The 57,671-nt window shown below is 49.6% G+C and carries 48 protein-coding genes and 1 pseudogene (1 of these 49 running past the window's edge); 15 read left to right on the top strand and 34 right to left on the bottom strand.

Annotated elements, in window-relative coordinates:
* The 4 genes from BLT35_RS17140 to BLT35_RS17125 all read left to right on the top strand — a co-directional run.
* On the top strand, window positions 1-170 hold the 3' portion of the coding sequence (locus BLT35_RS17140; protein WP_062410780.1) for a fumarylacetoacetate hydrolase family protein. Its footprint begins 775 nt before the window's first position; the window shows 170 of its 945 coding nt (coding positions 776-945); its start codon lies beyond the left edge, outside the window; the stop codon is at window positions 168-170.
* Window positions 171-172: 2 nt separating this feature from the next.
* Window positions 173-661, top strand: a complete 489-nt coding sequence (locus tag BLT35_RS17135) for a DinB family protein (RefSeq protein ID WP_062410779.1) — start codon at window positions 173-175, stop codon at window positions 659-661.
* A 28-nt stretch (window positions 662-689) separates the two neighbouring features.
* Complete coding sequence (locus BLT35_RS17130) at window positions 690-1,802, top strand: cupin domain-containing protein (protein WP_062410778.1); 1,113 nt, start codon at window positions 690-692, stop codon at window positions 1,800-1,802.
* 70 nt (window positions 1,803-1,872) lie between these two features.
* Complete coding sequence (locus tag BLT35_RS17125; protein WP_062410777.1) at window positions 1,873-3,054, top strand: FAD-dependent monooxygenase; 1,182 nt, start codon at window positions 1,873-1,875, stop codon at window positions 3,052-3,054.
* Window positions 3,055-3,111: 57 nt separating this feature from the next.
* On the opposite strand, the gene BLT35_RS17120 is transcribed toward BLT35_RS17125, so the two are convergent.
* The 3 genes from BLT35_RS17120 to speD all read right to left on the bottom strand — a co-directional run bounded on the left by BLT35_RS17120 (window position 3,112) and on the right by speD (window position 7,654).
* Window positions 3,112-4,725, bottom strand: a complete 1,614-nt coding sequence (locus BLT35_RS17120; RefSeq protein ID WP_062410776.1) for a methyl-accepting chemotaxis protein — start codon at window positions 4,723-4,725, stop codon at window positions 3,112-3,114.
* 168 nt (window positions 4,726-4,893) lie between these two features.
* On the bottom strand, window positions 4,894-6,621 hold the full coding sequence (gene acsA / locus BLT35_RS17115) for an acetate--CoA ligase (RefSeq protein ID WP_062410775.1): 1,728 nt from the start codon (window positions 6,619-6,621) through the stop codon (window positions 4,894-4,896).
* A 226-nt stretch (window positions 6,622-6,847) separates the two neighbouring features.
* Window positions 6,848-7,654, bottom strand: a complete 807-nt coding sequence (speD, locus tag BLT35_RS17110) for an adenosylmethionine decarboxylase (protein WP_062410774.1) — start codon at window positions 7,652-7,654, stop codon at window positions 6,848-6,850.
* Between the two features lie 204 nt (window positions 7,655-7,858).
* Here speD and BLT35_RS17105 point away from each other — a divergent pair, with 204 nt between their 5' ends.
* The 7 genes from BLT35_RS17105 to BLT35_RS17075 all read left to right on the top strand — a co-directional run bounded on the left by BLT35_RS17105 (window position 7,859) and on the right by BLT35_RS17075 (window position 14,300).
* Window positions 7,859-8,587 carry an amino acid ABC transporter ATP-binding protein gene (locus BLT35_RS17105; protein ID WP_054818444.1) on the top strand — a complete coding sequence of 243 codons (729 nt, stop codon included), beginning with the start codon at window positions 7,859-7,861 and terminating at the stop codon, window positions 8,585-8,587.
* 74 nt (window positions 8,588-8,661) lie between these two features.
* On the top strand, window positions 8,662-9,423 hold the full coding sequence (locus tag BLT35_RS17100) for a transporter substrate-binding domain-containing protein (RefSeq protein WP_235594381.1): 762 nt from the start codon (window positions 8,662-8,664) through the stop codon (window positions 9,421-9,423).
* A 78-nt stretch (window positions 9,424-9,501) separates the two neighbouring features.
* Window positions 9,502-10,158: an amino acid ABC transporter permease gene (locus tag BLT35_RS17095; protein WP_074729110.1), complete on the top strand. Its 657-nt coding sequence runs from the start codon at window positions 9,502-9,504 to the stop codon at window positions 10,156-10,158.
* 15 nt (window positions 10,159-10,173) lie between these two features.
* Window positions 10,174-10,824 (top strand): amino acid ABC transporter permease, encoded by a 651-nt coding sequence (locus BLT35_RS17090; RefSeq protein ID WP_062410772.1) that lies wholly within the window; start codon window positions 10,174-10,176, stop codon window positions 10,822-10,824.
* Between the two features lie 102 nt (window positions 10,825-10,926).
* Window positions 10,927-12,222, top strand: a complete 1,296-nt coding sequence (locus tag BLT35_RS17085; protein WP_074729108.1) for an ATP-binding protein — start codon at window positions 10,927-10,929, stop codon at window positions 12,220-12,222.
* Window positions 12,197-13,114 carry a response regulator gene (locus BLT35_RS17080; RefSeq protein WP_062410770.1) on the top strand — a complete coding sequence of 306 codons (918 nt, stop codon included), beginning with the start codon at window positions 12,197-12,199 and terminating at the stop codon, window positions 13,112-13,114. The genes BLT35_RS17085 and BLT35_RS17080 overlap by 26 nt, the downstream gene beginning before the upstream one ends.
* Before the next feature lie 106 nt (window positions 13,115-13,220).
* A complete protein-coding gene (locus tag BLT35_RS17075; protein ID WP_062410769.1) occupies window positions 13,221-14,300 on the top strand; it encodes a lactonase family protein in 1,080 nt (359 codons plus the stop codon).
* An 84-nt stretch (window positions 14,301-14,384) separates the two neighbouring features.
* Here the strand turns inward: BLT35_RS17075 and BLT35_RS17070 are convergent, their stop codons facing one another.
* From BLT35_RS17070 to htpG, 9 genes and pseudogenes are all read right to left on the bottom strand, one after another.
* Entirely contained in the window at window positions 14,385-15,260 is an 876-nt protein-coding gene (locus tag BLT35_RS17070; RefSeq protein ID WP_074729106.1) for a radical SAM/SPASM domain-containing protein, read from the bottom strand.
* Window positions 15,257-15,742, bottom strand: a complete 486-nt coding sequence (locus tag BLT35_RS17065; protein WP_054818439.1) for an acyl-CoA thioesterase — start codon at window positions 15,740-15,742, stop codon at window positions 15,257-15,259. Before BLT35_RS17065 ends, BLT35_RS17070 begins: the two co-directional genes overlap by 4 nt.
* Before the next feature lie 111 nt (window positions 15,743-15,853).
* Window positions 15,854-16,189 (bottom strand): annotated as a pseudogene (locus BLT35_RS17060) (transposase); the annotation flags it as partial.
* 235 nt (window positions 16,190-16,424) lie between these two features.
* Window positions 16,425-19,331 (bottom strand): S-layer homology domain-containing protein, encoded by a 2,907-nt coding sequence (locus BLT35_RS17055; RefSeq protein WP_254777596.1) that lies wholly within the window; start codon window positions 19,329-19,331, stop codon window positions 16,425-16,427.
* Between the two features lie 221 nt (window positions 19,332-19,552).
* A complete protein-coding gene (locus BLT35_RS17050; protein ID WP_175472007.1) occupies window positions 19,553-22,636 on the bottom strand; it encodes an S-layer homology domain-containing protein in 3,084 nt (1,027 codons plus the stop codon).
* A gap of 156 nt (window positions 22,637-22,792) precedes the next feature.
* The gene (locus BLT35_RS17045; RefSeq protein ID WP_054818429.1) at window positions 22,793-24,418 is read right to left on the bottom strand and encodes a helix-turn-helix domain-containing protein; all 1,626 of its coding nucleotides are present in this window, start codon (window positions 24,416-24,418) and stop codon (window positions 22,793-22,795) included.
* Between the two features lie 223 nt (window positions 24,419-24,641).
* Window positions 24,642-27,692: a type III restriction-modification system endonuclease gene (locus BLT35_RS17040; protein WP_074729100.1), complete on the bottom strand. Its 3,051-nt coding sequence runs from the start codon at window positions 27,690-27,692 to the stop codon at window positions 24,642-24,644.
* Window positions 27,693-27,707: 15 nt separating this feature from the next.
* Window positions 27,708-29,621: a site-specific DNA-methyltransferase gene (locus tag BLT35_RS17035; protein ID WP_074729098.1), complete on the bottom strand. Its 1,914-nt coding sequence runs from the start codon at window positions 29,619-29,621 to the stop codon at window positions 27,708-27,710.
* Window positions 29,622-29,795: 174 nt separating this feature from the next.
* Window positions 29,796-31,676 (bottom strand): molecular chaperone HtpG, encoded by a 1,881-nt coding sequence (gene htpG / locus BLT35_RS17030; protein WP_054818427.1) that lies wholly within the window; start codon window positions 31,674-31,676, stop codon window positions 29,796-29,798.
* A gap of 431 nt (window positions 31,677-32,107) precedes the next feature.
* Between htpG and BLT35_RS17025 the strand changes: the two genes are divergently transcribed.
* A complete protein-coding gene (locus tag BLT35_RS17025; protein WP_074729096.1) occupies window positions 32,108-32,875 on the top strand; it encodes an IclR family transcriptional regulator in 768 nt (255 codons plus the stop codon).
* An 85-nt stretch (window positions 32,876-32,960) separates the two neighbouring features.
* Here the strand turns inward: BLT35_RS17025 and BLT35_RS17020 are convergent, their stop codons facing one another.
* From BLT35_RS17020 to BLT35_RS16995, 6 genes are all read right to left on the bottom strand, one after another.
* On the bottom strand, window positions 32,961-34,418 hold the full coding sequence (locus BLT35_RS17020) for an aldehyde dehydrogenase family protein (RefSeq protein ID WP_235594380.1): 1,458 nt from the start codon (window positions 34,416-34,418) through the stop codon (window positions 32,961-32,963).
* An 83-nt stretch (window positions 34,419-34,501) separates the two neighbouring features.
* Complete coding sequence (locus tag BLT35_RS17015; RefSeq protein WP_054818426.1) at window positions 34,502-35,446, bottom strand: ketopantoate reductase family protein; 945 nt, start codon at window positions 35,444-35,446, stop codon at window positions 34,502-34,504.
* A 56-nt stretch (window positions 35,447-35,502) separates the two neighbouring features.
* A complete protein-coding gene (locus BLT35_RS17010; RefSeq protein ID WP_074729141.1) occupies window positions 35,503-36,609 on the bottom strand; it encodes a TRAP transporter substrate-binding protein in 1,107 nt (368 codons plus the stop codon).
* Between the two features lie 47 nt (window positions 36,610-36,656).
* Window positions 36,657-37,934 carry a TRAP transporter large permease gene (locus BLT35_RS17005; protein ID WP_074729095.1) on the bottom strand — a complete coding sequence of 426 codons (1,278 nt, stop codon included), beginning with the start codon at window positions 37,932-37,934 and terminating at the stop codon, window positions 36,657-36,659.
* On the bottom strand, window positions 37,931-38,494 hold the full coding sequence (locus BLT35_RS17000; protein ID WP_054818425.1) for a TRAP transporter small permease: 564 nt from the start codon (window positions 38,492-38,494) through the stop codon (window positions 37,931-37,933). The genes BLT35_RS17005 and BLT35_RS17000 overlap by 4 nt, the downstream gene beginning before the upstream one ends.
* Window positions 38,495-38,592: 98 nt before the next feature.
* Window positions 38,593-40,404 carry a thiamine pyrophosphate-requiring protein gene (locus BLT35_RS16995; RefSeq protein WP_083351325.1) on the bottom strand — a complete coding sequence of 604 codons (1,812 nt, stop codon included), beginning with the start codon at window positions 40,402-40,404 and terminating at the stop codon, window positions 38,593-38,595.
* A gap of 243 nt (window positions 40,405-40,647) precedes the next feature.
* Between BLT35_RS16995 and BLT35_RS16990 the strand changes: the two genes are divergently transcribed.
* Entirely contained in the window at window positions 40,648-41,427 is a 780-nt protein-coding gene (locus BLT35_RS16990) for an IclR family transcriptional regulator (RefSeq protein WP_062410759.1), read from the top strand.
* Window positions 41,428-41,648: 221 nt separating this feature from the next.
* Here BLT35_RS16990 and BLT35_RS16985 read toward each other — a convergent pair whose 3' ends face one another.
* The 9 genes from BLT35_RS16985 to BLT35_RS16945 form a co-directional block, all read right to left on the bottom strand.
* Window positions 41,649-42,689 carry an amidohydrolase family protein gene (locus tag BLT35_RS16985; protein WP_074729092.1) on the bottom strand — a complete coding sequence of 347 codons (1,041 nt, stop codon included), beginning with the start codon at window positions 42,687-42,689 and terminating at the stop codon, window positions 41,649-41,651.
* 219 nt (window positions 42,690-42,908) lie between these two features.
* Window positions 42,909-44,240: a (Fe-S)-binding protein gene (locus BLT35_RS16980; RefSeq protein ID WP_074729090.1), complete on the bottom strand. Its 1,332-nt coding sequence runs from the start codon at window positions 44,238-44,240 to the stop codon at window positions 42,909-42,911.
* A complete protein-coding gene (gene glcD / locus BLT35_RS16975) occupies window positions 44,237-45,676 on the bottom strand; it encodes a glycolate oxidase subunit GlcD (protein WP_306274613.1) in 1,440 nt (479 codons plus the stop codon). Before glcD ends, BLT35_RS16980 begins: the two co-directional genes overlap by 4 nt.
* Before the next feature lie 54 nt (window positions 45,677-45,730).
* Window positions 45,731-46,885: a CdaR family transcriptional regulator gene (locus BLT35_RS16970; RefSeq protein WP_235594223.1), complete on the bottom strand. Its 1,155-nt coding sequence runs from the start codon at window positions 46,883-46,885 to the stop codon at window positions 45,731-45,733.
* 108 nt (window positions 46,886-46,993) lie between these two features.
* Window positions 46,994-47,566 carry a DJ-1/PfpI family protein gene (locus tag BLT35_RS16965; protein ID WP_062411149.1) on the bottom strand — a complete coding sequence of 191 codons (573 nt, stop codon included), beginning with the start codon at window positions 47,564-47,566 and terminating at the stop codon, window positions 46,994-46,996.
* A gap of 85 nt (window positions 47,567-47,651) precedes the next feature.
* A complete protein-coding gene (locus tag BLT35_RS16960; RefSeq protein ID WP_254777594.1) occupies window positions 47,652-48,368 on the bottom strand; it encodes an iron-sulfur cluster assembly protein in 717 nt (238 codons plus the stop codon).
* A gap of 64 nt (window positions 48,369-48,432) precedes the next feature.
* Window positions 48,433-48,624 (bottom strand): hypothetical protein, encoded by a 192-nt coding sequence (locus BLT35_RS27605; RefSeq protein ID WP_054818421.1) that lies wholly within the window; start codon window positions 48,622-48,624, stop codon window positions 48,433-48,435.
* 185 nt (window positions 48,625-48,809) lie between these two features.
* Window positions 48,810-49,814 carry a zinc-binding dehydrogenase gene (locus tag BLT35_RS16950; RefSeq protein ID WP_074729088.1) on the bottom strand — a complete coding sequence of 335 codons (1,005 nt, stop codon included), beginning with the start codon at window positions 49,812-49,814 and terminating at the stop codon, window positions 48,810-48,812.
* 48 nt (window positions 49,815-49,862) lie between these two features.
* Window positions 49,863-50,750 (bottom strand): LysR family transcriptional regulator, encoded by an 888-nt coding sequence (locus BLT35_RS16945; protein ID WP_074729086.1) that lies wholly within the window; start codon window positions 50,748-50,750, stop codon window positions 49,863-49,865.
* A 120-nt stretch (window positions 50,751-50,870) separates the two neighbouring features.
* Between BLT35_RS16945 and BLT35_RS16940 the strand changes: the two genes are divergently transcribed.
* Together BLT35_RS16940 and BLT35_RS16935 are read left to right on the top strand one after the other, a co-directional pair.
* Window positions 50,871-51,242, top strand: coding sequence for a CidA/LrgA family protein (locus BLT35_RS16940; protein ID WP_062410753.1), 372 nt, complete (start codon window positions 50,871-50,873; stop codon window positions 51,240-51,242).
* Window positions 51,239-51,919 carry an LrgB family protein gene (locus BLT35_RS16935; RefSeq protein WP_054820028.1) on the top strand — a complete coding sequence of 227 codons (681 nt, stop codon included), beginning with the start codon at window positions 51,239-51,241 and terminating at the stop codon, window positions 51,917-51,919. Before BLT35_RS16940 ends, BLT35_RS16935 begins: the two co-directional genes overlap by 4 nt.
* A gap of 41 nt (window positions 51,920-51,960) precedes the next feature.
* Here BLT35_RS16935 and BLT35_RS16930 read toward each other — a convergent pair whose 3' ends face one another.
* The 7 genes from BLT35_RS16930 to BLT35_RS16905 all read right to left on the bottom strand — a co-directional run bounded on the left by BLT35_RS16930 (window position 51,961) and on the right by BLT35_RS16905 (window position 57,571).
* Window positions 51,961-52,401, bottom strand: a complete 441-nt coding sequence (locus BLT35_RS16930) for an NAD-binding protein (RefSeq protein ID WP_074729084.1) — start codon at window positions 52,399-52,401, stop codon at window positions 51,961-51,963.
* Window positions 52,398-52,754, bottom strand: a complete 357-nt coding sequence (locus BLT35_RS27080) for a hypothetical protein (protein WP_062410750.1) — start codon at window positions 52,752-52,754, stop codon at window positions 52,398-52,400. The genes BLT35_RS16930 and BLT35_RS27080 overlap by 4 nt, the downstream gene beginning before the upstream one ends.
* 250 nt (window positions 52,755-53,004) lie before the next feature.
* Window positions 53,005-53,166, bottom strand: coding sequence for a hypothetical protein (locus tag BLT35_RS27345; RefSeq protein WP_217634721.1), 162 nt, complete (start codon window positions 53,164-53,166; stop codon window positions 53,005-53,007).
* 297 nt (window positions 53,167-53,463) lie between these two features.
* Window positions 53,464-54,468 (bottom strand): ABC transporter permease, encoded by a 1,005-nt coding sequence (locus tag BLT35_RS16920; protein ID WP_074729082.1) that lies wholly within the window; start codon window positions 54,466-54,468, stop codon window positions 53,464-53,466.
* The gene (locus BLT35_RS16915) at window positions 54,461-55,468 is read right to left on the bottom strand and encodes an ABC transporter permease (RefSeq protein ID WP_074729080.1); all 1,008 of its coding nucleotides are present in this window, start codon (window positions 55,466-55,468) and stop codon (window positions 54,461-54,463) included. The genes BLT35_RS16920 and BLT35_RS16915 overlap by 8 nt, the downstream gene beginning before the upstream one ends.
* Window positions 55,469-56,971, bottom strand: coding sequence for a sugar ABC transporter ATP-binding protein (locus tag BLT35_RS16910; protein ID WP_175472006.1), 1,503 nt, complete (start codon window positions 56,969-56,971; stop codon window positions 55,469-55,471).
* Between the two features lie 78 nt (window positions 56,972-57,049).
* The gene (locus tag BLT35_RS16905) at window positions 57,050-57,571 is read right to left on the bottom strand and encodes a substrate-binding domain-containing protein (protein ID WP_083351322.1); all 522 of its coding nucleotides are present in this window, start codon (window positions 57,569-57,571) and stop codon (window positions 57,050-57,052) included.
* Between the last annotated feature and the right edge of the window lie 100 nt (window positions 57,572-57,671).

Below are 57,671 nucleotides of genomic sequence, written 5' to 3'. Positions count from 1 at the left end.
ACCTGATGACCCTCGAGCCGGGCGATGTGATTTTAACAGGCACACCGGGCGGCGTAGGCGTAGCCCGTGATCCTCAAGTGTTCTTGAAGGACGGAGACGTGGTTCGAATTGAAATCGACCGCATCGGGGCGTTGGAGAATCGGGTATCCAAAGTCGAAGGAGGACAATAAGCATGAGCATCCAAGAGGCGATCCGCTCCATCCATGACACGATAGATGACATGGTGCGCGTGTCCAAAGGATTATCCGAAGACATCATTCGCTGGAAGCCCGCCGAGGATAAATGGTCCGTGATCGAAGTATTGTGCCATGTGGAAGAAGCCACTCCTTTTTGGTTGAATGAAATTCAAGCGTTGGTGAAATCCCCGGGTATCGAGTGGGGACGCGGACTTCAGCATGAAGGCCGGTTAGCCGCCGTAGCTGCGGCCGGCGGGCGCTCCACCGGCGAGGTTCTTCAGGGCATTGAGAGCTCCAAGGCGCAAGTACAGGCGGTTCTCGGCACGCTTACCGAGGAAGATTTAAAGGCGGAGGCGCCGAGCCGCAACCCCCGCTTTGGAACCAAGCCGCTGCAATTTATTGTCGATCATCTGTTGGTCGAGCATCTCATCACCCACCTGAACCAAATCAACCGCAATATCGGACAGTATCGGGAAGCGCATTAAACCCTAAACCCTTTGGAGGTGTGGTCGCATGGCAGAAAAAATGGAATTTTTCCAAAGTCAAACCGTACAAGATTTTAATAAGGAAATTGAGAAGTACCATCTGGGACCTCTTTGGAATGCCATCCCTGACTTGATGCATAAACAGCCTACTCCGCAAGCCGTACCTTATCTGTGGAAATGGGAGACGCTGTACGCCAAGCTCATGGAAGCCAGAGAAATTTTCACGCCCGATCGCGGCGGTGAAAGAAGAGCCATCTATTTGCAAAACCCGGGATTAACCTACCGGCAGCCCTGGGGATGGGCTTCCACTACCCAAACCCTGTATGCGGCGGTTCAGTTAATCCTCCCTGGCGAAACCGCGCCGTCACACCGGCATACGCAAAGCGCTCTCCGTTTCATCATGAAAGGAGAAGGAGCTTACACTATCGTTCAAGGCGAACGCATCTTCATGGAAGAAGGAGATTTTCTGACCACGCCGGGAGGGCTTTGGCATGGCCATGCCCATCCCGGAAATCAGCCGATGATCTGGATGGATTGCCTGGATATACCGACCATCTACGCGATCGGCGGGACGTTCTTTGAAAATTACCCTGAAAGGATCGAACAGCCGAAGGTGCCGGATAATTATACCGCTCAACGCTATGAAGGCGGCATGGTTCGCCCCATCTCGGATCGCAAATCCCAGGCTGCGCCTCTGGGCTCTTTCAAATGGAAGCAGACCTTGGCTGCACTCGAAGGCTTAAGCCGGTTTGAACCGGACCCGTACGATGGCTATGCGGTAGAATATATCAATCCGTCCAACGGAAAAACAGCGAACCCGAACATTGCTTCCTGGATGCAGAAGCTTCCTAAAGGATTTCACTCCAAAGCGCACAGGCATACCAGCTCCACCATTTATCAGGTATTCAAAGGCACAGGTTATACCGTCATCAACGGGATTCGTTATGATTGGTCCCAAGGCGATTTCCTTGTCGTACCGAACTGGGCCTGGCACGAGCATGTCGCTGCGGAAGAATCTTATTTGTTCTCCGTTAGCGACCTGCCGATTATGGAGAAGTTTGATCTTCAACGTGAAGAACATTATGAAGAGAATCAAGGGAACCAGGAAATTGTGGATGAATTTAAACCTCTGTTACCTTAACTCGCAAGTTCCGGATTCATTCCCTTATCCGCTTTAATTTAAATCAACATTATTAGAGGAGCATACCGTTATGACGAAAGAAATAAACGTTCCGTTCCTGATCGTTGGCGGCGGCATCGGCGGTCTCGCGACTGCGCTCGGTGTTACCCAGACGGGTCGATCCGTACATGTGCTAGAGCAAGCGCCTGAATTCGGCGAGATCGGCGCAGGTATCCAGCTGGCGCCAAATGCTACGGCGGTATTAGACAAACTGGGGGTACTTGATGCCATATCGGAATATGCGGTCTTTCCGAAACGTTTGGTGCTGATGGATGCCTTTACCGGAAAAGAACTTAGCGCGCTTAGTCTTGGCGAGGCCTTCCTCGAGCGTTACGGTTATCCGTACATCGTGCTGCACCGTTCCGATTTGCACAAGGCTTTGCTTGATGCTTGCCGGGCTAACGACCAGATTACGCTGGTGAACAACCAAGTGGTGCAATCTGCCGAGAATGTCGGCGAGAAGGTCCGGGTTACCTGCTCCGACGGTACAACCTACCTCTCCGGCGCAGTGATCGGAGCTGACGGACTGTGGTCTAATACACGCAAACTGTTCAGTCCCGACAAGCCCGTCTGCTCGCAATATGTAGCTTACCGCGGCGCGATCCCTATGTCTGAGATTACTCCGAGCGCCGACCTGGATGATGTCATCATGTGGATCGGCCCTAACCTCCACCTTGTCCAGTACCCTGTACGCCGGAAGGAGCTTTACAACCAAGTGGTTGTATTCAAAAGCTTCCGATACAAGGAAGATTCCGATGACTGGGGCACACCGGAGGAGTTGGATGAGCATTTCGGCACATGCTGCGAGCCTGTACGCCATGCCGTGACCTTCATTCAACGTCAGCGCCGCTGGCCGATGTATGACCGGGAGCCGATCGGTAACTGGACGGCGGGACGCATTACCCTGCTCGGAGACGCCGCCCACCCTATGCTGCAGTATCTCGCTCAAGGCGGTTGCCAGGCCTTGGAGGATGTTGCATGTCTGACCGAATCTCTCCGCAAGTACGGCAACGATACGGAAAAGGCTTTCCTGGCCTATCAGGAGGAACGCATTCCACGCACGGCGGAAGTGCAGCGCAGCGCCCGCCTGTGGGGCGAATTCCTCCACACCGGAGACGCCATGGCCATCCTTCTGCGGAACAGAATTCTAGCCGGGCGAAGCGCTGACGACTTCAGTGTTTCCGACTGGCTCTACGGCCGCAGATACATGTAAATGTTCTTTATAAGAAACAACAGGTTGTGACAATATCGCGGCCTGTTGTTTCGCAAGCTATTCCATTACAAATCGACCAGTGATCTTTTGCAGATTGCCGGAAATGCTTTTGAGCAATTCCGCTTGTTCAGCAATGAGTTCCGTAGCCATATGATGCTGTTCTCCGTTGACCGCCATGGATTGCGCAGATGCGGTAAACTGCTGGGATATATCCCAAATCGTCTTTATCCTGTCTTCCATAGAATGGAGTCCCAGCTGAATTTCACGCATTTCCGCGGAGTGAACGACCGCTTGTTCGGCCGTCCGGCTGCATTTGTCGGCGACATTGCGAATCATATCGTTCAATTCGCCCAGCGTGCGGATTCCCCGTTCTACAGCAAACTGCCCCGCTTTCACACTGGCTGCGGTTTCTTTCGATTTCAGCGCCATATTATGCGTCAGCTCTATCGCGCGATCCGCCACCTCATTGGATGTAGCGGCAAGCTTGCGCACTTCATCGGCTACCACCCCAAATCCCCTGCCCTCTTCCCCGGCTCTTGCCGCTTCAATCGCCGCGTTCAACGCCAACAAATTCGTCTGTTCGGCGATTTCCCGTATGTAAGTTATGAACTCTCTCATTTCTTGCGATTGCCGCTCCAGCTCTTCCATAGATGAAACACTCTGCTTGCTCGTTTCATGCAAATCATTCATTTCCTTGCGCATCTCCAATGTTTTCTCCAGTCCCATATGAGAGGACGCCCGTGCCTCCTCGGATATCCTGCCGGAAAGCTCCAATTCTTGACCGGCCCGGCTGACCAGCTCTTGAATCTGGTTCATCAAGCTGCTGTTTTGTTCTATGAGCTCCAGCTGGTCGGTTGCTCCCGCGCTCACTTCCTGCATACTTGCCGACAGCTGCTCGGCCGAGGAAAGAAGCCGGCGAAGTTCATCCGCCTGTTCGGAGCCGATGGTATTGACGGTCGCTGAAACCTCCTTCATCTCCGACAAAATCGTTCTCATGCCGATGACAATTTTGTTAATTTCAAATGAAACCTGCCCGAGCTCATTGCGCCTGGAGCCTGCCGGAACGGGCATGAGCTTGCCTGAAGAGATCGCCTTCATCCTTTCCGTCCAGTTTTTTATTCCCTGAAAAACGGTTTGCTGTAAGTAAACGCTTACAAGCAAGAATGACGCCAACAACAGCAAACTCAGCCATACGCGTTCGCCCGCCGAATCGGCCAACCAAAGTCCGCCCAATCCGATGAGCAGAGGAATGCCGAATAAGCTATAAAACAGGGTCCGAAACGATAAAGACTGCACAACTACGCCTAACCGCAAATTATACGGCGAATCCTTCCTTCCGGGAATGTTCACCGGAACCGCTGCATCCAATAAGACCTCTCCTGTATTCCGGTGGTAAATCTGGGTTAACGGTTCGCTCGTTTGAGCGGCCGCCAGGCCGACGGTGTCGTTGAAGATCGTGCCCTCCCGGAGCCGATTGGTATGCAGGACGGAAAGACCCTGATGCTCTACGAGCAAAAAGTATTCGTCATGCTGAAGACCATTGTCGAGCAGCGCCCGAATTTCTTCCGACCTTTCGGACAAATCATGTCCCTCCAAAAGCTTGCCGATCTCTGCCGCCATGGATTGTACTTTGGCTAATGCGCGATGTTCCAGCTGTTTAGGTATTTTCACATGGAATGCCCCCTTCGCTTTGCCAGCGCTATAATAGATGAAGCCATAATCCCTATACCTGTTATCGGATGTGGATATGGATAAATTTAGCATTTATTTTGCGGTCCATAAGAAAAAAGGGCGAATCCCAAAGCATACATCCGCTTCGGGAACAGCCCAAACATCGCATTAATCCTCAATAGTGGAAAGATCTCCTGTCGGAAGGCCTAACTCCTGGGCCTTCAATACCCTGCGCATGATTTTGCCGGATCTTGTCTTGGGCAGCTTGCCTACCACCTCGATTTCCCGTGGGGCCGAATGTGCGGAAAGCCCGTTGCGCACAAATAAACGAATTTCCTCCAGCAGCTCCGGCGTTTCGCGATAACCCTCGCGCAAAGAGATGAATGCTTTGATGATCTCGCCGCGAATCGGATCGGGCTTACCGATCACGCCCGCTTCCGCCACAGCGGGATGCTCCACGAGTTTGCTTTCCACATCGAACGGACCGACCCTTTCGCCCGATGTGTTGATCACATCGTCCACGCGGCCTTGGAACCAGAAGTAACCGTCTTCGTCACGGTAAGCGGAGTCGCCTGAAATGTACCAGCCCTTCAAACGGAAATACTCTTCATATTTGGCCGGGTTGTTCCAAATCTTGCGCATCATGGACGGCCACGGGGTACGGATGGCCAGATTGCCCAGGCGATACGGCGGCAGTTCATTGCCCTGGTCATCGACAATCGCCGCTTGAATGCCCGGGAACGGCTTGCCCATCGATCCCGGACGCATATCCATACATGGGAAATTAACAATCATATGCGCACCGGTTTCCGTCATCCACCATGTATCGTGAATTCGTTTGCCGAATACTTTCATTCCCCAGCGGATCACTTCGGGGTTTAGCGGTTCGCCCACGGAAAGCACATGACGAAGCGTGGATAAATCGGACTTTCTTGCCACTTCATCGCCCGCAGACATCAGCATCCGAAACGCCGTCGGCGCGCTGTACCAAACCGTAACCTTGTAATCCTCAATCGTCTGATACCAGCGCTCGGGAGAAAATCGTCCGCCGCGGATCAGATTGGTCGCCCCGTTCAACCATGGGGCAAATATACCGTATGTGGTTCCGGTCACCCACCCTGGATCGCCAGTACACCAGTAAATATCGTCATCCTGCAGGTCCAGCACCCATTTGCCGGTAATGTAATGCTGGATCATGGCTCCGTGAACGTGGAGCACGCCTTTGGGCTTGCCCGTCGATCCGGATGTATAGTGCAATATGAAGGGATGTTCAAGATCAACCCATGCAATGTCCAATTCGTCGGACGCTTCCGCCATCTCCTGACGGTAATCGATTTCTCCCGGAAGCCATTGCTCCTGTTCATCGACAACAATGACATATTTCAAGTGCGGGAGCTTATCGCGCGGAATACGCTGCTTCAACGCGGAGGTTGTGACAATGGCCACTGCTTCGGCATCGGCGAGCCGGTCCAGTACAGCCCCTTCCATAAAGGCTTCGAACAAAGGGCCGACGATTGCGCCGATCTTGATCGTTCCTATGATACCCGTATAAATCTCCGGGTTCCTCGGCATGAAGAAAAAGACACGGTCTCCTTGACCAATGCCCAGCTTCAGCAGCAAATTACCGAACCGGTTGGAGATTTGGCTGAGCTGCTCGAATGTATATTTTTCCTTACGCGCGTCATCCTCATAAATTAAGGCCGTTTTATTCTTTAGAGACCCTTGCGCATGGCGGTCGATCGCCTCGTAGGCCAAATTGCAATTGCCTGTTTGATGCCAAGTAAATTGAGTCTTGATTTCGTCCCAGCGAAACGTACTGTAAGCGGATTCGTAGGATTGCAGATTATACCTCCCTTTCACACTTGGAATCGTTTCGACAAGTTGGCGTTCTGTCATGAAACCAGCCCCTTAACCAATATTGAAAGCGCTTTATACCGATTATACACGGATTTGCTGATTATAGTGAAAAACGCGCGCGAATCGTTAAAAAAAGGGTATGAAACGTAAAAAAACAATCCTGTACGGGTACTACGAATGGTTAGAAACAGGAAAGACACCAAAAGATCGTTTTCATCCAATATCCGTGATCCGGATGGAAAACGATCGCTTTTCCCGTTCTGCCTCAGTACATATTTTTCCCGTAAAATATTTCGTCCATCTCCATATTCAAGCTTTCCGTTATATCCTTTTGCTTCTCCGGACTCAGCTTGTCTTTCGTATATCCAAACAAATAATTGTTCAAATCAAATGCTTTGAGCTTGCATTTCGTATGGAAAATATTTTCCTGATATACATTGACGTCAATCATGTCATATAAGCTTTTGATTTCCTCCGGAATGTAATTTTGGATGGAGCTGATCTCGTGATCGACGAATAATTTGTGGCCGTTGATATCTCTCGTGAAGCCGCGAACCCGGTAATCGATCGTCATAATGTCCGTATCAAACGAATGAATCAAATAATTCAGCGCTTTGAGCGGCGAAATTTCCCCGCAGGTAGACACGTCGATGTCCGCCCTAAACGTACTGATCCCTTCATCCGGATGGTATTCGGGATACGTATGAACCGTAATATGGCTTTTGTCCAGCTGCATGACGACCGTTGCCGGGAGAGGTCCGGGCGATTCCTCGAACGATTCCGTCGGGGCTTCTTCCACCGGTCCCTCCGAAATCAGCAAAGTCACACTGGAGCCCTGGGGGATATAATCCTGCTTTGCGATATTCAAGACGTGCGCGCCTATAATATCGGATACGTCCTTGAGAATGCTGGTCAATCGGTCGGCATTATATTGTTCATCTATATATTTCAGGTAAGCTTCGCGTTCTTCTTTTGTTTCCGTATAGCAAATGTCATACATATTAAAGCTTAACGATTTGGTAAGATTATTAAAGCCATGCAATTGGATTCGCTGCTCCGGCGTTAGCTTCATCACGAATTTCCCCTTATTCTTGAGATTCAATGAATACTATTCCCTTTTTCCTGTTTACCCATTCTTTTCCCTTTAGGACATGGTAAAGAAAATAATGTTCATTTTTTTTGAATCGTTTCTGTCGGATCCGGTCGTTTTCGGTTGTTTGAGGAATACCATGATTTCATTCACGTAAACAATCCTGACAAAAGAAGGGGGAGCCCGATGATACATTTCCATCAGGTCAATAAACATTACGGCCAATTTCATGTGCTGAAGGATATTAACCTATCGATAAAACAAGGCGAAGTCGTTGTTGTCATTGGTCCTTCCGGTTCCGGGAAAAGCACGATGGTTCGCTGCATCAACCGATTGGAAACGATCACAGACGGCGAATTGATTGTCGACGGTGTTAGAATCAATGACAAGTCGACGGACATCAATAAATTGCGCCGGAACATCGGAATGGTGTTCCAGCATTTTAACTTATACCCGCATAAAACCGTACTTGAAAATATTACTCTCGCTCCCATGAAAGTAAACGGGATATCCAAAGAGGAAGCGGAAAAGACCGCCATGTTTTACCTTGAGAAAGTCGGTATACCCGATAAAGCGAATTCGTATCCGTCTCAGCTGTCCGGCGGCCAGCAGCAGCGTGTCGCCATTGCGCGCGGTCTTTCGATGAAACCGAAAATCATGCTGTTCGACGAACCGACGTCGGCACTCGATCCGGAAACCATCGGGGAAGTCCTCGACGTGATGAAAAAGCTGGCGCGCGAAGGCATGACCATGGTCGTGGTCACCCACGAAATGGGATTCGCCAAAGAAGTCGCCGACCGGGTCGTGTTTATGGACCAGGGTCAAATTATTGAAGAAGCACCGCCGGCTGAGTTTTTTGCCAACCCGCGCGAAGAACGGGCACGCTTATTCCTCAGCCGTATCTTAAACCACTAATTCAGGTAAAGGAGAGGTTCGCAATGAAACGTTGGGGTAAAATGATGAGTATTGCTTTAACCGCCGTATTGGCCATGGGCACTTTGGCAGCCTGTAGCAAGCCGTCTGACCAGGAAGCGCAAGGAACGATCGCGAAAATCAAAGAGCAGGGCAAAGTTATCGCCGGTGTGAAGTATGACCTGAATTTGTTCGGATTAAAAGATCCGTCTACCGGCCAGGTTCAAGGCTTGGACATCGATATCGCGAAAGCCATAGCCAAGAAAGTGCTTGGTGACGAGAACGCGATCGAGCTTAAGGAAGTGACCTCCAAAACGCGGATTCCCATGCTGAAAAACGGCGAAATCGATATGATCGTGGCGACGATGACGATTACGGAGGAGCGCAAGCAGGAGATCGATTTCTCCGACGTCTATTTCACAGCGGGGCAATCGCTTCTTGTTCCGGCTAACAGTCCAATAACATCGGTCAAGGATCTGACGAAAGCTTCCAAGGTGCTTACGGCAAAAGGCTCCACGTCCACCAAAAACGTTCGCGAGGCGGCGCCGGACGCGCAAGTGCTTGAATTCGAAAACTACGCCGAAGCGTTTACTGCATTGAAAGCCGGCCAAGGCGACGCATTGACGACCGATAACGCTCTTCTGTTCGGTATGGCAAAGCAGGATCCGAACTTCAAGGTATTGGACGAAACGTTCACGGAAGAGCCGTACGGCATTGGTATCCGTAAAGGCGATACCGAGTTTGTGAACCTGGTGAACGAAACCTTGAAGGAATTGAAGGAAAACGGTCAATACGATGCCATTTACGAGAAATGGATCGGCAAAAAACCGACGAAGTAATAAAAGCCGAGGGGATGAGCGCAAGCCGCTGGTCTCCTCTATGCTTTCAAACGGGATGTAAGGAGGGAACTTAGGGATATGTTTATTGATTTTACGGTCCTGACCGACAATATAGACCGCTACATGATCGGCTTCGGCGGAACCGTCGCAGCAAGCGTGATATCCCTCATTGCCAGTTTTATTCTCGGCACGGTGATTGCGGTGTTTCGAATTACCCCTTTTAAGCCGCTTCAATGGTTCGGCACGGCCTATGTTGAATTTATTCGGAATATTCCTTTGCTGCTGATTGCTTTTTTCGTTCTGGTCGGACTTCCAATCCTGACGGGCGTTGTCCTGGTTCCGTTCGTGACCGGATTGGTTGCCTTAACCGTATATACCTCCGCCTTTATCACGGAAGCGATTCGCGCCGGTATTCAGACGGTGCCTAAAGGTCAGATGGAAGCCGCACGCTCATCCGGCTTAACCTACCTTCAAGCCATGTGGCACATCATCTTGCCGCAGGCCATTAAAATAGTGATTCCGCCGCTCGGCAACCAGTTTTTGAACCTAGTGAAAAACTCTTCGATCTTTACGGTTTTGTCCGCGTCGGATCTCATGTATCAAGCTGATTTGATTAATTCGGATACCTTCGATACGTTCAGCTCCTATATCTTTGCTGCGTTATTTTACTTGATTTTGACCATTCCACTCAGCTACGGCGTGCGATATCTGGAACGCAGGTACGCGGGGAATTAAAGGAGGGGAAGCGTAATGGATTTTATAGGTGCATTGTCCCCTGTCAATATACAATTTATGCTGCAAGGCTTTCTGCTCACGATTGAGGTGGCAATCCTCTCCATTGCGATCAGTTTTGTCATCAGTATTCTTGTGGGCACCGTTCGGTACGCCAAGGTACCTGTATTAGGCAAAGTATTCGCGGTCCTGGTCGAGACCATCCGCAACCTGCCGCTGCTTTTGATCATCTTTTTTACCTACTTCGCTCTGCCGGAGGTCGGCATCAAGCTGGATAAGTTTACAGCGGCCGTCGTCGCTCTGGTGATTTTTGAATCGGCCATGATCTCCGAGATCGTGCGAAGCGGGTTGAATTCGGTCGAAAAAGGGCTCATCGAAGCCGGCCGTTCCTCCGGATTGACAGCGACGCAAACGTTAAGATATATTGTTCTTCCGATCGCTCTTCGCCGGATGGTGCCACCTATGGTCAGCCAATTTATCTCGCTGCTGAAGGATACGTCTTTAGCGGTGGTGATTGCGCTGCCGGAGCTGATGAACCACGTGCAGATCATTAACGGTCACAATATCAATTACGTCATACCGACGTTCCTGTTTGCAGCTTTGCTCTATTTTGCAGTCAATTACCTGCTTTCTATCGCATCGCACAGGCTCGAAAATAAACAGGCCTAAAATTATGAATCTTTTCCCACGCGACAAAATGCTCTTTCTTCCTGTACCATAGGAAGAGGGAGTATTTTTGGTATCCGGAGCAGAAAGGAGCGGCGAATCAAGATGCGGGATCACAGATTGTTCATCTGGGTCGTCATACTTCTGTCGACGGCGCTGCTGGGAGAGGTGAAAATGATCCCATTCGGCGGGGATTTCCGATTTTCACTTGGTATCGCGGCGTATTTCTTCGGATTATTGTGGTTTTCCGTTCCCGTCCTTGCAACAGGCTTATCGGCAGGTTTGTTTATCGTCTTTTTTCGGATTGTGATGGATGCTTCGCTGTACGGTATTCCTTGGACCGAAGGCATCGTGCAGCATATGCCTGTATTTTTTTATTATGTTACGTTTGCGGTGGTCATCTCCCTGCTAAAAATAAAAACTAACGTGGAATATCCGTTGAAGGTCGGTTTTTACGGTGCGTTTGCGGATATCGCGTCCAATGGAGCGGAGCTGCTGATTCGTATGGTGTCGGGCTCGCCAACCATGATAACGATCCATGGGGTTTTGATGATTGTGCTGATCGGCTTGCTTCGCAGCTTCTTTGTCGTCGGACTCTGCAATATGCTGGCCATTCGGCAGGTGAGGGCCCAGGGAGAGCAGCGCCGGCAGGAATTGGAGCGGTTAATGCTCATTAATTCGGATTTATTTGAAGAAGCCTTTTATCTTCGCAAATCGATGTCCCATATTGAGGACATCACCCGGGAGAGCTACCGCTTATCCAAGGAGCTAAAAATTCTTTCTCCTCCTCATGCGGCGCAAGCGCTCCATATCGCGGAGAACGTGCATGAACTCAAGAAGGATTCCCAGCGCATTCTATCCGGCTTATCCAAAATCATTCAGCAGGAACGGATGCTGTCCAAGCGCATCCCCATTTCGTTTCTTTGCTCGATGGTAGCGAGGGCCAATAAAAACTACAGCCTGCTGCTGGGCAAAACCATCGAACTGGATAACCGATGCGACGTAAATCTTTCTACCGATGAGATTTATCCGCTTCTTTCCGTACTGAACAATATCGTATCCAATGCGGTCGAGGCCATTGAGTCCCAGGGACGGATTGAACTCCGGGTCGATCTCGAATTCGATTCCGTCGTATTCTACGTGACAGACAACGGTCCCGGCATCTCTCACGATGAGTTGGACTTAATCTTTCACCCCGGCTATACGACCAAATTCGACGACGAAGGGAACTCGTCAACCGGTATTGGTCTTTCGCACGCGGCGGATATTGTCCGTTTGCTCGGGGGGAACATAAGCGTATACAGCGTACCGGGTCAAACAAGGTTTGAAGTCCGGATTCCGTCGGAACGTTTAATACAAAGGGAGGAGGCCGATCATGCTGAAATTTTATCTGGTGGATGACGACCCTGCCGTCCGAAAAATGATTTCCCGGATCATTAGAGAAAGCGGCCTCGGAGAGGTCACCGGCGAATCAGATGACGGAGCGCAAACATCCAGAGAAGACATTCGGGATGCTCAAATCGTGATCATCGATTTATTGATGCCTGGCCGCGACGGGATTGAAACCGTCAAAGCGCTTAGGGAAGAAGGCTACGAGGGCAGGTTTATCATGATTTCACAGGTAGAGAATAAGGAAATGATCGGGGAGGCTTACCAGCAAGGAGTCGATACCTTCATCCAAAAGCCGATTAACCGCCTGGAGGTTCTTGCCGTCTTAAGACGTGTATCGGATCATTTATTATTGGAAAAATCCATGCAAACCATCCGTCAATCGCTGAGTTTATTGGAGACATCTGGCATTGCGGATTCCAAAGGAAAAACGGCCGAGCGGAAGGAAAAATCCATCGAAGAACAGGCCAGATCCTTATTGCCGCTATTGGGCATCGCCGGAGAAGCGGGTGCCTCTGACCTTATCCATATTGTCGGTTGGTTGAAAGAGCAGGAACAAGACGGGAATATGCTGCCCGATTTGCCGCCGCTCAAAACCATTTATGAGCAGGTTGCCAAGAAGAACAGCCAGCATCCGGATGCAAGCATGCTCAAGGACGTGCGCGCGCTGGAGCAGCGGGTACGCCGGCTGGCGCTGCAATCTCTTACCCATCTTTCATCTTTGGGATTAAACGATTACGGAAACCCGACTTTCGAATATTTTGCCTCCCGTTTATTCGATTTTCAGGAGGTGCGCAACAGGATGCGAGAACTGGAGGAAGACAGCAAGACGTCGTCCTCCAAGTTGAATATTCGAAAATTTCTGTATGTATTCTATATGGAGGCGCGTTCTCCAAGTCATTGAAGCCACATCGTTCCTATTTTTTGCATTTGAGATCTCATTTGCCTGCGGGCAGCGGATTTGCGATAATGTGTTTATGACTTTAATGGAAAAAAAGGAATGATGGTTAATGGAGAAAAAAAAGAAGGTGCTTGCTTTCCTGGGATCCTACGCGGATTCGTCCGGTCCCGGATTATATGCCTGCCGGTTCGACACGGAAACCGGAAGTCTCGAAATCGTCGATCAAGCCGACGGCCTTCAAAACCCGACTTTTCTCGATGTCGATCCTGCCGGAAAGAAGCTGTACGCCATAACGGAAGGAACGGATTCCAGCGGTCAGCGCCGCGGAGCCGCCGCCGCTTTTCATTTCGATCCGGCAAGCGTCAAATTAACCTTGGTAAATAAGGAAAACACCGTACCGGCGCCTACCTGCCATATCACCCTGGATCATTCCCGCCAATGTGTCATCGTATCCAGCTACCATGGCGGCATGATCGGGCTGTCCCCGCTTCTGGAGGACGGAAGCATCGGTGCGACAACGGATATCCACCAGCATCGGGGCTCCAGCATTCTTCCCGTGCAGAACCAGCCGCGTGCGCATTCCGTTTTTCTCGACCGTTCCAATCGCTTTGCCGTCGCTTCCGATCTGGGCCTGGATCGAATCTTGATCTACAGGCTGGATCTTCCCAGCCAACGGTTGATTCCTCATGGGGAAGTCGGGGTTGCGCCCGGATCCGGTCCGCGGCACTTTGCCTTTCATCCGTCATTGCCTTACGGCTACGTGATTAATGAGCTGAATGCCACCATTACCGCGTTCTTCTATAATGAGGAACAAGGGGAATTGAGTGAAATTCAAACGGTGTCTACTCTGCCTGACTCCTATAAGGGAGAAAACGCATGTGCGGATATTCATATTTCCCCCGACGGCCGTTTTCTGTACGGCTCCAACCGCGGACATGACAGCATTGCGGTATACGCCATCGATCCGTTAACAGGCAAGCTCACTTTAGTGGAGCACGCCTCCACGCTGGGCAGGCATCCCCGCAACTTTGCACTGTCGCCGGACGGACGCTTTCTGCTCGCCGCCAACCGGGATTCCAACAATATTGTCACATTCAGCAGAGATGCAAGCACCGGCAAGCTTCTTCCTGCCGGAAGTGTACTGGAAGTGTCCAAGCCCGTGTGCATCAAGTTTGCCGTTTTGGATTAAATTCACGGGCCCGTCCCTCCGTTCTTGCGGAGGGATTTATTCATTTCGGCAGGAGGGTGCCCCACAGCCGAACAGCCATGAAACCTATGCACCGAATCTTTGCCTATAGCCGCACTTCCTGCATAATTCTTCAACAGCCTCTCTCCTGGAAAATCCATAGAAAAGATTGTTCGCTCTTTCACCTTCTACAATTTCAGAGAAAGAACGGCTATGGATATTCCCTAGATTAATCACGCCTTCTCCATCCAGACAGCAGGGCACGACGGTTCCGTCAACCAGAATCGCGGCATGGCTCCGAAGCGCGTGACAGAAGCCCTTACCGTCATCCTCAGGCGCTTGCAAGCTCGGCCATTGAAATTCATGATCCTGATTCAAATAAATGCGATCTGCAATTTTGACCCCGCTGCCCGGTACGACTTTTTCCTCAATTTTGAAGTCCAGGTTAAACTCTTTCTCCAGCATGGCCAGCGTTTCCCGGTTTCTGCTCTTCTCCAGGTTGGTGGCATTATCTTTATCCAAATTCCACAGCCTGAACGAAATAATCACCTTATGCTCGACCGCTTCCCGGACAAACGAAAAAATGTTGGCCAGGTATTCTTCCCGGTTCGTCGACCCCTCATGCCCGTCAAAGCTGTGAAGCGAGAAGTTCATTTGGCGCAGCACCGGTTTTCCGAGGATTTTATGCCCGGCTTTATGAATCAGCGTTCCGTTCGTCGTTATATTGACCTTAAAGCCTTTGGCGTGGCATGCGTCGAGCAGCTCATCAATTTTGGGATGAAGAAGCGGCTCGCCTTTGACGTGAAGATAAATATGATTCGTATGCGGCTTGACCTGATCCAATATGTCATTAAAGGTGTCCGGCCTGATAAAATTAGCCTTTCGGCTCGTTTGCGGGCAAAAGGAGCAGGCCAGGTTGCATACGCTTGTAATTTCGATATATACTTTTTTAAATCTTTTCAAGACCTGCTCCCCATTCTATTCTGTTCTATGGATCGTTCTTCGAATGATCGAATGGCTTCGCGGGCTGCATCGGGTATCGGCGTGCTTTTCCCGCTGTTTGTATCCACGAGCACAATCGTCCCTCTTCCGGCTGCTCTCAACTGGCCATTCACGGCCAAGGCGTATTCCAGATCCAGAGAAGATCGTCCTATATTGGCTGTTCTTATATGGAGCTTCAAGGGGTCCCTCAAGTAAATTGACGCCAGATACTGGCATTCCAGGTTGGCAACGACCGATACCGTTTTATCGTTGAACAGATCCTCCGTCAATGCGAGATGTTCAAAATACTCGATGCGTCCCTGCTCGAAATACATAAAGTAGCTGACATTATTCACATGTCCGAGCAGATCCGTCTCACAATAGCGGACTTTAATCGGAATGGAAAAATGAAATTTCTCCAACCAGCTCTGAGGGTCAGGCTGGACAAAGCTTATCGTTTTCACAGGATGAGTCTCCTCTCGTTATGCATGCAGCAGTATATCTACATATTTTAGTGCTAATCTATTGTATTCGCAAATACGGGGCCGTCCCATAAGTTGCTCTCTTACTCGACCTTTTTGGTTCATCGCCGCCCACTTTAATAAATTATGGGCAAGGGAAAGCCACCCGACCTCCAGGCTCACTTTGGGCAAGCCGCGAAGTCAGGACGCCGGAAGTTCCGGTTATTTTTCATTTGTCCGAACACACTCTCCGATCATACGTCGAACTGACAACGCGTAGCCTTCCTCACTTCGCAGCTTTTCCCGCGTCTGCCGCTTGTAGCGAAGGTACTTGAGACTCACCCGGATTTCCCGGTTCCCTTTGGCTTTCGTGCAGGCATCCTTCAAAGGACAGCCTGTACACTCTCGACTCCGGTAGTGGCGCAGACGAACCTCATAGCCGCTTTCCGTTTGTTGCTCCATTGGCAGACAGAGTTGATCCATGTTATATTGAATGTACAAAAGAAGCCCTCCTTTGAATGGTTGCTCGTCACTTCCATTTTACCAAGGTTTGGCTTCTTTTTGTTTTACAAAATTAAAAAAGGGGGTATCCCCGTCACCTCAGTGACTTTTTGGCCCCCCCGTCAACATAGCCGTCTCTGCGGTTACCTGATTTCAACTTCACAGAGGCGGTTTTCAAATCAATTCAATTAGTTATCGTTATTGTATTCGATAGGCGGCTTGTAAAGCCTTGATAGGACTGAACAATGTAATAAGAGCCTGCTGGTAAAGAAGGTATACTTACCGCACCATTGTGTCCTACAGTATAGGTACTGCCGATGACCGTATTATTGCTTGCATCGTATACACGCACTTCAGCGCCTGAGATTAAACCTGACGATTCCAATGTCGATCCGTTTTGAGTTAAGGCAGGGGCGAGAATCACCGTAACCGGGATTTCTAACGTCATTCCCCCATATACCGCGCTAATCACTGTCGATCCGGAGGCACCGGGTGTGATGACCCCATTGGGAGCTACAGCAGCAATGTTCAGATTTTGGGATATATAAACCATATTAGCATCATAAGTCACGTCGGTTACCGTTCCGTCCCATCCGGCTGCACTTACCGTCACACCTAACGGTGTCAAATCATAAAAAACAATCGGACCTGCAGGCGAGTAAGTAAGAGATGTAACCGTAGGTGTGTTTATAATAGAAACCGTATACGTCCGGGATGAAAGACCGTCAAAAGATCTTGCGATCACTTTATCTCCATTCATAACAAAGCCTGTACGAACCGTAGTTCCATCGGATTGGTACACCTCTAACGATGTTCCCGGCGAAACGGAAAGTCCTGCCTTGAAGCTCTCTACCGGCGTATTTGCCGGCACCAGAATTTCGCGCACATTCTGATCAATGCTATATACTGCGGATGTTATCGCAGTATTGCCGATTCCGTTAGCAAGATGGCCTTGTGCAGCACTTTCATTTGCATAAAACTGATTAATATCTGTGAACGAGCTGATCAAGCCGTTAGACACATTCATTTCAAACACAGTCCAATAAAGCTCTGAGCCTGCTCCGGTTGGAATATCGTAAGTTTTTGCAGGCGTTGTCGTAGCCCCCACGTATACCTCAATATGAGCTCCCGATTCCCTCATATTCGTTTCACCGGAAAAATTATGCACATAAAAACGATAAGTACCGTCTACCAATTGACGAATGGTCGTCGTTTCAGGACCATAAGAAGTAACATCGTCATGGTCCAGATCTGCGTATACAGCGCCGGATACGGAATGAATTCTATCCGCATACCAAGTATGGAAAACCCCTCCATTCGGTATTGGACCTACAAGATGCGAATCAAGATCCCGAGGCCGTTCACCCCAGGTTAATACAATACGAATTTCATGGGCTGCCGCTACACGAATAGCCGTTGCATTCTCATTGGTGTTACGCACGTTACTTGCTGAAACTCCAACGAGATAGGTGGTAATAAACCCTGGTTTGGAAAGCTCACCCGTATAAATCCCCGGCGGTAAATCAACAGAATAACGGCCGTTGCTATCGGTGACAACCGTAGCGACGATGGTACCGTCCTTATTATCCAGTCCTCTCCGGAAATGAATCGTCATCCCGGCAACGGGTTGATTCTGAACATCGACAATTCTTCCTTCAAAACCGTATACCGTTTCTGTCACAGTATCATCGTCAGAAGAACTATCATCGTCATTGGAACTGTCATCATCGCCGGAAGAACTGTCATCGTCACTGGAAGAACTGCCGCCGCCTGATGCACCACCGCCGGAAGTACTGCCTACACTTATTCCGTTCCCTGTGGTGATATTGGAAGGAGTACGTTCAAAAGTCGAGCCGTTCGCATTCACGGCGGCACGTTCTATTGTCCCGTTCCCTGTTACGGAAGCTGCCGCATTCAAAATCAATTCGGCGATGGATGCGCCCGTTCCAACATTTATTGTCGTATTGCCTGCTTCCCGGGCAACGGTAAGCTGCTGGATCGAACCCTCAGTCAGGCTTACCCGTACGCTGGTGGCCTGCACATCCACTGTATTGAATTGCCCGGCTAAAGTTACCTGAGCATGAGGGGGCAGCACACTGGAAAGAATGACATCGGTAATCGTGCTCGTCCCTCTTGCTTCCAGCAAAGCACTCGACTGTACCGTGAATTGCTGTACGCTGGTAGCTCCTTCTGCCACGATACGAACGCTGCCGTCTGCTTTATTTACAATGACGGTAAGCAGCACGGAATCTTCAATATGTACCGAGTTGGCACCACCGCCATTGACGGTGGTAATACCTTTCACCGTTACATTCTTTAAGAAGACATCCCCTTCACCGATCGATTCAGCTAATAGAAGATTGCCTTCAATGACCGTATTTCTCAAAGTAACCCCTTGAGCGCTGATGACTACATTTCCGCGGATCGTCTCTACACCTGTTGCAGGACCAAATGTACCCTTGTGATCGTAGGTCACGACAGGAATCGCGTTAGACTGAATCCGATCCAACAGTACGACAATTTCTGCTCGCGTCATAGCGTTGTTGGGCTTGAATGTTCCATCTTCATATCCGGATAAGTACCCTTTGGCAGCAAGTGCACCAAGGGAACCCTTGCTCCAGCCGGCAAATTGCGCCGCATCTTTGAATGTTTCGGCACCCGCAGCATTTTCTTGCAGTTTAAGCACATTCTTCAGCACGACTGCTGCTTCTTCACGACTGATTTGTTGATCAGGATGAATTGTTCCATCCGGGTAACCGCTAACATATCCCGCCGCTTGAGCACGGGCTATTTCAGATACGGCCCAATGCGAAGCACTAAGGTCCGTGAAGGATACGGAAGCTTCCTGGCTAAAGTGGAAAGAGCGATTAACTAAAGTAAAAAATTCCGCTCTGCTGATACTCTGATCCGGCTTATAAGTTCCATCCGAATAACCTGACAATAAACCCTTGTCGATCCATTGCCTCATTTCTTTCTCGGCCCAATGCTTGTTAATGTCGGAAGGCGCTGAAGCCGGTGCTGCGATCACGAAGCCCGGTAATGCGATGAGCACGCATAACAGGAGTACGATCGCTTTGGATACATACTTCATTCGTTTCAACCCTAGTTCCTCCTTAAGTTATAGTAGCATGTATATATTACCATCGTAAGATCAAAGCTACAACAAAATTTTACATTTTTTTAGTCTTATTTTCCCATTTTTTATTTCTATTTTAGTTCAAAAGAAACAGTATTTCCCGGGAAAGTTCCTGAAAGCCGAAAAAGACCCTCTTTGGTGAGGGTCTTTCGTCTTATAATAATGATGAATAACGGTTAAGGAGCGGTCACAACCGTCACTCTGGTTCTCACTTCCGCCGAGCTTCCTTTATAAGCGATAAGATCAAATCGGCCGACGTTGCCTGTGACGGTTACCCGTCCTTCTGCATCGATGCTCACTGTCCCTAATGGAGCGCCAGGATTCATTGGCTTTATATAGTCTACGCCGAATGAGTTGCCGAAGGCGTAGTTATAATTCACCGTATTGCTTCCTTTATAGCCGATGCCATAATTGTCTTTAAAAGAGAGGCCCATTAAGGTGTAGACATTTTCCGTCACCGAGCCGCCGGACGGCAGCGTTAGTACAGCCGTTTCGTTATCCGCCGTAAAAGAACTGACGGAAAGCGGGTCATCCTTAACGTTAACCTCTACGTTTGCTATTTTTTGTTCATTTTTTACCGTTGTGTATACTACACTGATATTCGTTTTACCCGCTTTACTGCCAAGAACATAAACGTTGCCGTTTTTAACGGCTGTTTTTACGATCTGTGTATCGGAAGCGGCAGCGCTCTGGCTAAAACCGTTAACGAAATAGATCTGTTCTCCCCGGGCGTTTTTAATCGTAAAAGACAGCTTTCTGGCAAACAGGCTCTGGGCAGGGTCGAGATGCGCATCCTGATAAGCCGCGGGAACGATGCTGCCGGGGCGGTATAAAGCCGGTACGGCATCCAGGGAATAGGTGAGATCATTCGCTCTTTTGATCTGCACCGTTCTGGTTGCACGGGATATTTCTGTTCCATTCTTCAGCAATTGAGCCGAAAAGGTGTATGAACCACCCTCTTGCCCAGGAGGTGCGTAAAAACGGAATCCGTCGTTGAACGTTTCAAATTCAGCTCCGGTATATTCGAAAGCCGGACGATTGGCATGTCCCTTGGCCGGATCTTTATCCAATGTCAATCCATAAGTGGTCTCTGTAACGGTATCCGTAAACGTCGAGCCCGGATCAAGCCGGATGGAGTACACGTCGCCTCCGCTGGCCACGATTTTACCCATAGCCACATTGTTGGCCGCGTCCAGTTCTTCTCCATATTGATCGACCACGGTATAAGTGAATTTGGTATAGCTTCCGGGAACAATCTCACTTGCAGGCGCCTTTACTTCTTTAAAACCAGCAGGAATGCGGGCATTCTGTACGGCATACTCACGGAAAAATGAAGCGGTCTTTCCTTGATCCATGATATCGGCGGTAAGACGGATTTTACCGTTGGCCGGAGCGGTAATTGAAGTGAGCCAAATGCTGCCTTTGTTCTTGCCGGCCTTCTCAATCACCGCACCCGTGCCTAATGAACCGTCCCGCCGATCGGCCTGAGCACCGATTACAGTGATCCTGACCCGATCGGCGAAAGCGTCGCTGGTCAAATCTTCGAGACTCAGCTTGGCTCCGGACTCGTCATAGGCTGTAACCGGAATGTAGACGTTCGTGTCTCCATTAGCGATCACTTTGTTCATATCGCCGAATTCAATGGAAACCGCTTTGGCATAGGCTTGAACGGCAATTGTAACCGAAGCCGAGCCTCCCTGAACGTATACGCTGGCTGTATAATCCGCTGCAAGAAGGATGTCCTCAATAAGAGTGACGTGCGCCTGAATCGTATCGTCTCCCCGTTCATCCACAATATCATAACGGAAATTCGCCGTTCCGGGATGAAAGTGAAGACTTACGGCATCCTTCAGATTCGCCGTCCCCTGGCCGGCTTGAAGCGCTTCGCGCAGGGCGTTAAATCCCAGCACATTCCCATACTGGTCATATGGAATCAAATCGAATACGGCCTTCTGTCCCTTTGTCTTAATCGCCGTCCGGCTGTCCGAATAGGAAACCTCACCCGCCTTCAGCGTCGTCACCACCGGCTCGGCGCCTATAGTAAAGCTTTTTTGCACGGCGATATTCGTATCGTTATGCCGGAGATTAACTTGTATAAGAGTGGATCGCGAATTCAAATGGTACGTCAGCGTATCCAGGGTGAGCCTCAAATCCCCATCCGGTGTTTTGTCCAATCTCGGATGCAGCGCCGAACTGTCATTTACCGTATAGGAGAACGAAGCGGGCGAGAAGGAAGCTTTTTGCCCATACTGATTGATCGCCTTTAACCGAATCGAGGCATAGCGCGATTTGGCCAGCATTTCACTTTCCGTAACAAATTCAATGCTTGTTACGGTTTCGTTGTCCGCTGTAAATTCCGCCTCGATTTGCTCCACATCCTCTTCCCTCAATCCTCCCAGCGTCACCTTGTACCGGCCCGCGGTAAGCTTGCCTTCCTTCAATGTAAGAACGGCGGAGGGGTGCCCCTCTGTATATGCAACCGTCGCCGCCACTTCCACACCGTCCTTTGTTAAGACCAGTGTAGCCGTATCCGGATCCACTTGCCGGTTCAACTGTACCTTCACCTTGTTGTAATCGGTCGCTTCCGCCGAAACAACAGAGACCTTCCCGGCTTCGGCTGCATTCAATTGCAATTGGTATGCTTGGTGAGCCTGATAGGAGGCTTTGATAAAATCTTCCCGGGTTGCAGCCTCATCTCCGGCTTTGCCTCCAAAATCGATGCCCTGCGTTTGGGCTGCCTGCATATAGCCGGTGTACCAGGCTTCATTCGGTCCGGTTGGAGCGGCTTTTATTCCCAAGCCTCTGACCAGGATGGCAGCAAGCTGGCCCAGCGTGATCGACCCGTCAGGATCAAAACGCGCTTGATCGACGCCTTCGATCAGTGAAGCCTGTTTGGCCGCTTCGATGTAAGGAATTCCCCATGCGTGTTCGGGGGATTGAGCGCTGACATCCGTAAAAGTAGACTTTTGAACCGATGAATCTACAGGTATGCCAAAGAGCTTGGTCGCTATTTTGGCGGCCTGCACCCGTGTCAGCCGGTCGGCCAGCCCGAAGTGGTAATCGGACATGCCTTCGACATAACCTTGGGCCAGCATGAAGTCCACGATTTTTCTCGTATCGGCTTCAATAGAATCCAAATCTTTAAAATGTTCCGAGGTTTTAACCTGAGGATGGGAATAACCGGATGAGGTATCGGACGGACTCGCCGCATTGGCCAAGGCCATCGGATACACGAGAGACATCGCTATAGTGGATGCCATAGTAAAAACGGACAAAGACTTATACATAAAAAACAATTCATCCTTTCACCACTCATTGATAAAGATAATCATTATCAACAAGAAGTATAAGTTACGCCTTGTCTTTTTGTATATGATCTTTTCGGACAGGTTTTAAATCATCGGCGTCCGAATGCTTCACGGAAGAACATGCCCACAAATACCCATGATTTGATCAAGAATCATTCCATGATTGTAAGCCGTGTACTCGAACCAAGGGCCAATGGTAACGATATGAACCCGCTGTCCGCGAACAGCCTTTAAATTCTTCCAATGCTGCGTCTGCTGAAGTTCATGCCAGGTTACTCTTGACATGACATCCTCTGACAGCAGGATCAGTATGCGCCCGGCCTCCCAATCCTGTAATTCATCCGCAGTCATCCGTATAAAGTCTGAAGGGAGCTGATCGATGCGACGCGGAGCAAAGGGCAGCGCAGCCGGATCCTCTCTCCGGTTTACCCAGCGGTAGCATCCTTTTCTATCGATCATGATCGTAAGCAGATCATCCTGACGGATCAGGCGGTTTACCTTATCCGAGACAAGGCCGGCCTTGTCGTCATACTTATCGAGCCATGCCTCCGCTTCTCTTCCCCGATCCAGAAATTCCGCTATCAGACGCAAATGGTCACGCCAGCTTCCGGTCAGCCAAGGCACGAAAAACGTCCGCGCGATCTGCCCAAGCCTTTCTTGCTCCTCCGGCGTTACGTAGGCATCGATTCCAATGATGCAATCGGGGCCAAAACGGCTCAGCGCCTCGCGGTTAAAATCATACCGGTGTCCCAAGGGTACCGTAACGTCGGCCCCGTATTTTCTGCGGTAGTGGTCGGTCCAATACTGGTCCATCGGGGCTGCCTGCGGAATGATATGAAGCGGCAGCAATTGCCCCAAGTTAGACCAATTGTATGCCGCCACTTTCATTTGCCGGTTTTTCAGATAAAGGGCAGGCGGAATGCCCACCTGCTTTCTAAACATGCGCCTGAAGTGACTCTCGTTGTTATATCCGGTCTGCCGCGCAATTTCTTCTATGGGCATGCAGCCCTTTTCCATCAATTGTTTCGCCTTATTCATACGCAGCTCATTAATGTAATCCATCGCGCTAATTCCGTAAGTATCCTTAAACAACCGCCTAAAATGACGGGAACTGACCTGCATCGAGCCCGCCAGCTGTTCTATGTCGATAGCCTGTTCATAATGCCGCTCCATGAAAGCTTTTGCAGCTACAAGTTCCTTGTTCCAGCCCTTGACGTTTTTTAAAAGGCGGCTTTGCATGATGCTGTAAAGCAATTCATGAAAAGCGGCCTGACTGCGCAGGCGCTCCATCTTGTTTTTACTATGCCAGCAGCGGGCCATCGTATCGCAAAGTGCAAGATCGGCGTGGCTCGGAGTGAAGTCAATGTCGCCGCTGAACGGAAATAAGCTTTCCGAACGGTCCGGTTGATCGTTGGCTGTCTCCAACACTGCAAATCCGGATTCGAAACAAACGATATATATCCCGTCCTCATCCTGAACGGCGGCTTCTGCCCGGACCTCTTGACCCGCCCTGCATACCACGATAAATCCGGACCGCAGCCCATAATTGTGACCGTTGATGCTTACATGGCCCAGCCCGCCGATCGGGATAAAAAGCATATGGAAATCCAGCTTATTCGATTTAAAATTCCAGCACGTATTACGCTTCTGTATATGCCAAACATCGTGGAGCTTAAACCACATGTTCTCCATTGGTGTATATGCCGCTTGATCGTTGATGAATGTCGAAATCATGATCCCATGACTCCTTTCTATATATCGACGGCTATTGCAATATCATTACAAAGTCACATTCTAATTGATAATGATTATCAACGTCAATGTTTTTTTTTGCAAGAACCCCATTTTGTTCACAAAAAAACGCTCCATAAAAAAGCCTTTGAGCCCGAACGGTTCGGACACAAAGGCATTTTGCAATTTTTTCCGGCGAACCTTATGAACCATGCTCGCACGGGAATTATCCTTTTACAATCTCCAGCAGCTTCTCGTAATTATTGACCACATCGTACTTCAATTGTCCCGTGCTTAATCGGGCAAAATGCTTGCGGGCACATTCGATCTTCGCCTTCTCCACTTCTCTCAGTTCCATCGAGTCGATCGAGCCCTTGGTCTCCGCAATAAAGTAAATGTGCCTTACCGTGCCTTCCTTGAACACAATGGCCCAATCGGGGTTGTAATTACCTACCGGAGTCGGGATGAAGAAGCCGCGCGGCAGCTTGGCATAAATCTGCACTTCCTGGCTCGTATCCAGCGCCTGGGCGAAGGCCCTCTCGATTTTGGAATCGGTCACGACATAATCGTAAATGTGCTTCTCGGCGGAAACGGCATTGTGGCCCAACTGTCCCTTCAGCGTATTTTGGGTAAATATGTCCGTATGGAACGTCTCATTCACAACGTCATAGGTGATCGATTCGATGATGGTAGTCGCCTTTTGTTCATTGATCAGCTTGGCCGCCCGAATGATAAATTCCTCCGGGTTTTCCCTGAACTGCAGAAAGGTGTTCTGCTTCACTCCGGCCAGGATAGACGCAATCGTCTTTCGTGTGAGCCGCGTCTCATCCATCAGCTTGCCGATCAAATCGTATTTGATCCTAGAGGACGCCTCCCTGTGAACAAACTCCGTCTGCGTCTTTCGGGTCACAAACGCCTCACCCTGCCTCAACTGCTCCCTTGACTCGATCCGGTTCATTACTCCATGCTGGACGGCATAACGTACGGAGGGAACCCGCAAGTCGGCATCCAATGCCGCGATACAATTTCGAACCAGCTCGCCGGAATCGAACCGGACGGTATAGACCGATTTGCGGTTGATCCGATCCCACAGCTCCTTAAACTCTTTTTTGTAGAAGTTGCCGTTCACGGTGACGGACGGGATATTGCGGTCCCGGTCATTCTCCGTCATTTCCTCCTTGCCTGCTGCATATATCGTTTTGATCATCTCGATGAGCGGTTCTTTATAAGGCAACAGTTCATTAGGCAGCTTGACGTCTTGCCGTTCAACTGCGGCATAATAATCATCCGTTAACCGGAACTGATCGTCGACATAGCCGTTCTTTATGAACGTATACTGCAATTTGGCGGCCAGCTTTTCGCCGATTTTCAATGGCTCGCCGCGGGCGTTTGTTAACACCTTGTCCATAAAGAAGCCCATATCCGCCTTGCGGGGCCGGTCCGATAAAGCAGCGGCAATTTCATGCTGGAGCTGCTTGGCGAATTGCTCATAGGATTCGCTGGCGATTACTGTCAAGACGTTGATCTCATGCACGTCGATACCGGGGACGCTGGAATCGATCCGCTCCCCATGCCGGTTGACGCACAGTCTGAGGCCCCGGCCTACCTCCTGCCTTTTTTTGACGGCGGAATCGCTGTACTTCAGCGTGCATATCTGGAACACGTTCGGATTATCCCAGCCTTCTTTCAAGGCGGAATGCGAGAAAATAAACCGTGTCGGTTCCTCGAAGCTCAGCAGCCTCTCCTTGTCCCGCATGATCAAATCGTAGGCGTCGGCATCATCCGAATCCGTCTCTCTGGCGGATACTTTGGAATCAATGAACCGGCTGCTCCTCTTGTCGATGGAGAAGTACCCTTTGTGCGTCTCTTTTACATGAATTCCGTTTAAATACTGAACGTACGGATCGTCCGAACCCAGCGACAGCTGCTCGTTCAGGAGATCCATATATTCCTCTTCGAACATGCCGGCGTACACGCCATTATGTTCGCTGCCGTCCTGATCATACTGCCGGTATTTGGCAACCTCATCGATGAAGAAGAGCGACAGCACTTTGATCCCTTTATAGAACAGCACCCGCTCCTTCTCCAAATGGGATTTAATCGTTTCCCGAATCTGGATTCGCCGCAAATGCAGCTCGCTCACGTCGCCCTGGACGTCACCGGCCCGCAGCGTAACCCCGTTAATGAAGCTCACCGTATTGTTCCGACCGTTGATTTCGGACACCTTATAGCCTCTGTACTGTTCCAGCCGGCCGGATAATGGATACATGTCGTCGCCGCTTCTGATTCTCAGCGTTTTTTTGCTCAAGCCGGTTTTTGTGCGGATTTCCAGCTCAAGCCGGGCTATGGGAGCATGTTTATCGCTGACATCGATGCCTTCGAGATACAGGTAGCTTTCGGTTCCGCTTGTCCCTTTCACCGAGATGCCCTTGACGCTGATCTTTTTCACGAGCTTCATATTGTATGCATCCAAGGCGTCGAGCCGGTAAACCTTGTTATATTCCTCCCGGTGGGTGGCCGAATATCGCAGGGTGAACAGCGGATTGAATAATTTGAGCGATTCCTTGGTCTTCTGGCCTTCCACCGATTGCGGCTCGTCAATGATCAGGATCGGATTCGTGCCGGCAATCACATCCATGGGTCTGCGGGTATGGAATTCATCCAGCTCCATGTAAATCCGTCTTGCATCCTGCCCTCTGGCTGCAAACGCTTGCGAATTAATAATCATGACATTGATGCCGGCATCGGCGGCAAACCTCTCGATATGATGCAATTGCTTGGAGTTGTAGACAAAATATCGAACCTTCGACCCGTATTCGGCCATAAAATGATCTTCCGTCATTTGAAACGTCTTGAGTACGCCTTCCCGGATGGCGATGGACGGGACAACGATGATGAATTTGCTCCATCCGTATTTCTTGTACAGCTCAAACATCGTCCGGATATAGGTGTAGGTCTTGCCCGTACCGGTTTCCATTTCGACCGTCAGGTTATATTGGCCTTCGAGCCGCTCCGATATTTTCAATCCGTTCTCGCGTTGTACGGCTTGGATATTGCGGAGTATGTCATGATCGGGCAGCTTGATGGCATGATTTTTAAATCCATATTCCGGTTCGTTATTTGCCGTTTGAAACAAATCCCCCGCATATTCGGCCTTCTGCCGTCTGCCCTTATCCAGCGTGAAACGGGAGGATTCGTTAGGCTGCCCGTAAAACGCGCCGACAACGCTTTTGACGGCATCCAGCTGAAACGGTTGGTGCTTGAATTTTATTCTCATGTCAGCTCACCTTCCTTACAGCACCTGGATTTCCGTGCCCGGAGAAAGCAGCTTGAACAGTTCTTCCACGTTGATGCGTGCGGCGTCGTCCCTAAAAGAGCTGTCGCGGAATACGACACGCTGAGGCTGTTCCATTGCAATCTTCTTCATGACCGATTCCGTGATGTCTTCATCGAAGCAGGCGATCAAGGAGCCGCCTGCCACATGATGAACGGTCTTCCCTTCAACTTCCTTTGTTTCCATGGGCAATGAAAGCTCCAGGCCGCATTCCAGCATCACTTGAACGAGCAGATCTTCCCCGATCCGGTCTTCCTTGATGTTGGATGCCAAATCCGCAAGATCCACTTGACCCAGCTCGGCCGGCGTATAGTAGACATCCTTCATATTGGAGGAATCCGTACGGTATACCCGGAAGCCATAATCTATGTCCGCTCCGGTCTCCTCTTTGATTTTCCCGGCGGCGCGGCGGATGCGCTCTTTACCCAGCTCCGTTAAGTAATGAGGGCGGTTCAGTTCGTTTAACGTATCTATCGCATTTTTGAAGATCATTTTCCGGTTTTGTTCGGCCTGATTGTACATCGCGTCAATATCTTCCTGCAGCTGCACCAGAATAAATTTTCTGCGGCCGTTATCCTCCGCGTTTAATTCCATGATCGCATGGGCCAGTGTACCGGAGCCGGAGAAGAAATCGAGGGCCAGATCCTCGGAGCCTATGCCAAAGCCGATCAGATGCTTGATTAAGCTGACGGGCTTCGGGTTAGAAAACACGTCTTTGCCGAATAGCCGGAGCAAATCGCTGCTGCCGTCGCTGGTTGTTCCATTCTCATCCAGCATGGCGCCGGATTTATAGATGCTTCTGGGCGTCTTGCCTTTGGGCAATCGTTGTTTAAACTGGACCGACCAGTTCTCGCCGACTTTAATGATCCGGATTTCTCCTTTGGCCAGGTCTTCTTTAAACCTTTTCTCCGACCGGAGCCAGCTGATCGGATTGCCGTTTTCGTCCAATTCCAGGACGGTGCCGTCCGGGCAGGTAATCGGATAATATTGCTTCCCCGATTTTCTTTTAAATGTGTCCCAATAAAATTTACCTTCCGAGTCTTCCTCTTTGTAGCGCTTCAAATAGTCGTCGGAGTACATTTCATAAAGCTCATCGACCATCTCTTTATTTTTGGCGTAAACCAGAATATATTCATGCTCGACGGCGACATGCCTGGAATCGTTTCCCCCGCCCTTTTTATTTTGCCAAACCAGGTCCGCGATATGGTTTTTGATTCCAAATATCTCATCGCACAACAGGCGCAGTCTTGGATGCTCGCTTTCGTCGATACTGATAAACACGATTCCGTCGTCTCTTAACAAGTTCTTGGATACTTTAAGCCTGGAATACATCATGGTTAACCAGTCACTATGGAATTTTCCATTGGATTCGGTATTCTGAACCAGTCTATTCCCTTCGGAATCGACTTGTCCCGACGCCGCCAAATAGACATCGGCAGACGATTTGAAATCGTCCTTATAAATGAAATCCTTTCCTGTATTGTACGGGGGATCAATGTAAATCATTTTGATCTTATGTAAATAGGACTCCTGCAGCAGCTTCAGCACTTCGAGGTTGTCGCCTTCGATGTACAGATTTTGCGTGCTGTCCCAATCGACACTGTCTTCTTTGACCGGCCGCAGCGTTTTATCGATGGGCGTATTGGCGTTGAGGATCGCCTCTTTCTTGCCCGGCCAGGTCAGCTGGTATCGTTCTTTCTCTCCTTCGACAAGGACATCGGACAGCTCCTGTTTTAACAAATCAAAATCGATCGCGCGGATCAATTTCCCTTGACGATCTCTTGTCTCCGTAATCACATTGGGAAACAGCGCCGCTATTTTCTCGAGGTTGACTTGTGTCGTATTGAATGTTTTCATAGCCAATTGATTCATGAGTTTGCCTCCTGTGTTTCCCCTTGGTCATCCAGCACTATTTTTCTGTATATTACTTATTCTTCTGTCTACAGGAAAGTCCTTCTTTGGACATATCCCATGCACGGTGCGTCAGGGAGACAACGACAAATAACCCGACCCGGGCTTGCGCCCGAATCGGGTTATTCTGTTATATTAAACCATGATTTTGCAAATATCGTTGGTGAATTCGACGGGATCCTGGATCGGCAATCCTTCGATTAACAGTGCCTGGTTGTACAACAGATTTGTATACAGATTGAGTTTCTCTTTATCGTTTGCATAAGCATCCTTTAAGGATTGGAATACCTCATGATGGATGTTGATCTCCAGAATCTTGTCCGCTTTGACATCCTGGCCGCTAGGCATGGCTTTGAGGATCTTTTCCATTTCAATCGTTAATTCGCCCTCCGTAGACAGGCAGACAGGATGGGTCTTCAGTCTCTTGGATGCTTTGACATGCTTCACTTTATCCTTCAGTATGTTTTTCATATATTCAAAGAGGTCTTTGGTTTCGCCCTCTTCTGCATCCGACGTGTTTTCGCTTGCATCCGGTTCAATTCCCAGGTCGCCGCTCGATACCGATTTAAATTCTTTTTCTTTGTAGGTCATGAGCATTTTGACGGCGAACTCATCGATATCATCGGTAAAGTATAGGATCTCATATCCCTTGTCGGCTACCAGCTCGGTTTGAGGAAGCTTCTCGATGCGTTCAATCGATTCCCCGGAGGCATAGTAGATGTATTTTTGATCCTCAGGCATTCTCGACACGTACTCATCCAGGGTGACCAGCTTCTTCTCTTTGGAGGAGTAGAACATCAGCAGATCCTGCAGCATCTCTTTATTGGCGCCGAAATCGCTGTATACCCCGAATTTCAGCTGTCTGCCAAAGGCCTTATAGAATTTTTCATACTTCTCTCTTTCATCCTTCAATAAGCTTTGCAGCTGGCTCTTGATTTTGTTCTTGATGTTTTTGGCGATGAGGCTCAATTGCCGGTCATGCTGCAGAATCTCTCTGGAAATGTTGAGCGATAAATCCTCGGAATCCACCATTCCCTTAACAAAGCTGAAATAGTCGGGAAGCAGATCGGGACACTTATTCATGATCAGCACATCGTTGGAATACAGCTCCAGGCCTTTCTCATATTCCTTCGTATAATAATCGAACGGCGTATTCTCCGGGATAAACAGAATGGCATTATACACCACGGCACCGTCGGCACTAATATGAATATGCTTTAGAGGCTTATCGAACCCGTAGCGTTTCTCGGTGTAGAAATTTTCATAGTCTTCCGGCGTAAGCTCGTTCTTGTTTTTCCGCCAAATCGGAACCATGCTGTTGATGGTTTGTTCTTCAACATATTCTTCGAATTCATTGTCGCTGCCTTCTTTAGGCCGCTGCCCTTTCACATCCATCTTTATGGGGTACCGGATAAAATCGGAGTATTTTTTGATAATCGATCTTAAACGATACTCTTCAAGATACTCGTCGTATTGATCCTCTTCCGTATTCTCTTTAATTTTCAAAATAATATCCGTACCTGCCGTCGCTTTCTCGCATGGCTCAATCGTATACCCGTCTGCTCCTCTGGATTCCCACTTATACGCCTCATCGCTGCCCAAAGCCTTGCTGATGACCGTAACCACTTCGGCTACCATAAAAGCAGAATAAAATCCCACCCCGAATTGACCGATGATATTGTGCCCATCCTTCAATTCGTTTTCTTTCTTGAATGCCAATGAGCCGCTCTTGGCGATAACCCCCAGGTTATTCTCCAGCTCCTCTTTGGTCATACCGATCCCCGTATCGGAGATGGTCAATGTCCGGTTGGCCTTATCCGGCTTTACTTTGATGTAATAATTGTCTTTATCAAAAACCAATTGATCGTCGGACAGCGCTTTATAGTAGATTTTGTCAATGGCATCGCTCGCATTCGAGATCAGCTCTCTTAGGAAAATCTCTCTCTGCGTATAAATGGAGTTAATCATCATTTCCAATAATCTTTTGGATTCGGCTTTAAACTGTTTTTTGGCCATGATTCGCTCTCCTTTCAATCCGTTCCGCGATTAGCACTCTAAGCGCCTGAGTGCTAACTCTCCTTTTTATATTACATAGACGATTTTTTGATGTCAATATACAGTAGAATTTTTGAGTCCGGTCAATTGACTATATGGGCCCCCCATAAATTACTTTTCCATCAGCAGTGAAACTCATGGTTTGTTCTGCTACTTTATATGTCCCATTTTCTTTTTTTACAATATACTTTGGTTTGATTTGGAGTTGACTCATCCAGGTTTATAATTTCATAGCTTAGTTGCTGCACTCGCTAAGGCTACAAAAGGAAGCAAATGTCTTGCTGTTCACAATGAATTATCCCACCTTTCAATAAATATAATAACAACTTTACCATATTCATATCATTTTAGTGATATAATAAGTGAAAAATGCGAATTCGCCGGAGAGGCTTATGAAAGCGCTTAAAAATAAGGATTATACCCTTAATTCCGTAAAAAATGCAGCGCGTATCTTGCGTCTGTTCTCTTTGGAACGGCCTGAATTGGGAGTGACGGAGATCTCCAGGCTCTTGGGATTAAACAAAAGTACGGCCTACCATCTCATGACTTTCCTCACGGCCGAGGGTCTGTTGGAGAAAAGCCCAAAGTCCCGGTACCGCCTCGGCCTTGCCTTTTTGCGTTACAGCGGGATCATTACGACACAGATGGAAATTCACCGGGAATCGCTTCCTTTTTTGGAGAGACTGGCGGAGGAACTGGGGGAATCCGCTTTTATCGGCATTTTGGAAGGGACTAATGTGGCGTACCTTCAGAAAGTGGATGTTAAACATCCCCATCCCCTGTCGCCCATAGGCAACCGGAACCCCGTATCCTGCACCGGATCGGGAAAAGCGATTCTGGCCTTTCAAAAAGAGGAGATCATTTCAGGAATAGCGGAACGCTTGCAGCCTTACGGTCCCAATTCCATCACCGACCCGGAACGCTTCAAGAAGCATTTAAAGGATATCCGAAGCCAGGGATATGCCCTATGTATTGATGAAATATACGAAGGCGTTTCAAGTATTGGGGTGCCTGTACGCGATTATACCGGCGAGGTGGTGGCCGCCGTCAGTATCGCCGGGCCGACAGAACGCATCCGGAACTGCAATATTGAGCATGCGGTGACAACGTTGAAGCAAGCGGGGCTTGGGATTTCCGCCAAATTGGGCTATTACGGTTGAATCCCGGCGTTCGGTGAGATCCAAGGCCGCAGATAACACAAAGCGACCGCTCCTTCTAACGATACCGGGGAGCGGTCGCTGCTTTTTAGAATGGGAAACGGCGATACTTTTCCTGAACCGAAACCCATTTGGTTATTGTAAATTCATCGATAATCCACGGATTCCCAAACCTTCCGCTTCCGCTCGCCTTATTTCCGCCAAACGGAATGTTGGGGCTGTCATTCACCGTCTGGTCGTTAATATGCGTCATCCCGCTCTCGATTTGCAGCGCCAACTCTTCGCCTTTGGCCAAATCTGTCGTAAAGATCGAAGAGCTTAACCCGTATTCGGTTTCATTCGCCATAATTATGGCTTCTTCGTCCGTATTCGCTTTGATAATGGTGGCGATGGGGGCAAACAGCTCGGTTTGCGCCAGCTTGCTTGAGTTATCTACATCAATAAATACGTAAGGTGTAAGCACATTGCCTTCCCGTTTGCCTTCCAACGCCATTTTCGCTCCATCTCGTTTGGCCGCCTCAATCGCACTGACCGCTTTCTCAAGCTGACGCTCGTTAATAAGAGGGCCGATCATGGTGTTCGGGTCCCTCGGATCGCCGCACGGAAGGGCCTTCGCTCTTTCCACAAACTTTTGGACAAACTCGTCGTGCTTATCTTTATGGACAATGATACGGTTAATAATCATACAAATTTGTCCTTGATGGATGAACTTCCCAAACACCGCAGCATCCACCGCCCGGTCGACGTCCGCATCCGACAGCACCACAAACGGACTGTTACCGCCCAGTTCCAGAATAACTCGCTTCAAGTTTCTACCGGCAATCTCGCCGATGTGTCTTCCGACGGCAGTAGAACCGGTGAAACTGATCAATCCGACATGCGGATGGGTTAACAGGTCATCGCCGATTTCCGTGATATCCGTGAGAATCATATTGAATACACCATGAGGCAGACCGGCGTGCTCGAATGCCTTGGCGATAATGGAACCGCCGGTTAAGCCAACTTGAATATCAGGCTTATGCACCACGCTGTTCCCCAACGCAATGGCCGGCGCAATGGTTCTCATCGACAAATTCATTGGGAAATTAAACGGTGAAATCGACGCAACCACTCCCAAAGGAAGCCGGCGGATATGATTGACCTTCCCCTCGATGGCAGAAGGAATCTCCCTCACCTGATCGATTGCGTCCGCATAATGTATTGCTTCCTCCAGCACCTCCAGGGCGAGATGCACTTCCACATTGGCTTTTAACAAAGTGCCTCCCGTCTCACGAACGATGATATCCACAATGGCGGCCCGGTTAGCTTTCAAATACTCTGCCGCCTTGTAAATGACCGTCTTCCTTTCATCGGCGGAAGATTTGGCCCATTTCTTTTGCGCCTGCTTCGCCATGTCAATGGCCTCATGCAGCTGCTGGGACGTCGCCAACCGAACCGTAGTCACAACCGAATGATCGTAAGGATTTACAATATCGTAAGTTTGGTCGCTTCTCCCCTCCACCCATTCGCCGTTAATAAAGCTTTTGTTTAAATTTTCGTAACGCATCATTGGAAGTTCTTCTTTTGTGATTGCCATTTGTAAGCTCCTCTCATCATTTATTATTAAAGGCTGAAAGCTGACAGTCCCTTCTAGTGAAGGACTTCGATCCGTTTCTCATACGTGCTTTCCAGCATACGGATCAGATGGGTCAGCAGCGTATTATACGGAACGGCAATACCGTATTTCCCCGCTTTATCCACGATGGCTCCGTTGAGGAAGGCGATCTCCGTTGCCCGTTGAGCCAGCACATCCTGCAGCATGGAAGTCAGATGCTCGCCCGACATGGCCGGATCGAGAACGCCTTGGATCGCTGCGATGATATCTTCTTTTTCGATATCCACTTGTTCCGCTTTCGCTACGGTCACGATTTCGTCCAGGATGCCGTTCACGAGCTCGTCAAACCGTTCATAGCCTCCGATATCCGATGCCTTCAATCGAGTCAGCGCCGCAAGCGGATTATACACCGCATTAAATGCGACCTTCTTCCAAACGATGGACATCACGTCCGGTTCAATGGACACATGCAGGCCGGCCTCGTTCATCATGCCGCAAATCTGCTGCAGCGCTTCGGTGATTTGTCCGTGAGCGCTCATCATGACGGTTTCCCCGGAGCCGAGTGCGCGAATCACTCCCGGAGCAACCAGCTCCGTACCGAAATTGGTCACGCCGACAATCACCCGCTCGCGAGGGACATATGAAGTAACCGCTTCCAAATTACCCAATCCGTTCTGCAATGTCAGCACTTGCGTGTGTGGACCCATGATGGGCAGCGCTTGCTCGACAACAGCTTGGGTATGCATGGCTTTGGTGAAGACCATGACAAGATCTGCAACGCCTACCGTAGTAAAATCCGTCACGGCTTCTAATCTATACGTGGATGTGCCGCCTTCATGAATGACACGCAATCCGTTGGTTTGAATTGCTTCTATATGATTTCTCCAACGATCGATCAATATCACGGATTGCCCGCTGCGATGCAGCATCGAGCCAAATCGGCACCCCATCGCTCCTGCGCCTGCGACTGCGATTCTCATCCCATCACCTCTTTGACAGCTATGCCGCTTCATTGTCGGGTTCGCGGTCAAGCTGATTATTTGACACTATCCAATTCCTTGAAGAGCTCCTTCACCAAATCTTCGCCAATTTCTTTGGAGAACTTATCAATTAGCGGTCGGGTGAGCTGTTGCATTTTGGCTTTTTCTTCAGGTGACATTTCATTCACTTGCATACCGGCGGCCTTCAACTTCTCCAATGTTTCCTGGGCCATCGCTCTGTTGGTTTCCCGCTGAAATTTACCGGATTCTGCAGCGGCTTCCTGAACAATCTTTCTTTCTTCATCCGACAATTGATCCCAATATTTCTTGCTGAATATGAGGATGGTCGGAGCATACAGATGATTCGTGATAGTTAAATATTTTTGAACCTCATACAGCTTATGGGATTCGACCACCGCAAAGGAGTTTTCTTGTCCGTCAATGGCTTTGCTCTCCAAAGCGGAGAATACTTCGGAAAAGACCATCGGCGTCGGATTGGCTCCCAGCGTTTTAAACATCTCCAAATGGATGGGGTTAGGCAGCGTCCGAATCTTAATTCCCTTAAAATCTTCTACCCTCGTAATCGGGTGCTTGCTGTTGGTGATACTGCGGAATCCGTTTTCCCAATAACTTAATCCAATGATTTTGTGCTGCGGCAGTAAATCCATCAATTTTTGGCCGATAGGCCCATCCATGACGGCATCCGCTTGTTTTTCATTATTAATTACGAAAGGAAAATCGAAAATACCGAATGCTTTGATCGTGCCGAATATGGGCGGGGTCGTGATTCCCGCTACCTCCTGCAGGCCGCCCTGCACGGCTTCCATCATTTTCTTATCATCACCAAGCGATGCATCATAAAATCGTTGAACCTTCATTTTCCCACCGCTTTTTTGCTCGACGAGTTCCGCGAATTTCTCCAAACCGAGCCCCTGCGGGTGGCCTTTAGGACTGACAATTCCGGCTTTCATCACGCGCGTTTTCACATTGGCGGAATCTTGGGCTTTAGCTGCTGCCGGCGTTGATGCTCCATTGGCGACATTTGCACCGCTATCTCCGTTACCGCCTTGAGTTCCCCCGCTTCCGGCATTTCCACAGCCTGTGACTACAAGTAAGCTAAGTACAGTTAATCCAATTACGAGCGGTTTTAACCATTTTTTCATAGCCTTCCCTCGTTTCATGTGGATTTGATATTGAAGCCTTCCTTCTCTCAAGTGAACCATCCTAGCGGAACGGTTACGATAGACGGAAAGAGGATCAGCAGAAACAAAATCAGCACTTCAACCAGCAAAAAAGGCCAAATTCCCTTCAATATGCCTTCCATATCCACCTTGCCGACACCGCAAGCGACGTTCAATACGGCCCCCACAGGCGGGGTTAGCAAACCGATACAGTTATTTAGAACGAAAAGGACTCCGAAATAAACCGGATCAATCCCGGCCTGTTCGATAATCGGCATGAGGATCGGGGTCAAAATCAGAATAGTGGGTGTAAGATCCATAGCCGTCCCAACAAGTAATACCAAGATATTAATCGCAATGAGCAGCAGCAATTTGTTCTCAATCAACGGTCCCAGCATATCCACCAAAAGAATGGGAATATCTGCTATCGTAATCAGCCAAGCGGAAACCATCGCGGCAGCCGCCAAAAACATGACCACGCTCGTCACTTTTGCTGAAGCCACAAAGACACGGAACAAGTGCTGGATTTTCAATTCACGGTAGATGATGAAGCCGACGAGAAAGGCATAGAAAGCCGCAACCACCGCTGCTTCCGTTGGTGTGAATATCCCCCCGCGCAATCCCCCGATAATAATCACCGGCAGGAGGAGCGCCCAAACGGCTTGTTTGGTTGCATGCCACATTTCTTTTACAGACTTGCGGGGGAAAACGGCTACCTTATCTTTACGAACGACCAGGGTCCAAGCAATGGTTAGCCCTAATGCAATCAGAAGCCCGGGGACAATACCGGCCATAAACAGCTTGGTAATCGATACACCGCTGGTCACGCCGAAAATAATCATCGGAATGCTCGGAGGGATAATTGGCGCAATAATACCGCCCGATGCAATCAAAGCGGTCGATCGATTGCGATCATACCCGGCCTTTACCATCATCGGGATCAGGATTGCGCCAAGCGCCGCCGTATCGGCCAAAGCCGACCCGGATAAACCGGCAAACAAGACGCTTCCAATGATGGCGACATAACCCAATCCTCCGCGTATATGTCCGACGAACGACAATGCAAAGTTGATAATACGAGTGGAAATCCCCCCTGCATTCATCAATTCGCCTGCGAGAATAAAGAACGGGACAGCCATTAGCGGGAAGCTGTCCGCTCCGTTAATCAAATTCTGGGCAATGATCAGACTGTCGAACATATTCAATTGGATCATTAAAGCCACACCGCTAATTAACAGCGCGAAAGCAATAGGCGTTCCAAGAGCCATAGAGCCCAAGAGTGAACCGAGGAAAATCGTCATTGTCATGGTTGGTTCCCTCCCGAAAGCGTCTGCCTCTTTTCGTATACAGGCCCGAGCATCTCTTCTTCCGATTCTTTCATGCGAACAGCTTTATCTATGGCAGATTTGCGGAGCAGCACTTTGTACATTTTGATCATAACCACAAGGGCCATACCTAAGCTCATGATGATGCCAATCGCGTATACATAGGACATCCGTATTCCTGTAGCAGGCGCATTGCTGTCCATATTGAGCAAAATCAGCTTCCAGCTTCCTTGTAAAATCAACAACAAGGCAAAGAGAATCAACACATGGCTGATGATATAGGCGATCTTTTTCATGGAAGGCGGCAGTCTTTTGACCAGCATCTCTACCCCGAGATGTTCATTATCCTTCAAGGCCCCGATCGATCCCAAGAAGATCATCCACACAAATAAGAAACGGGACATTTCCTCAGACCAGGTGATCCCCGAATCAAACACATACCGCAAAATCACATTGCCCAGTACCAGAATGCACATAAATAATAGGGAAAACGCCATCAAAATGTTCAAAGCGTTACCTAACCATTTGGATATGTTCTTCATCTGATTCCCTCCATAGGAGTAATCATATTCGTAAGATGTCCCGCCGCGCCTTTTGTCCAACCATCCTCTTTGAGAATCCGAACCCTCGTGTTCAACATTCAGTGCTGCTGCTTGGATACTTGCGGCAAACGCACATCAAGCACAGCAGACCGCCCTCCTTTGACCATGTGCAGAGCGCTGACTATGGCCTCCTTTAATTCACTTGGTTTTTCAACCAATCTGGGATACGCTCCGCCGGCGGCTTCGGCCACCTTGGCCAATTCGGACGATGGATCGAAATTGACCCAGAATTGGTCCGTCTGGCGGGCTACGCCGTTGGGATGGACACCGAGCGTAGACATTCTGGGCGCGCCCCATCCATGATTGTTGTAAATAACGGTCAGAAAAGGGGTATTGTATTTCCTCGCCACCCAATGAACGGGTGTCGGATTACTGAATATATAGGAACCGTCCCCCGTAAGGCTGACGATGGTTTTATCCGGCGCAGCAAGCTTGGCGCCAATCGCCCCTCCCCCGTGCCATCCTAAAGCGCTCGCACCGCTTCCCAGCAAGGTTCCGGGTGTATTGCGCGGTAAATGCTTGCTGACGGTTGCATAATTGGTAATCGTTTCGGTCAGCACAATCGTATCCTCATCTATGGCTTCACGGATACAGGCAGTAAGATACTCCGGCGTAATGATGTCGCTGTCGTCCAGCTGCTCCAGGCTCCTCCATTCTTCCCTTTGCCGGTGATGAATCAGGGTGAAATATTGGTTGCGCTCCCGGACAGCTTTTTCATCGATCAAATGATGGATTGTATTGAAATAAGCGTTCAACTGCTGAAGAGCCGCGAATGAATCGGCCTTATAAAATCTTTTGGACGGGATATACCATAAAGGTGTCTTTTCTTTTAATGGGTCAACGTCTATAAAGTAAACCGTACAGTCTTTGGCCGGTTGATTGTGCAGCGGAATCCAGGGCACATCGCTGTCGATCACAAGAACCAGATCCGCTTCGGCAAGGATTTCATTTTGCTCCGGATGATTCCACTGATAGCCTACATGAAGAGGATGATCTCCGGGGAAGTTCATATAATAAGGCGCTGATTCCAGTACCGGAACGGCTAAACGCTCGCTCAATCGGACAAGCTCCGGAACCGCCTGCTTGTTTCTTCCTAAATAAGAGGTGACGATTAGCGGTTTTTGGGCATGCAGCAAATCGTTCGCGATCTCGGCAATCTTCTCCGGGGGAATGGCACTCGGGGACAGCGGTTCCCAGCCTTGCGTCCGGAAGGAAGACCGTTCGATCTCTTCCTCCAGCACTTCGCGCGGGGCCATGAGGTATACCGGCCCTTTCGGGTCGCTTTCCGCTATTTGCAGTGCCCGATGGACAAGCTGCTTCACATTTTTTCCGGTGCGGATTTCATTATCGTACTTCATATACTGCCGCACAATACCGCGTTGATCAAACACGTCTTGAATCCAATGAATATGTTCATTTCGGCTTCCGACAAGCTCGCCTTCCTGAGTAAACGGAGAAGCGCCGGCAAAAATAAGCACAGGCACCCTGCCTTTTGCCGCATTATGTACGGATCCGCCGAGATTTTGGGTGCCGCATTCCACATGGATAAATACCGCTTGCGGCCGTCCGCTGACTTGGGCGTAGGTATGGGCAGCGCTTAAAGCGACGAATTCGTGCGGACAAATAATAATGCGGGGGTAGTTCTTGTTTTGTAATTGGGCCTGTGCCCATTCTTCGATGAGAGCGGGGTGATCGCTTCCCAAATTGGCGAAAATACAGGAAACGCCGGCCTCATGAAGCGATTCCATTAAAGCGGAAGCCGTAGTAAATTTACTTGCTGCCTTGTTGTCCAAACCATCCTTTAGCTCATAAGTTACTGCGGATTGGTTATTCGGGGATGATGGTTCCATGGTAAACCGCCTTTCCAATATGAAATTCAATCGTGTTCCCTCTGCTCACCGCAAAAATATTTACATTTTCACCCTGCACAGGTTTTTAAAGCGATTACAAATAACGTTATTGGAATCTATAATAGTATCAGAGTGTATTTTGCGAAACTTTAATTTTCTTCTATATTAAACAAATGAAATAAAATACGTATTAAAGGAGGGCCGTGGAATAGCGTAGTACCCGGATATAAGGAGGAAATCGTGATGCGGCCTCATCAAGGCGGCAAGCGCTTTAGTTCTGTTCAAAACGCGGTGCGCCTCTTGAACGCCTTCTCCCCGGAAGAAGCCGAATTGGGCATCAGCGAACTGTCCGAGAAGCTGGGGATTGCCAAAAGCACCGTTCACCGCTTGGTAACCACATTGGCAGGTGAAGGCTTCATCGCCAAGGACCCGAATACGAATTTGTACCGACTGGGCATTTCGATTCTGGCCATCAGCAATATCGTCACTTCCACCATGCCCCTTCATCAAACGGCGCTGCCCGTTATCCGCCAACTGGGTAAAAAAACGAAAGAATCCATCCATATCGGTATTTTTCGGGATGGCGAAGTTATTTTTCTCAATCGCATTGATGGCATAAACACCCATGCTTCTCTCTCGATGATAGGAAGCCGGGTGCCGGCCCATTGTACGAGTTCAGGTCAGGTGTTTTTGGCTTATCAACCGAAGGAAACCGTGAACCTTTTGTTCAGCAAGGGGTTGAAGGCTTACACCCGTAAAACGATCACGGACGTAAAGCAAATGCACGCATTACTGGACAAAGTCCGGGAGCAGGGTTTCTCGGTGAGTGTAGAGGAATTGCATGAGGGCATCGCTTCAGTAGCCGCCCCGATTCGCAATTCGCGGGGACAAGTCATCGCCACCGTGAGCATTCCGGGCCCCGTCCAGCGCATATCCAAAGACGCCCTCCCGCTCTTGACAAAGCTCGTATTACAGGCAGCCAAAGAAATCTCCCTGCGCTTTCAACAGCTTAAACCGCCATGACCAGCGGCCGAAAAGTCTTATAATATTACATTTTTTTTACATTTTAATAGTATGAATTACTGAAAAAGATAAGGGATGCTGCCCGCGGCAGCATCCCTTATTGCAGTTTCCAGCCATATATTGTCCCCAAACCCCACATGATGCCCAAGCCAATCCACATGCCTGCCCATACTGCGGCCGTTCCCGATCAAGCCGGCATATCATCCGTGAAACCAAAAGGCTTACGCGATTTTATTGGCGTCGGCTATCACCTTCGCCAGTTCGCAGTGGCGCAGTTTTTCCTTCTGGCTCTCGATGTCGATGTTGTACAAATTTGCCGCATTTTCTCCGAGGATTTTCTTCTTCACATTCAAATCGAGCGTTACGCCGGTTTCCTTCTGAATATCTTCCGGCAGCTCCATCGCGATGAACTTCTCGATCATCCAGCCCGGCTCCCATATCGCATAGTCGCTTCCGAACAGGATCCGGTCTTCGCCGATCCAGTACAGCAGCTCGCTGATGATTTCCGCAAAATAGCGGGGACGCGTATGGATGAAAGGCATGACAATCGCCAAGCCGCCGTATACGTTCTTCTCCTGCGTCGCAATCCAGCAGAAATCCTCCAGCCGCGGAAGCCCGACGTGCTCGACGATGAAATTCAAATCCTGGAACGCGCTGGCCACATCGTCGATATCGGCAACGTCGAACGCATCGCGGTTCAGCGGAATGATCGTCGGCCCTTTGTGTACGTGAATGTTCTTGATCCCGAGCTCGACGCATTTCTCCAGGTAGCGATAAGACCAGTCGTCCGTTAATTTATATCCTTTCGAGCCCTTATACCAGTCGGCCGTGTACAGCTTGACACCGGGCCACCGGTATTTCTCATGATCCTTCTCGAGCTGCTCCAGGCCGCGCTCTCCATGGCGCGGATCGAACGTTCCGTTACAGATGAACCGGCCCGGATACTGCCGCGCAAGCGCATCGTTGATGTCCGGATCGCCGAAGCCGTTCTTGTAAAACTCCTTCAAATAGACCGGCTGAAAGATGGCCATGTCGCTGTAGCCTTTGACAAACACATCATCGATCAGCGTGCCGGCATCGTATTTCAGGAATTTGTCCTTCGGCCACAAATACTCCTTCGGGGTCATTTTTTTGTGATAATCGTAAAAGCAATGGATGAACTGCTCTCCTTGAACGTTCAACTGGTTCTCTTTGCTGCCGTCCCACAATGCAATATGCCCGTCAATGATGAAAATTTCCTCTCCGTTCGGTAAGCGGTACATGGTCATTCCTCCTTGAAAGGTATCACAAGCACAGGGAAACGCTTACAACATAGATCGAAGACATCATGCCCCCAACCGTCCTCCCACTAAAACTCATGGAGCGCATGATGTTCCGTTCCCAATGCTTACTTCAAGTATAGTCATTGCCGGAACCGAATAAAATGTATATCTATATAAAAAACGATACCAAACGTCGGATCATTTCTGTAGGAAGAACCATCAGGAAACGCCTTGGCCGTTCACCGCTTCCAGCAGCAGGTCGGCCAGATGCACGGCTCTCATTCTCTCCTCCGCACCCTCCCGAATAATGCCCAGCCGCATCTGCAACAGGCAGCCCGGATTGGCCGTCACGATCGTTTGCGCACGTACTTTGTTCACCTTTTCCATTTTATAGTCCAAGATTTGCATCGACATTTCTTTCTCCGTAATATTGTAGACCCCCGCAGATCCGCAGCAATGATCGGCCTCTTCCATCTCACGATATTGAACGCCTTTAATCGAGGCCAGCAATGTCCGCGGGGCACTGGCTGTACCCATGACATTCCGCAGATGGCAGGAATCCTGATACGTAATCACTTGTTCCGGCAGCGAAAGTTCCCTTTCGGCAAATTGAAGCTCAACAAGAATTTCGGAGAAATCCCTTACTTTGCCGGCGAATGCTTTGGCTCGCTCTCTCCATTCCTCTTCATCCCTCAGCAAGTGATCGTATTCAACCAATAAGGCACCGCATCCGCCTGCATTCAGGACGATATAGTCCGCGTCCAGCGATTCGAAGGCCTCGATGTTGGCCTTGGCTAACCGCTTGGCCATCTCTTTCTCTCCGCCGTGTGCGTGCAAGGCGCCGCAGCATCCCTGGCCGGAAGGAATCACAATGTCGCAGCCTGCCTTCTGAAGCAGCTTCATCGTGGCATCGTTGGTTTCCATGAACATCGTATCCATAAGACAACCTGAGAAAAAAGCGACCTTCTTCTTTGCTTGCCCTTCGGCAGGAAGATAGGCAGGACGGTTGTTCAACGCGCCGGCGCTTGCGATGGGCGGTATCGTTCGCTCAAGCTCCGCAATGTTCCCGGGCAGGATATGCAGCAATTTGCTTTTTTGAACGATGCGCTGCAGACCGCTCTTTTGATAGAACCTAAGGAAATAATGCAGTCGCTTGATCCGGTCTTTGTGCGGAAACAATTGTTTAAACACAAGCCACAGCATCACCTTCGCGTGCATTTTATGCTTTTTCTTTTGCTGAATCACATCCCGAGCTTCCTCAAGCAGATGGCCGTATTTCACACCGGACGGACAAACCGGCTCACAAGCCCGGCAGCCGAGGCAAAGATTCAGCTGCTTCTCCACATCTTCGTCCGGTTCAATGACCCCGTCGACGACCCCCTTCATGAGAGCGATCCGGCCGCGCGGAGACGCCGCTTCATATTGATCGGTTTGGCCATAAGTCGGACAGGTCGGAAGGCAGAAGCCGCATCTCATGCAATTCATTAGCTCGTTGTAATCCAGCTGTTCTTTGAAGCCCTGTCGAATCTCACTCTGCACCTGCCGGTTCATCTGGTCATCACCACTCTTTTGCGGGCGTCTTTTGCGAACATTTTGCCGGGATTCATGATTCCGTTCGGATCAAAGGCTTGTTTGACGGCTTTCATCGCCGCTACGCCTTCCTCTCCAACCTTTAACGATAAATAAGGCCGCTTCATCTCGCCAACGCCGTGCTCTCCGGTAATGGTACCTCCTAGCTCGATCGCCTTCCGGAAAATTTCTTCGAACGCTTTTTCAACGAGGTGCATCTCTTCCTTGTTTCTTCCATCCGTCAAACAGGTGGGGTGCAGGTTTCCGTCACCGGCATGACCGAAGGTACAAATCGTTACATTGTACTTTTCTGCAATCTGATTAATGGCACGCACCATTTCGCTAATTTTCGACCGAGGGACCGTCGCATCCTCCAGAATCGTCGTAGGCCTCAACCGCGCGAGCGCAGATAACGCGGATCGCCTGGCCGTGCTTAATGCTTCGGCTTCCGCCTTCGATTGGGCGATTTTCACGGATACCGCATGCCCTTCCTTGCAAATTCGGGCGATTTGTTCCATGTCCCGTTCCACGACCTCCAACGGCCCATCCTGCTCAATGAGCAGCACCGCATTCACATCGGTCGGTAAACCGACCTTTGCGAAATCCTCAACGACTTTACACGTAGGCTGATCCAGAAATTCGAGCGTGGCCGGGATAATCCGGTTTGAAATAATCGCCGATACCGTTCTGGCCGCCGCGTCGAGATCTTCGAAAAGCGCCAGCATCGTTTTTTTCGTTTCCGGGATGGGAATGAGCTTTAGCGTGGCTTCCGTTATGACGCCCAGCGTCCCCTCGGAGCCGACAAACAGCTTTGTTAGATCGTATCCCGCCACATCCTTGGGCGATTTCCCGCCCGTTCGAATGCAATCTCCATTCGGCAGAACGATTTCCAGCCCAAGGACATAGTCCTTGGTGACACCGTATTTTAAACCCCGAAGCCCTCCCGAGCATTCATTAATGTTGCCGCCGATGGTTGAGATTTTCATCGAGCTGGGGTCCGGGGGATAAAACAACCCCCTGGCCTCCACGGCTTCAATTAATTGCTTCGTAATGACGCCCGGCTGCACCGTAACGGTTAAATTCTCTTCGTCAATTTCCAAAATCCGGTTCATATGATTGAACACAAGAACAATGCCGCCCTGGGTCGGGCATGTACCGGCGCTTAAATTGGTGCCGGAGCCTCTGGGTACAATCGGGATTCCATGCTCATTGCATATTTTTAAAACCGCCTGGATTTCTTCTTTGCTCTTGGGCATGATGACGGCGTCGGGAAGCGCCTGAAAGTTCGGCGTCGCATCATACGAATAGGACAATCTCGCTTCATTCGAGTCATGATACCGGGCGCTTCCGACAATTTCTATAAGCTGGCTTCTTATTGCTGGTGGAATCACAAGAAGTCCTCCTTTCGTTATCACCATTATAGGAAGAGCCCTTTTAAATAACCATGTGCGAAAACACAAAGATCCTTAATATCAATCCTCATTTATTGGATGATTATCTAATTTCAATAAGGAGAGCGCAATTAAAAATAACGTAATGCCTTCCGGGCATTTGGGGTTGATGCCTGTAAGCTCCTTGATCTGGTTGAGCCGGTAGTGCAGCGTATTAATGTGAATATGAAGCGCATCCGCGCTATCTTTAATGGACAATTGCTTTTTATAATAAACGCGGATTGTCTCCAGAAGCTCTTGATCCGATTGGATTTCCGATAAAATCCGGTTGATGAACTCATGCTTTGTTTTTACGCTGATCTCCTCCAACACGATATCCAGCAGCAAATCCTCGTAATAAACGATCTCATGATGCTTTTGCGCCACCTTCAACGCCTTCTTCGCTTCGTTGTACGTATGGTTCATTTTGAAGGGTTCGATGGTCTTGCCCACGCCGACGGCCAAATTAATCCCGTAATGCTTTTTAAAATATTGATGCCATTTGGTCAATTCCCGGGAAAGCATTTTGGGCGCATTTTGATTTTTGGCATCTTTAATCAGAATGAATTTTCCGTTGCCCCAGCGAATGAAAAAATCGGTCGGATCGCGTTCAAAATTTCTTAGAAAAAAGTCGGCCATCAGCGATTGCGCTTCCCGAAGCACCTCGTCGCGGTGGTTGACATCCACCTGGAAAAGGACGCAAATGTACGGAATCTCAACGGAAACCCCCAGGATTTGGCCGCGATTGATAAACTCCTGATCCACGTCCTGGATATGAATCCACTCGTAAAAAAAGGATTCGAGCCCCCTTGTTTCCCGCTCTTCCTTCTCTTTCTGCAGGGCTTCTCTAATAATGAGCTCCGTCATTCTTCGCAGCAGCTCCGCGTAGGGTTCAACAACCGAGGGAGTACCTGTGATACCAATGACGCCAATCACCTTCTTGTTGTAGTAAATCGGCAGATTGATTCCCGGCTTCACTCCTTTTAGCCGCTTGGCATCCCTTTCGGTAATATGCAGCCTATGTCCGGACTTCATGACAAGCGTCGCACCCTCATGAAATGAACCGATCCGGTTTTTGTCCGTCGAGGCGATAATGATCCCCTGACCGTTGACAACGATCAGATGCTCGGTCATGGCCGATTCCACTTCATGGATGATTTTTTTGGCTAATTCCGGTAGTAATTGCAGACGAATCACCAAGCTTTCTAAAAGTGATAAACAGGAAAAACCAGCGCGCTCCGGTATTAAGCCGGAGCGCACTGGTTCCAAGGCATCAACTACGTGTAACCAGCTGCCCGAACACGATTACACCGCTACTTTCTTATCCGCATTCAACAGATGGAAGAATTCTCTCATAAAGCCCGGCAGATCCGGCCATGCATGCCCCGTTACCAGGTTGCCGTCAACGACAAGCATCTTCTCGACATAATGGGCTCCCGCCGCTTCCACTTCAGGACGGCAGCAAGTGTAAGCGGTCATCGAACGGCCCTGGATATGCTCGCGCACGGTCGTCAACACCAGCTGACCGTGGCAGATGACGCCCATCGGCTTGTTTTCCTGGAGGAAGTGGGCCGTAATTTCCTGCACTTTTGGGTTCATGCGGATATATTCCGGGGCGCGTCCGCCGGGGATAATCAGCGCGTCGAAATCCGCCGGGTTAATGTCGTCGACAGAAGCATGCGAATCGATTCTATATGCGGTCAACTCGGTGAAGGTTTCCATCTGCGGAAGGAAATCGTGACAAACCGTTTGAAGCTTCTTTTTCGTAGGCGAAGCAATTGTCACATCGATTTGCTCCTCCAGACAGCGATAGTAAGGATAGAAAACTTCCAGGCAATCTACAGCATCACCAGTCAGGATAAGCACCTTTTTACTCATCTTCATCACCGATCCTTTTTGAGTTTGTTTAATATATGATCAAGAATGTTATGAACATTCCCGACAGCAATGGGAGCTGCGCTGCTTATGTCCCCTCCGTGGCCGTGGCCTCCAAATCGTAGCGGGCCTCTAACAGACCGCGGCAATAATGGCCGTTAAACTCCATGCTCAATCTTGTTCTTTTGGCGCCCAGCAGGTAATCCGCAAACCCTTCCGGCGTTAAAGCCTCTCCTTCGGGAGTGGTAAAGGCCCAAAACCCGGCGTGGTTGAGCTGCGCCTTCTTCTCTACATATCTGGATCGCATGTTCTGCCCCTCTTCTGTGAGCGGGAGCTGATGCAGCTGCTCCAAGGTCATGGCAATGATCACTTCTTTCGACAAACCCTGAGCCAATAAATGCTTGATCAGCTTTTCCTCCCGGGCATAGAACGCTTTGATTTGAAACGTTCTCCGCAGCTCGTCAAGCTCCCCGTCGGACGCTCCAAACCGGCTGGTCGATTCGCTGAAGCGCTTCCCCTTCGAAACCCCTTGATTGATTTCATCGGAAGCACAGTGGTCGATCAAATTCACTTTGACCTCCCGGACCCATTCCAATTGGGAAATAGAGGTCCGGATATCCTCCGCCATAATGAATGCGAAGTTTGGCGAGCACCAATAGGTCGGTAAACGGAATACGACCTGCACTTGATTACCGTCGATTTTCGTATGGTCGATAAACCCCAATTCCGTTAAGGGTTGATCAAGCTCCGGGTCATATACCTGATCGAGCTGCTTGTATACCTGCTGTTCCTTGGCCAGCAACATCCCATGCACCTCCTGTCAACGTTCTGCCGTAAAGAAGCGTACGCGATTTTATTGGCATCGGCGATCACCATCGCCAGTTCGCAGTGGCGGCTTTCAATGTCGATATTGTACAATCTTGCCGCATTTTTCCCCAAGGTTTTTCTTCTTCACTGAACTGCTCTCCTTGAATGTTCAACCGGTTCTCTTTGCTGCCGTCCCACAAGGCAATATGCCCGTCAATGATGAAAATTTCCTCTCCGTTCGGTAAGCGGTACATGGTCATTCCTCCTTGATTTTCAAAAAGAGTGAATTCGACAAAGGGAAACGCTTACAAAAATGACTGTGATTTGAAGTATACCGTCTCGATGCGAAGAAAGAAATGGTTTTTTATATAACAACATTCCGCATAACGGGCTATATTTTTTGTATGTTCATACAAAAAAAGATCGGGGCCGCCCCGATCTAATGGCCGCCGGAGCCGACATAAAACCCGATTTTGCCCAGCTGTGCCGCGCGCTCCATCCGTTCGAACGCCTGCGCATATTGCTCCAACGGCATCATTTGGTCCAGCACGGGTTTGATTTGATGGGTTTCAATAAATTGGAGCATCTCCCGATACTCTTCCCCGCTTCCCATCGTCGTCCCCAACAAATTATACTGGCCATAGAAGAAGTCGCGCAAATTGAATGGAACGACATCTCCCGTGGAAGCGCCGAACGTGACTATGGTGCCTCCCGGACGCAGCCGTTCAAGCGACTTATGAAATGTAGCCGCGCCGACGCTTTCAATGGCGACATCCACCTTTGCTCCGTCAAGCGCCGTGCCCCAATCGTCATGACTGTCGATCGCGCGGTCGGCACCGTATTCCAGGGCTTTCCTGCATTTCTCCTTCGATCGGGAGGTTACATATACGGTAGCACCCGCCGCTTTGGCAAACTGAAGAAGAAACGTAGCGGCACCGCCGCCGATGCCCGGGATCAGCACCTTCATGCCGGGCCGGATGCGAGCCCTCGTAAACAATGCGCGATACGCTGTGAGCGCCGCCAAAGACAGCACGCCGGCTTCCTCCCAAGTTAAATAACGGGGTTTAAGGATGGCATTATCGCCAGGCACAATGACCTTTTCCGCAAAAGTGCCGTGTTTGGGAAACCCCAGAATTTCATAACCCGCGGGAGGCGCTTCGCTGTTCTCCTTCCATCCAAGACTTGGATTAATGATCACCTCGTCTCCTACTTGGACGTGCGTTACGCCTTCGCCGACGGCATCGATGACACCGGCCCCGTCTGAACCGATAATGACAGGCGGATCCGTCGGCTTATGGCGTTCGAGGACAAAAAGATCCCGGTGATTCATTCCCGCCGTTCTTAATTTGACCCTTACCTCTCCCGCCCCAGGCTGCGGCTCTTCCATCTCCTGAACGGATAAGCCGTCCAATCCGCTCTTCCCTGCATGTACAATCGCCTTCATTCTATCACTCCTTTATGAATCTTATATTTACAAAAATAGTTGGCAAAATCAAGTAGAATCGGAAAAAATTTGTTTTGTGAAAGCGATCCATTCTCTTGCGGCCAACGATTGATATCCCTTCCGTCTCCAGGCCATCACGGGCTGCCACGGAATTTCAGGTACCAACGGGATCGCTTTTACTTTATCCGGATCCAACAAGCGGCAGATGGTGTCCGGCAGAAACGCAATGCCCAGATCGGCTCTTACCATCTCCCGAATTAAATCCCATTGGGAGCTTTCGGATACGATGCGGGGGACGAAGCCCGCCGAACGGCATGCATTCTTGATCCGATCATGCAGGGTAAAATTGCTGTTAAATAATATAAACCGTTCCTGCTCCAGTTCGGCCAGTTCAATTTGCTCCCGATCCGCTAACGGATGTGCGGGATGCATCACGACCTTGAGCCGATCATTAAAAATCGGAAACCAATCGAACACCGCCTGATTGACCGGCAGCAGCAAAATTCCTGCGTCCAGCAAGCCTTCTTCGATGCTTTCCTCGATTTTTCTTGCGCCATCCTCCACCATCTTCATCGTGATCCCCGGATAACGGTCCTGAAATTTTTTAATCACGTCCGGGAAGAAGCTCGATCCCGCCATGGGCGGCAAACCGATGCGAATGCTGCCTTTGTTCAGGAAGGTCAGGTCATTGATTTCCGTTTTTAAATTTTCGAACATCTGCAGAATCGGTCCGGAATATTTCAAGATCGCTTCGCCTACATCCGTCAATTGGATTTGTCTTCCGTTCCGGACAAAAATGTCTGCGTTCAATTCATTCTCCAGATTTTGGATCATTTTGCTTATGGTCGGTTGTGTCACATTTAGATTTTCCGCGGCTTTGGTAAAGCTGCTGCACCGCACGATTTCTGCGATGTACTGCAAGTGGCGCAGCTCCATCGGCATTCCCCCTCATACAACCATAAATAAATGGAATGAATTGAATTCTATAAATTCATTTTACATATGGAACCCCGCTTTGTATACTCACTTTAAACAACGACGGAAGGGGTGCGGTCCATGAAGTCATGGTTGCTTACAGGTGTACAGGTATTGTTTTTTGTTCTGATTGCCAAAATAGCGGACGCCATCGTACAATGGTCCGGCTTCCCGGTGCCGGGCAGTATTGTAGGGATCGTGCTGTTGTTTGCGCTTCTGAAAAGCAGGGTCATTCGCCTGGAGTGGATCGAATTGGGCTCCAGATGGCTGCTTGCCGAAATGCTGCTGTTTTTTATTCCCGCCTTCGTAGGCATCATCAATTATAAAAGCTTGCTTGCGGATCACGGTATCGCCATCGTCGGCATCATCATCCTTAGCGTGCTCGCCGTCATGTTTTGCAGCGCCCTCGTCGGTCAGCGGCTGTCCGCCCGGAAAGAGAGACAGGTCCAATGATGGAGGCGATCTTTTGGCTGTGCTGCACCGTTGCGGTTTACTGGGTGTCCAAACGCATGTATATCCTGTTTCCCAAGGTGTATTTGACTCCACTGCTGGTTACGCCGGTCGTCGTCATCGCGCTCGTTGAAGCCGCAGGCGTGCCCTTTGAAAGCTACAACAAAGGAGGCGCATGGCTCACCGGCATGATGGAGCCCGCTACTATCGCGCTCGCCGTCATCTTATACAAGCATCTCGACGTGCTCCGAAACCATGCTTATGTCATCGTCGCAAGCGTCAGCTGCGGCTCCGTCGCCGCCGTCGTAACATCGGCCGGACTCGCCCATCTGTTCGGCTTACATGCGGAGCTCGTCTCCAGCCTTGCGCCGCACTCCGCCACGACACCCATCGCCCTTGCCGTCACCCGCATGACCGGAGGCATTCCGTCCGTCACCGCGCTTGCTACCTTGATGACCGGATTGCTCGGCATCCTCGTCGGTCCGTTGATCATCAAGTGGTTCCATGTTCAAAGTCCCGTCTCCCGCGGCATCCTCCTGGGAACCAGCGCTCACTCGGCCGGCATCCGGCAAGCGATAGAGTATAGTCCCGTCTCCGGCTCCATCGCGGTCGTGTCGATGATACTGACCGCATTCATCACGTTATGCGTCGCGCCATGGATCATTTGGTGGCTTCGGTAAAGGACGGGGCCTATGGTCGTGAGCCCAAGGTACCCGCCAAATTAAAAATGGCTGTACAGTTTCACCATCGCGGAAACATCCTCATCTTGATATCCCCGGTTCATCCCCATTACAAACAACTCCTTTGCCTGCGCCAGCATCAAGGCCGGGACCTTCAATTCAGCAGCCAATTGCCTGGATAAAGCCAAGTCCTTGTTCATTAAACCCACGGAAAATTGCGTACTGAAATCCTCCTCCAGCAATTTGGCCGCTTTCGCTTCGAGCAACTTGGCAAAAGCGCGAAGCTCTGCGGCAGCCGCTTCCCCGATGGCGCTTGCGATGAGCGGATAGGCGTCCTGCACCGCATTCGCATGCAATTTCAGGAACGTATCTGCGAAGCCCCAGCTTCGGGGGGAAGGAAAAGCGATCGTATCCCCAGCCGGATCGAACTGGAATAAGAAGCCTCCCCGGTAGTTGAGGAAGGCAATGATGAGCTCACTCACACCGAAGGGAATCGCCCATTGGCCGCGTAGAAGACGTCGGCTGTTTTGTAGAAATAGTATGTATATTCGTAGTCTGTTACGTAATGGCAGAAGCCCATTTCGCCGAAATTCGGCTGCTTGCCTGGAACGAATTGACGGACGAATCTGTAGCCGGGCCATCGTATTTTCACGGTAAGCCCGTAGTACGACTCCTCCCTTAACGTCACGGCGGGAGTATTGCATGGTGAAGGGGTAATTCTCCCGTTCACCCAGTCCTCCAAGAATGTCGCCATTAGCCGGGAGGGGGGCTCGAATACACCGTCTTTACGGGTTATTTTCGCATCCATAATTCGATAAAATTTATAATAATCCATATTGAAATTGGGGTAGAGGCCCTTATAGAAATCATAGCCCTAGTTATACTCGTTTCGGGATCAAATCCTTCTTATTCAGTGGTGACTTCATGTTCGAGGCCAGGCCGAAGTAATGGTAAAAGTCATAAATATAAAGATACTGCCGCGTCTTCTTCGACTTCGGTATTAGTCCGAGGCGAAAATAAGCGCCGCTCCAGTTATAGAAGGCAAAATTCAACGTCGTATAGTAAAGCAATTCATAGTCATTGCTTTACAAAGCTTCAGCTCTAGCATCTACATACATCGTCGAGCCCCCGTCAAACCAAAGTCCGTTCAGTGAGCAGTCGTGGGGGAGAGAGGAAGAGAATTCCCAATGCCAGGAGCGGACCATCTCGATCAATTCCGCAAACGGCTTCGTGACAGTCTCGTCCATTGTTTGAGAGCAATGCTGCAAATGCGACTCCAATCGTTCCAGAACATATCCAGAAATGTGATGGATCATGGTGTAGGCAATGGTCTTGGCAAATAATGATATCATAAATATAGAGAAAACTGCGCGTATTTTATCGAAGGATAACTTCTAATTTAGGCATTAAATGAAAAAAGGTGTACTCAAACTTCCATAATATTTTTTTGTAAATCAAAATATTTAGAATCGAATTCAGTTACAACAACTTCCAAACTCCACTAAAACAAGGGGCGCAGCCTTTCATTAGGCTCGCCCCTAAAATCATGCGTATCTGCTCTTGCTAGAACTTATCCTTCTCTTCTTAGCCAAAGAATCCCAAGACAAGATAAGGAAGATTAGAACGCCGCGTGCTACGCTTTGCCAGTAAAAATTAATGCCCGATAAATTAAGCCCATTGGATACCACGCCAAAAAACAGCACGCCGATCAATGTCCCCGGGATGTTGGCATGGCCCTGACGGTTTAGTGCACTGCCTATAAATACTGCACCTATCGCATCCAATAAGTAATATCGGCCGCTCAAGGGAACGAATGACGTTAACACGGAAGAACCGATGATACCGGCAAAGGAGCAGATCACACCGCTCAATACAAAAGCGTAAACGGTATACTTGTTTACAGGCACGCCGGAGAGTACGGCAGCCTCCTTCTGGTCTCCCAGCGCATAGAGATGACGGCCGAAGACCGTTCTGTTAAGCAGGAAATGAGCCCCAATCGCAGCAGCAATGGCGATGATGATTGAAAACTTAATATCGATTCGCCCGCCATCCTCTCCGGTAAACACAAATACGCTGCCGCGTCCCAAAAACTTGACCACTTCGCTCATTCCCGGGAAATAGACGGGTTCCCCGCCTCGGGTAAAAATTTTCTCTATGCTTTCACCGATGAATAACGTTCCCAAGGTGACCAGAAAAGGCGACAATCTTACTCTGACAATCAACAAGCTGTTAAACAAGCCTACCAGGACTCCCGCAGCTAACGCGATCGTTATGGCAGGCAGCCAACCAAAGCCCGCTTTCAGCAGCATGACAGCAACCATCGCTCCGATATCAAATGAAACGGCAATCGATAAATCAATCCCCCCGGAAGCAATCACAAAGCATAAGCCTACGGCAACTAAAGCAAGCACGGCAGACTGGCTTAAAATATTGGAAAGATTGCTGAAGGATAGAAACGACGGAGAAATGATTGAAAATGTGACGATGACCGCAAATAAAGCCACTAGTGTGCTATACCGCATAAAATCTCTGTCTGCCGTCCTAGACATGCGGCTTCACCCTCCTTTGCTGTGTTGTGGTAATCGCAACAGCCACAAGTATTAATGCGCCTTTAATCGCAAATACCCAGTACGTGGGAACATTGATTAATGTAAATCCGTTGGACAACATCCCCACAAACAACGCACTAAGAACCGCGCCTGCCATATTAGGCACAGATAATTTGCTGAAGACAGCGCTCATTAACCCGGCCAGCAGGATATCCAGCAGCATGATATCTCCAATACCGGTTACGGTACCCGATAAGCGGGCCACAATAATTAAGCTGGCGATGAACGCCGTGATGGAGGCTATAATATAAGTTAAAGCCAATGTCAGATTGACATGGACACCAGCCGCTCTGGCAGCTTCCGGATTTCCTCCGACGGCGTATACCCAGTTGCCGAACACGGTATGATTGAACAGCACATACGCCATCGCCCCTACGATCAGAAACATCCATACCGGCACCGGTATGTGCAGGAAGGCGCCGTTCGCTATCAAATTCAACGTCGGTTCGGATATGCTGATCACTTTATTATTCGTAATAAGCAGCTGCACGCCTTGTAATATATACATAACCGAAAGAGTGCCCAGCAGCGGGATAAATTTCAGTTTGACTATAGCAAACGCATTGATAACCCCTACAACCACACTGGATAAAAGCGCTGCTCCGGCGGCCGCCCATAACGAATACCCGTGACTAATTAACGCTGCTGTAATGGCAGCATTGAGAGCGAGATTATTCCCCAGTGATAAATCAATGCCCCCTCGAATGACATGGTTGCCGCCGCCGATAATAACGGCTGTCATGCCGCAGGCAATAATCCCCAAAGCGCTGGATTGAAGCAAAATATTCAGCACATTCTTCAACGTCAAAAAAGCAGGGGAGCGAACGGAAAAATACAAGGCCACAAGAACAAAGGTAAAATAACCGCTATACCTAAATACAAATGAAGAAATTGAAGAAATCGTACTCGTACCGCTACTCCTTCGGATTACCGGAATCATTCAGGTTCCTCCTCCCATCAAGCTGAGCATCAACTCATCCGATGTCACGTCACTTCCATCCAGCTCACGAATGATTTCTCCGCGGTACATGACCAGAATTCTGTTGCTCAGGCCTATCAGTTCCTGCAAATCCTGAGTGACCAAAAGCACGCCGGCCCCTTGCTTGACCAAGCTGCTGATCAACGAGTAAATCTCCACCTTGGCGCCTACATCTACCGCAGCTGTAGGCTGGTTCATAATGTACAATTTAGCCCCGCTGCTCAGCCATTTGGACAGCACGACCTTCTGCTGATTGCCGCCGCTTAAATAATTCACGGATGCTTCCTGATTCGGCGTGCGAATTTCCAGCCGCTCGATGAGCTCGGCAGCTTTCCGAAACTCCTGTTTTAATCGAATGACGCCCGCTTTACTTATTTTTTTGAGACTTGCGAGTGTGATATTTTCTCGAACCGACATATTTTGCACAATCCCCTGTCTGCGCCGATCTTCAGGCAAATACCCGATGCCTGCAGATACCGCCCGCTCCGGATTGATGCCGGCCATGTGGCGGCCTTCAATTTCAATATGGCCGCCCACCAGGCCGACGCCATCGAATAGAGCCTGTCCGAGGCTGGAATGCCCCGATCCCATTAATCCCGTGACGCCGACAACTTCACCGCTGCGGACTTGCAAATCGATATTGCGAAATTGTGTTTCGTGAGTTAAGCCTTTCACATTCAACAAGGTATGGCCCGAGACCAAGTGTTTCTCGGGAAACTGCTCCTCTAAACGCCGACCCACCATCATATAAACAATATCCTCGATAGATAGTCCCTTCGTATCCACCGTATTGATTTTGGCTCCATTTCGAAAAACCGTGATCCGGTCGCAAATTTGAACAATTTCACCCAAATAGTGCGAGATATAAATAATCCCGATGCCTCTTTCCTTCAGATCGCGGATCATTTCAAACAATCGATCGGCCTCGCGTTTCGCCAGCACCGCTGTAGGCTCGTCAAACACAATAATTTTCGGTTGATGAAGCAGGGCACGGCAAACCTGAATCAACTGCTGCTCGCCTACCGTCAGTTCGCCGATCAGCCGATAGCCAGCAATCGATAAGCCCACCTTCTCTTTCAGATGAGCTTCGGCCTCTTTCTCAAGCGATCGCCGTTTCATCCATTTTATTGGCGTGACGGATGGCTCGATACCCAGAAATAAAGATTCCGCCACCGTGAGATAAGGGACAATATACCGCTCTTGATGAATAAAGTGGATGCCCAGCCTCTCTACCAGCTTCGGCGTCAGCCGCTCCAACGGTTGCCCTTGAAACCGGATCTCTCCGCTGTCTTGACTGTAAATCCCGGCCAATATTTTCATCAATGTGGACTTCCCCGCTCCGTTCTCTCCAACAAGGCCATGAATTTCACCATGACGAAGCTCAAAATCAACATGCTGGAGCGCTTTAACTCCAGGAAACTCTTTTTGAATGCCCAGCATCTGTAAGATGTATGCTTCACTCATAGACCTGTTTCTCGCTCCTTTACGCATGGGAATCATTCAAAGGACAGCAAATTCCCCTGCCCTTTGGAATAAGGCTGGTTACTTAGGCTCCAGCTTCTTTCTCGCCTCTGCCACATTCTCTTTGGTAACTATGAAAGCATCCAGATATACCGTTTTCGGTACAGCCTGTCCCGCCAAAAAACGGGCCGCCGTATCAACAGCCGCTTGACCGACCTTGTATGGCTCCTGCGCCGCAATGGCTGTAAAAGAGCTGCTCGGGTCAGCGACCAGATCCAGTGCAGCCGGTTCCCCATCTGCGCCATACACCTTGATGTCCTTACGGCCTGCCGCATCGATGGCCTGTGCAGCGCCAATTCCCGGAATGTCCCAGCATGCCCAGACCGCCCTCAGATCGCCCTTCTGCGGATACTTGAGCAGCAGATCCTGAATCTTCTTGCGGGCATCTTCAATGGTTCCAGGGATAACGTCCTGTAATTCAGGTTCAATAAACTGGACCTTCGGATAATCTTGAGCGACATATTTCAACAGATCGTAGCGGATCCGGCAAGCCTGCACCCCATAAAAACCGTTAAAAACAGCCACTTTTCCTTCTCCGCCGATGTCTTGTTAGTGTAAAATCTCCGTGGGTGTAGGAATTGGAAAAAGCGGATATAGAAAAAGAGCTTCTCCCTTGGTAAAGTGATGTTTGCGCACAACACAC

The sequence above is a fragment of the Paenibacillus naphthalenovorans genome, assembly GCF_900099895.1.
GTDB lineage: Bacteria > Bacillota > Bacilli > Paenibacillales > NBRC-103111 > Paenibacillus_G > Paenibacillus_G naphthalenovorans.
Note: the sequence above shows the minus strand (reverse complement) of the source record. Positions and strands in the feature narration are given on the sequence as shown.

Bases quoted from the DNA above. Each gene is read 5' to 3' on its own strand.
- BLT35_RS17015 (WP_054818426.1), bottom strand. From the start codon at position 35,446: ATGAGAATCGCAGTCGCAGGCGCAGGAGCGATGGGGTGCCGATTTGGC.
- BLT35_RS17075 (WP_062410769.1), top strand. From the start codon at position 13,221: ATGGAGAAAAAAAAGAAGGTGCTTGCTTTCCTGGGATCCTACGCGGAT.
- htpG (WP_054818427.1), bottom strand. From the start codon at position 31,676: ATGGCCAAAAAACAGTTTAAAGCCGAATCCAAAAGATTATTGGAAATG.
- BLT35_RS17100 (WP_235594381.1), top strand. From the start codon at position 8,662: ATGGGCACTTTGGCAGCCTGTAGCAAGCCGTCTGACCAGGAAGCGCAA.
- BLT35_RS17005 (WP_074729095.1), bottom strand. From the start codon at position 37,934: ATGACAATGACGATTTTCCTCGGTTCACTCTTGGGCTCTATGGCTCTT.
- BLT35_RS16950 (WP_074729088.1), bottom strand. From the start codon at position 49,814: ATGAAGGCGATTGTACATGCAGGGAAGAGCGGATTGGACGGCTTATCC.
- BLT35_RS17090 (WP_062410772.1), top strand. From the start codon at position 10,174: ATGGATTTTATAGGTGCATTGTCCCCTGTCAATATACAATTTATGCTG.
- BLT35_RS16965 (WP_062411149.1), bottom strand. From the start codon at position 47,566: ATGAGTAAAAAGGTGCTTATCCTGACTGGTGATGCTGTAGATTGCCTG.
- BLT35_RS16960 (WP_254777594.1), bottom strand. From the start codon at position 48,368: ATGTTGCTGGCCAAGGAACAGCAGGTATACAAGCAGCTCGATCAGGTA.
- BLT35_RS27345 (WP_217634721.1), bottom strand. From the start codon at position 53,166: ATGGACGAGACTGTCACGAAGCCGTTTGCGGAATTGATCGAGATGGTC.
- BLT35_RS16915 (WP_074729080.1), bottom strand. From the start codon at position 55,468: ATGATTCCGGTAATCCGAAGGAGTAGCGGTACGAGTACGATTTCTTCA.
- BLT35_RS27605 (WP_054818421.1), bottom strand. From the start codon at position 48,624: ATGTACCGCTTACCGAACGGAGAGGAAATTTTCATCATTGACGGGCAT.
- BLT35_RS16940 (WP_062410753.1), top strand. From the start codon at position 50,871: ATGAAGTCATGGTTGCTTACAGGTGTACAGGTATTGTTTTTTGTTCTG.
- acsA (WP_062410775.1), bottom strand. From the start codon at position 6,621: ATGACAGAACGCCAACTTGTCGAAACGATTCCAAGTGTGAAAGGGAGG.
- BLT35_RS27080 (WP_062410750.1), bottom strand. From the start codon at position 52,754: ATGGATTATTATAAATTTTATCGAATTATGGATGCGAAAATAACCCGT.
- BLT35_RS16945 (WP_074729086.1), bottom strand. From the start codon at position 50,750: ATGGAGCTGCGCCACTTGCAGTACATCGCAGAAATCGTGCGGTGCAGC.
- BLT35_RS17020 (WP_235594380.1), bottom strand. From the start codon at position 34,418: ATGCGTTACGAAAATTTAAACAAAAGCTTTATTAACGGCGAATGGGTG.
- BLT35_RS17055 (WP_254777596.1), bottom strand. From the start codon at position 19,331: ATGAAGTATGTATCCAAAGCGATCGTACTCCTGTTATGCGTGCTCATC.
- BLT35_RS17095 (WP_074729110.1), top strand. From the start codon at position 9,502: ATGTTTATTGATTTTACGGTCCTGACCGACAATATAGACCGCTACATG.
- BLT35_RS17080 (WP_062410770.1), top strand. From the start codon at position 12,197: ATGCTGAAATTTTATCTGGTGGATGACGACCCTGCCGTCCGAAAAATG.
- BLT35_RS17035 (WP_074729098.1), bottom strand. From the start codon at position 29,621: ATGAATCAATTGGCTATGAAAACATTCAATACGACACAAGTCAACCTC.
- BLT35_RS16935 (WP_054820028.1), top strand. From the start codon at position 51,239: ATGATGGAGGCGATCTTTTGGCTGTGCTGCACCGTTGCGGTTTACTGG.
- BLT35_RS17125 (WP_062410777.1), top strand. From the start codon at position 1,873: ATGACGAAAGAAATAAACGTTCCGTTCCTGATCGTTGGCGGCGGCATC.
- BLT35_RS17010 (WP_074729141.1), bottom strand. From the start codon at position 36,609: ATGAAAAAATGGTTAAAACCGCTCGTAATTGGATTAACTGTACTTAGC.
- BLT35_RS17045 (WP_054818429.1), bottom strand. From the start codon at position 24,418: ATGATTTCGACATTCATCAACGATCAAGCGGCATATACACCAATGGAG.
- BLT35_RS16985 (WP_074729092.1), bottom strand. From the start codon at position 42,689: ATGTACCGCTTACCGAACGGAGAGGAAATTTTCATCATTGACGGGCAT.
- BLT35_RS16920 (WP_074729082.1), bottom strand. From the start codon at position 54,468: ATGTCTAGGACGGCAGACAGAGATTTTATGCGGTATAGCACACTAGTG.
- glcD (WP_306274613.1), bottom strand. From the start codon at position 45,676: ATGGTGATAACGAAAGGAGGACTTCTTGTGATTCCACCAGCAATAAGA.
- BLT35_RS17050 (WP_175472007.1), bottom strand. From the start codon at position 22,636: ATGGCATCCACTATAGCGATGTCTCTCGTGTATCCGATGGCCTTGGCC.
- BLT35_RS17025 (WP_074729096.1), top strand. From the start codon at position 32,108: ATGAAAGCGCTTAAAAATAAGGATTATACCCTTAATTCCGTAAAAAAT.
- BLT35_RS16910 (WP_175472006.1), bottom strand. From the start codon at position 56,971: ATGAGTGAAGCATACATCTTACAGATGCTGGGCATTCAAAAAGAGTTT.
- BLT35_RS16990 (WP_062410759.1), top strand. From the start codon at position 40,648: ATGCGGCCTCATCAAGGCGGCAAGCGCTTTAGTTCTGTTCAAAACGCG.
- BLT35_RS17040 (WP_074729100.1), bottom strand. From the start codon at position 27,692: ATGAGAATAAAATTCAAGCACCAACCGTTTCAGCTGGATGCCGTCAAA.
- speD (WP_062410774.1), bottom strand. From the start codon at position 7,654: ATGAAGCTAACGCCGGAGCAGCGAATCCAATTGCATGGCTTTAATAAT.
- BLT35_RS17135 (WP_062410779.1), top strand. From the start codon at position 173: ATGAGCATCCAAGAGGCGATCCGCTCCATCCATGACACGATAGATGAC.
- BLT35_RS16980 (WP_074729090.1), bottom strand. From the start codon at position 44,240: ATGAACCGGCAGGTGCAGAGTGAGATTCGACAGGGCTTCAAAGAACAG.
- BLT35_RS17105 (WP_054818444.1), top strand. From the start codon at position 7,859: ATGATACATTTCCATCAGGTCAATAAACATTACGGCCAATTTCATGTG.
- BLT35_RS17085 (WP_074729108.1), top strand. From the start codon at position 10,927: ATGCGGGATCACAGATTGTTCATCTGGGTCGTCATACTTCTGTCGACG.
- BLT35_RS17130 (WP_062410778.1), top strand. From the start codon at position 690: ATGGCAGAAAAAATGGAATTTTTCCAAAGTCAAACCGTACAAGATTTT.
- BLT35_RS16995 (WP_083351325.1), bottom strand. From the start codon at position 40,404: ATGGAACCATCATCCCCGAATAACCAATCCGCAGTAACTTATGAGCTA.
- BLT35_RS17000 (WP_054818425.1), bottom strand. From the start codon at position 38,494: ATGAAGAACATATCCAAATGGTTAGGTAACGCTTTGAACATTTTGATG.